Raw genomic sequence first — 55,598 nt, 5'->3', positions numbered from 1 at the left:
TCTCGACGATGTGACGTTCGGCCGCGGTGTCGGCGGAGGTGACGATGTCCGAGATCGACGTCTTCTGCGCGATGCGCAGATCGGTCTCCGACCGCATCCGGGCGGCGAGACCGGCAGCCTCCGTGACGAGCGAGGCTGCCAGCCGAGCGTCGTCAGTCATCGGCGTCCCCCGCCAGCTGCTGCTCGAGCCGGTCGACCTTGGCCGTCAGCTGGCCGTCGTGACCAGGACGGATGTCGGCCTTCAGCACGAGGCTCACCCGCGGGTGCTGTGCGGTGAGGGCGTCGACGCAGGACTTGACCACCCCCATCACCTCGTCCCACTCCCCCTCGAGATTGGTGAACATCGCATTGGTCTCGTGGGGCAGGCCCGAGGCACGGACGATGCGGACCGCCTCGGCGACGGCGCTGGACACGCTGCCGGAGTCATCGGGGGTCATGGGCGAGATACTGAAGGCGACGAGCATGTCTCCATCGAAGCACGCCGGTCCAGCCGGTCTCCGCCGGGCGAGACGCGTTCAGCGACGCCCGAACAGGACCACGGCATCGTCGATCGTCGCTTCCTGCCCGTCCGGACCGGTCACCGCACGGGGCCGATCCTCCGCGACCAGGACCTCCCAGTCCCGGGACGGCAGGTCGAGCGCGGCCACCTCCTCCTCGGCGCCACGCAGAGCCGGGCCGTGCCCCTCGTGATCCCTGGCCCAGGGCGGCGGCGACGCGTGCGACACCACGAGAAGGTGTCCGCCCGGTGCGATACTGCCGCTGAGACGGCGCAGCACCTCGTCGCGTGGGAGCTCGACCGGGGACTGGAAGAAGCAGGCCGAGATCAAGTCGACCTGTCCGGCCGGCTCCCAGGTGGCGAGATCGGCGGGCACCCATTCGATGCGCTCGGCATCGATCCCTGCCTCGGCGGCGGCCCGCGCGGCTCGGTCCAGGGCGACCCGGGAGATATCCACGGCGGTCACCTGCCAGCCTTGGCGGGCCAGCCAGATCGCGTCACCGCCCTCCCCCGCGCCGAGGTCGAGGGCCCGCCCGGGCGGCATGTCCTCTGCCGTGTCGATGAGAGCCGCATTCGGCCGTCCGGACCAGGACTGCTCCCGCTCGCCGTACCGCTGGTCCCAGAAGTCGCGCACGTCATCGCTCATGTCCTCAGTCTCGCATCGCCCTCGACTCACCCCGGGAGCGGTGACTTACACACCTCTCAAGGCGGCCTCGCCCGGGCAGCGGTGACCTACGCACCCCTCGGGCGGGTCGAGGGGTGCGTAGGTCACCGCTCGCGCCGTCCGAGGGGTGCGGGTCACATGGGGGCGAGGGCGGCGAGCTTGGCTTCGATCACGCGGCGCTGCGGGCCGTCGGGCAGGAGCTCGACGGCCCGGCGCAGTTCCTGGGCGGCCTCGCCTCGCCGTCCCACGCGCCGCAACAGCTCACCGCGCACGCTCGGAACCAGATACGAGGACCGCAGGGCCGAGAGATCCGCCTCGTCCAGGAACCGCAGTCCCACCAATGGGCCGCTCGCCATCGCCATCGCGACCGCCCGGTTCACGGTCACGACGGGATTGTGCGTCACCTGCTCCAAGGCCTCATACAACGCGACGATCTCGTGCCAGTCGGTCTCCTCGACACTCGACGCTCGCGCATGACAGGCGGCGATGGCGGCCTGCAGGGCGTACGGTCCGCGTCCCCGGCCGAGCGCATCGGCGCGTTCCAAGGCCCGCACGCCACGGTCGATCTGGCCCCGATCCCAGCGGCGCCGATCCTGGTCCTCCAGCAGGACGGGCGCGCCATCGACACCTCGACGTGCTGCGAACCGCGATGCCTGCAGTTCCATCAGTGCGAGCAGTGCGTGGACCTCCGCCTCGCGCGGAACCAGCGAGACCAGGATCCGGCCGAGGCGCAAGGCCTCGTCGGCGATGTCGCGGCGCACCCATTCCTCGCCGCTGCTGGCGGCATAGCCCTCGGTGAACATCAGATACACGACGGAGGTCACCGCCCCGAGTCGTTCGGGCCACTCCCCGGTCTCGGGGATCTCGAACGGCACCCGGGCCGCCGCGAGCGAGCGCTTGGCCCGCACCACCCGCTGCTGGACGGTCGAGACGGGCACCAACAGCAGCCGGGAGATCTCCTCGGTCGACAACCCGGCCACGACCCGCAGCGTCAGCACCACCCGCGCATCGCGACTCAGCACCGGATGGCAGGCGGCGAAGACGAGCTTGAGCACGTCATCGCGGATGGGCTCCCAGTCGTGCTCCACGGTATCGCTCAGATCGCGGCCGATAGCGCGGTAACGATCGTCCAACCGCTCGCTGCGACGCCATCCATCGATCGCGCGCCGCTTGGCAACGGAGGTGAGCCAGGCCCCCGGGTTCCGGGGTATCCCGGAACCCGGCCACTGATCGAGTGCCTCAGCGAGCGCGTCCTGGGCGAGATCCTCGGCGAGGCCGAGGTCGCCGACCACGCGGACCAGCGTGGCGACGACCTGCGCACCCTCGATCCGCCAGATGGCGTCGAGGGTGCGGCGGGTCTCGCTCCGCTCGCTCATGCCGGTACCCGCAGGAAACAACACACGCTACGCGGCCACCGGCATGAACCAGCCCCAACGGCTCGCTCGCTCCGCTCGCTCATGCCGGTACCCGCAGGAAACAACACACGCTACGCGGCCACCGGCATGAACCAGCCCCAACGGCTCGCTCGCTCCGCTCGCTCACTGGGTGCCGAGCTGCTCGCGCCAGCCCTCCTCCTTCTGCACGTACTCGTTGTCGGCGTAGTCCGCGAAGTCCGATTCGTCGGTCACGCGGCGCACCTCGAGCTTGGCGCCCGCTCCCAGCGGGGCGCGCTTGGCCCACTCGACCGCCTCCTCGCGGCTCGCGACCTGCAGGATCCAGAAGCCGTTGAACAGCTCGTGGATCTCCCCGTAGGGTCCGTCGGACACGATCGGCGTTTCGGCCGAGAAGTCCACGACGAAGCCCTCGCCGGCATCGCTGAGACCCTCGCCTGTCACGAGGACGCCCGCGTTCATCAGCTCCTCGTTGTAGCGGCCCATCTGGTTGATGATCTCCTCGAAGTCCATCTCCTCGAAGCTGGCTGCGGCCTCGGCGGTCGAACGCATGATCAGCATGTACTTCATGGGTGTGGTCCCTTCATCGGGACGCCGCCTGTCAGCGTCCTCTACTCAGACGTCGAACGACGTGACACCGGATCGACATCGTCGTGACAACTTTTTCAGATCCGTCGTCGAAGCTCTACTGTTCGGACCGCAGCGGGAGCCGACGAGCGCTCGCATAGTGGCGGGGCGAGCCGTCCACCGGGTCGTCGAAGGACAGCTCGCTGGCCAGCAGTTGCAGGGGCCGGGAGAAGTCGTCCGGGTCGGTGCGGGTGATGCTCGGATAGAGCGGGTCGTCGACGATCGGCAGCCCGAGACCGGCGAGGTGCAGCCGCAGCTGGTGGGTGCGCCCCGTCCGCGGGAGGAGCCGGTAGACGCCGTGCCCATCGACCCGCGATTCCAGCATCAGCTCGGTCTCGGCGTTCACCGGCGCCCCGTCCACCACGTACGCACGCCAGTCGCCGCGCGTCTTCTGGATGTGATTGTGCACGGTTCGAGGGGTCACGAGGCTCTCGTCCACGGGCGCGAGCGCTCGGTAGACCTTCTCGACGCGGCGCTGCTGGAACAGGGTCTGATAGGCGCCGCGCCACCGTCGCTCGGCGACCAGCACGAGGATGCCCGAGGTGATCCGGTCGAGCCGGTGGGCAGGTGTCAGCTCTGGCAGCCCCAGCTGCGCCCGCAGCTTGACCACGACGCTCTCGCGTATGTGCCGCCCACGGGGAATGGTCGCCAGGAACGGCGGCTTGTCCACGACGACGATCCGATCGTCGTGATACAGGATCGGCAGGGCACCCGGCACCGGCACCTCGTCGCGGAGGTCCCGATGGAACCACACGAAGGTGTGCGGCAGATAGGGGTCGTCATCGCCGACCGGTCGGCCGCTGTCGTAGACGAAACGCCGATCCGCGAGCATGCCCTCGATGTCCAGCCGGCCCGGCAGCCGCTCCCTCAGCCAGTCCCCCATCGTGGGCCAGGGTGCCGGTGCGGTGCGATCACGATCGGGCGTGCGCAGCCAGGCGGCGTCCAGACCGTGTCGTGACGGCAGCGGGCAACGAGGAGGCACCCCGGCATCGTACGTGCCCGCATCGCCGATGCGGCAAGATGACCGCATGCTCGATGTCGTGCTGTACGTGCTCGCTGCCCTCGGCCTGGTGGTCGTGACGCTGATGATCGTCGGTGCGCTGCGTGTCGCCCGGATGCGCCGCGGGCATCGGCGAGCGCTCGTCGCCGCCGGCGTGAGCGAATCCACGGCGGCCACGCTCTTCGGGGTGGCCTCGGATCGACGGTCCCAGCGGCCGGGGCCGGGCACCCTCGGCCTCGGCGACGAGACACTGATCTTCGTGCAGGTCGCTCCTCAACGCGAGGTGCGCGTGCCACGCGAAGAGATCACCTCCGCGCAGGTGGACACCAGCTTCATGGGCCGGGCCGCCTCACGACCGCTGCTCGTCGTGACCTGGGACGCGCAGGGCATGGGCGATGCGGCGGCCTTCGTCGTCCCCGACGCCGAGTCCTGGCGACAGCGCCTCACCTGAGGAGCGGTACCTCGTCAACCCTTCCGCAGTGGTGGAGGTACGTGGTCAACCCCATCGCTCGACGATGGGGTTGACCACGTACCGCTGGGGGCCGGGTCGTCACACCGGTCCGTCGGCCGTCACCCGTAGTTCGAGGGCGCCGGCGGGTGTCGCGATGCTTACGACATCGCCGGGACGCAGTTGCCGGCCCCGGCGCGTCTCCGTCTCGTCGTTCACCCGTACCTCGCCGTCGGCGATGATCGCCGCAGCGTGGGCCCCGGATTCGGCCAGTCCGGCGAATTTCAGCAGCTGTCCCAGCCGGATGACGTCCGAGGTGATGGCGATGTCTTCGGATTCGGGCATGGCACCACTGTGCCCGATCCGTCGGGAGCCGGCCCACGCGCGGTCGTCACCCCTCTTCCGACCGCCTATTCTCGGGTCATGGAGCCGAGCAGCGTACGAGCCGATGTCTGGGTCTGGGCGGTGCGCCTGTTCCCGAGTCGTTCGGCAGCCTCTACTGCGTGCAAGGGCGGCAAGGTGCAGGTCAACGGCAAGCGGGCCAAGCCGGCACAGCGGATCGCGGTCGGCGACCGGATCGAGGCGACCGCTCCCTCCGGTGAGCGCGTGGTGGTCGTGGAGCGGCTGCTCGACAAGCGCGTCGCGGCCGCGATCGCCCGCGAGTGCTACGCGGATCACTCCCCTGCCCCCGAGCCACGGGAGTGGCGACTCGCGATGCCGCGCCGAGACCCGGGCACAGGTCGCCCCGCCAAGAAAGAGCGCCGGGACCTCGACTGGTTCCGGGGCCGCTGAGGTCGCTCAGGCGGCGACGGCGCGCACCTTGGCGAGACCGGTCGCGCGATCGAACTCCTCCTCGATTTCTTCATCGCGGCGGTAGGTGGCCAGGCTCACGATCACCGCGACCACGACATTGGCGATGAAACCGGGGATGATCTCGTAGAGCTCGGTGCCCCAGGCGTTCCACGAGAACACCGTCACCGCTCCGACGACGAGACCGGCGAGAGCTCCCCAGTTGGTGAGCCGTCGCCAGAAGAGGCTCAGCAGGATGATCGGACCGAAGGAGGCACCGAAACCGGCCCATGCGAAGGAGACCAGCTCGAGGATGGTGCCATTCGGATCGAGGGCGAGCAGCGCGGCCAGCACCGCGACGACGAGGACCCCGCCGCGGCCGAGCAGCACGAGGATGCCCGGCTCCGGCGGCCGCTTGGCCACCACCTTGTAGAGGTCCTCGACGAGGGCGGAGGAGCACACCAGCAGCTGGCTCGAGACGGTGCTCATCACGGCCGCCAGGACCGCGGCCAGAACGAATCCGGCGACAATCGGGTGCAACAGGATCTGCGACATGGTCAGCATGACCGTCTCGGGATCGCCGAGATCGACATCGGACTGCGCGAAGTAGGCGACACCCACCAGGCCGCCGGTGACCGCCCCGAGGAGGGACAGGATCATCCAGGTGATGCCGATCCGGCGGGCGCTCCGCGCGCCGGAGGGATCCGGCAGCGCCATGAAGCGCACGATGATGTGCGGCTGGCCGAAGTACCCGAGGCCCCAGCCGAGGGCGGAGATGATGCTCACGACCGCCGCTCCCGTCAAGGCGCCGCCCCCGACGAAGGACAGGTGGTCGGGCTCCAACTCGCGCACCATCGACCATGCCTCGGCCGGTCCGCCGACCGCGATGATCGCCATGACGGGGACGATGAGCAGGGCCACCATCATCATCAACCCCTGGACCACGTCGGTGAGCGAGGCGCCCAGGAATCCGCCGAACAGGGTGTAGATCAGGGTGACCCCCGCAACGAGGAGCATGCCGAGCAGGTAGGTCGAACCGAACGAGCTCTCGAAGAACACCCCTCCGGCGACCATGCCCGACGACACATAGAAGGTGAAGAACACCAGAATCACCAGCCCGGCGGCGATGCGCAAGAGTCGCGTGGTGTCACGCAGCCGGTTCTGCAGGAAGCTCGGGATGGTGATCGAGTTTCGCGAGACCTCGGTGTAGGCCCGTAGTCGCGGCGCGACGATCAGCCAGTTGAGATACGCGCCGATGGTGAGACCGATGGCGATCCACGCCTCGATGAGCCCGGCGACGTAGATCGCCCCGGGAAGGCCCATCATGAGCCATCCGGACATGTCTGAGGCGCCGGCGCTAAGCGCTGCCGCCCAAGGCGGCAGGTTGCGCCCGGCCAGCATGTAATCCTCGTGATCGGTGGTCCGCCGGTAGGCGTAGAAACCGATGGCGAGCATCAGAGCGAAGTAGATGCCCAGTGCGGCGATCTCCCAGGTCTGATCGGACATGGCCCCCGGCCGTTCTCTAGCGTGGGCGTCACCCTACCGTCATCGCACCGGCCGACGCGATCTCATCTCTGCCACACGGCCCACCCGCTCCGCCACGGCGGCGATCAGCTCCGGTTCGGCGATCTTGCGGCGCGAGCGTTGGACCGCGGCGCCTCGGGCGCGCTCGAATCGCTCGATCGCGCGCCAGGTGCGCAGGTCCACCACGCCGGGGATCGTCCGGGTGAGGAAGGCCGTCAGGCGCTCACGCGACGACCCGCCGACCTGCACACGCCCGGCGTTGACATCCGCGACGAGACTCGCGACCGTCTCCTGCGCGTCGGTCTTGTTGGTGCCGATATAGCCCGAAGGTCCGCGCTTGATCCAGCCGGTGACATAGGTCCGCCGAGCCACCGCGTCGTCGTGTCGTACCCGGCCGGCCTCGTGCGGCACCGTGCCGCTCACCGGATCGAAAGGCAGGTCCGCCAGCCGCACCCCGCGATAGCCGACCGATCTGAGCACCAGTGAGGTCTCGATCGAGAGCTGCTCGCCGGTCGGCTCGGCGGTGACCCGGCCGTCGATGTGACGAACCGAGTTCTCCGACAGCACGATCCGCTCGACCTGCCCGACCCCCTGCAGTTCCAGCGGAGTGAGCCCGAACCGGAACACGATACGCGGACGATCGTCACCAGGGTCTGGACGAGCGGCCAGACGTTCGAAGGCGGCGATCTTGTGCTCCACGAGCGGATCGAGCAGGCCGCCACGGCGGGCCCTCTCGGTCTCGTCGTCGAGATGCAGATCGCCCTCGACCGCCACGACGAGGTCCTCGCGCTGCGCCAGACTGGTCAGCTCGGGCAAGGTGCACGCCGCCTGCGCCACGCCGCGCCGCGCGACGATGTCGATCTCGCGCACCCGCGACGCGCGCAGCGCCGACAGGGCGCGATCGGAGATGTCGGTGGGGGCGAGCCGGCCCGGGTCGGTCGCCAGCAGACGGGCGATGTCCAGGGCGACATTGCCGTTGCCGACGATCACGACCCGATCGGGCAGCGAGACCTCCGCCCCGGCGTGCTCGGGATGGCCGTTGATCCACCCGACGAAGCTCGTCGCCGGATGGCTGCCGGGGAGCTCCTCGCCAGGGATGCCGAGTCGGGCGTCAGCGGAAGCTCCCGTGGCATACACGATCGCATCGCAGTGACGCAGCAGGGCCTCGTGCGTGACATCCGTGCCGACCTCGACGCCGAGGGCATAGGAGAAGCCGGGCTGCTCCTCGATCTTCGCGAAGAGCTTGGCCACCGCCTTGGTATCGGGGTGATCGGGCGCGACGCCCGCGCGGACGAGCCCATGCGGGGTCGGCAGGCGATCGATGACCGTGACCTCGACGGCATCGTGCTTCAGCAGCTCATCAGCCGCGTAGAGTCCCGCCGGCCCCGCGCCGACGACCGCGACGCGCAGGGTGGCTCCGCCGGTGCGCAACGGCTCGTGCACGGGCGTGGGTGCCTGCGTTGGACGCGGCGCGGGGTCGGCGTGGAACAGCCGGTTGATCTCCAGGAAGGGCAACTCGGCATCGGTGAGCTTGGTGTGGTGCTTGATCGCTCCCACCGGGCAGGCGCTCACACAGGCACCGCAGTCGACGCACGAGGCCGGGTCGATGTAGAGCATCTCGGCGGTCGCGAAGCCGGGCTCGTCCGGTGTCGGGTGGATGCAGTTGACCGGGCAGGCGTAGACGCACGAGGCGTCGCCGCAGCAGGACCGGGTGACGACGTGGGGCATCTTGCGGGGCTCAGGCGGCGAAGGCCGTCGGAGGCTCGCTCCGGAAGCGCGAGGGGCGGCGTCCCAGCATCCGCAGGCGCTTCCAGAGGCGACGGCTGACGGGGTTCATCAGTCCCGTCTCCTCGGCCAGCATGCGCACATCGGCGAAGGTGTCGCCGAGGAACCGCTCCGACGCGGCCGAATCCCAGTAGAGCTCCTTGATGAGCCCCTCGGGGATGTCGAATCGGCGCTCGAACTCCTTCGGCGGCAGCAGGATGGCATCGCCCAGGATCCGCATGATGACCGGGTACATCAACGACACCAGGAACCGCTGGACCCGGCTCAGCCGCGGGGCGTGGCGCTTGACGAACTCGTGCGCGAAGGAGATGTGGCGGGCCTCCTCGGCCACGTGGATCTCCATGACGCGACCCATCACCGGGTGGACCTCACGGCGGCTGCGCAGCACAGCCTTCTGCATGTGGTCGATCGGCTCTTCACCGGCGAGGACGCCGACGAAGAAGATCACCGGCATCCGGCGCGCCACCAACGGGATGAAGGGGCTGACCGCCCGGATCCAGCGCGGCATGCCCGACACGTCGATGCCGATCCGGTTGACGGTCTCCTGGAACATCTGGATGTGGTGGCATTCCTCGGTGGCCTCGTGCATGAGGTACCGGTACTCGGTCGACTGATTCGGCAGGCTGAAGTTGTACTGCAGGATGCCGCGGATCAGGATGCTCTCGAACTGCCAGCCGACCTTGAAGATATTGGACTGACGCCACAGCCCCATCGCGATCTGCTTGTCCAGGGGCTGGGCCTGGTACCAGTCGCTGCCCCCGAGCGGGTCGACCTCGGGCAGGCGCCAGCGCGGATCGTCGTGACGGATCTCGAAGTCCGGGTGATCCCAGTCGATATCGGCGAAGGCGTCGAAATGCCGTTCGACGGAGGCGACGGAGAGCCGGTGGAGCACGTCATCGTATTCGGCATCGCTGAGGCCATCGGGGATCTCCGGGGCATCCCAGTCGATCTGGTCGAGCAGCAGTCGATCGGTGGCGTCGGTGGTCATGGCCGTCTCCTCGTCCCCCGGCCCTGGTCGCCGGCCGGGTGCTGGCACTTATCGCCATCCTCGGCCACCACCGACTTGCTGTCAACAGCAATGTGACATTCGAGATGTCATATCACTGCGGGGTCAGCACGCACAGCCGACAGCTCATCTGCTCACGCACGTGATACGGCCGCTCCCACACCTCGGCGCTCACCAGTCCCTCGCCAGCGAGGCGTTCGATCTCCGCCCGGTAACCGCCGTCCTCCCAGACGTGGGAGTGCACCGTCGCGACGATCGCCCCGCCCGGAGCGGTGATGCGCACGAACTCGGCCAGCACGCCTGGGCCCACGTGACCGCCGGTGAGCGTGCCGACACAGATCACCGCATCGTAGGCATCGTCAACCACAGCGAGCTCTCGTGTCAGGTCGGCGATCTCCAGGGTGCGGTAGACCTCACGCGCGCGAGCCCGTTCCAGCATTCCCGGGGAGAGGTCCATGCCGTCGAGGGCCACCTCGCGGCGCTGGGCGAGCTCGGCTCCGACCAGGCCGGTACCGCAGCCCGCATCGAGCACCGTGGCGCCGTCGGAGATGCGCTCGGCCAGCGCCTCGGCGGCCAGCGCCGGTGCGACGTATCCCATGTCGTCGATGGTGTCGTGGTCGTAGTCGGCGGCCCAGGCGTCGTACACCTCGCGGGCCTCGTCGGCGTCCTTCAGCGCGTAGAGCCGCGCGAGGATCGGATGGGTGTCGTTCATGGCGGTGACTCCTTCGTCTCGGGAGGCGAATCTGAGTGATGCCACGCTAACGAGCCAGGAACGAGTGCCGGAGGATCACCGCCCACCAAGGAGCCGGAGGGGTGCTGTTACGCGCGCGTGCGCGGCGTCGGCTCAGCGATCGTCGCCGCGGATGTACGAGTCATCGCCCTCATCGGCGAGCAGCCGGGCGATCTCGCCGATCTTGACGTTCGACTGCTGGGATGCCCGCTTCAGGACGGCGAACGCCGCCACCGCGTCGATCGAGAAGCGCTCCATCAAGATCCCCTCGGCGCGCCCGATCGCCGTGCGCTGGACGAGCGCGGTCTCCAGCGACTCGATCGCCTTCGCCGCTGCCAGCGAGGCGGTGACATGGTGGGCGAAGAGACGCAGCTCGTCGTGATCGAGGTGGGCGAACTGCTCGTGCCGGTGCCCGTAGAGGTTGAGTGCACCGAAGCGACGGTTCTCGGTCGTCAGATCGGCAGCGAGCACGCTGCGGATGCCGAGCTCGCTGATCGCGGGGCCCCATCGCGGCCAGCGGCTGTCACCGGCCGGGTCATCTGAGATCACTAGCTTCTGCTCGGTGGCCGCGTCGACGCAGGGGCCCTCGCGCCATTCGTATTGCAGCTCATCGGCGCGGAGGGCGACCAGCTGGGTCGGCCCGACCGTCTCCAGACGCTTGCCGCGGATCAGGGTGATGCCGGCGTCGTCCGCCTCGAAGAGCCAACGGGCGGTCTCGGTGATCCGTGCCACCGACTTGTCCAGCCCGGGAAAGTCGGCCAGCTCCATGACGAGGCTGGTCAGATCGCGCATCTCGAACTCCATCGCCCCTCCTCCGTCCGCCGCGACGCCGGCGACATCCTGGCCTGCCGACTCTTCCACTCTACGAGACGCGTAACCTTCACTCGACGCATCGGTCAGAACGTGGCCATCGGGCGTCGAGACGTTAGGCGCGCGTTGAACGACAGCTTCGCCGAGAAGCTCGCCTCCGCTGTTGCCCACTGGTCGCACCACGACGACCTGGCGAGCTTCGCCCACGACTGTGTCCGATTCTGTGTCGATGTCTCCGGCGGGGTGCTCGCCGGGCTCAGCCAGGCCGGACGCAAGGGCCGGCTCACTCCCCTGCGGGTCGCGGGCCGCCTCGACCCGACCTCCTGGCAGGAACAGTTCCGGCTCCGCGAGGGTCCCTCCATGGAGGCCTTCGAGCGTGAGGCGACCGTCAGCGCGAGCGCGATCGATCTCCGCGACCGCTGGCCGCGATGGTCGGCGGCCACGTGGGCGGATGTCCGTGACGCCGGCGCGGTGCGGGCCTTCCCGTTGCACCACGGAACGTCCATCGTCGGCGTCCTGGAGCTCTGGACGGACCGGCCGGAGGACGCCGCCCACTTGCCGCGCACGCTGCCCGCGCACGTCGCGGCGCATTTCGCGCTGGTCCGGCGGCACGAGCATCTGATGCGAGCCCTCACCACGCGGACGGTGGTCGGGCAGGCCCAAGGCATCACCATGGAGCGATTCGGATTGCGGCCGGAGCCCGCCTTCGCCGTCCTCCGTCGCATCTCCCAGCACCGCAATGTCAAGCTCGCCGACCTCGCCGACGAGCTGGTCACCAACGGCAGCGTCGACGGCCTGTCCGGTCCGGCGCAACGCCCCGGGGATCCACGACCGGTCGACGGCTCATCGGTGTCCGCCCCCGAGGCGGCCGGCTGATTCACCTCGGCCCCCAACCGGGCACTCGCAACACATCGCCACGTCACGTCAGACGAGCGATGCCATCGCGAGAGAGGAACCGATCATGAGCCAGGAACCGATGCGGCCGCCCGGCGCTCCCGGGGCCGTGCCCCCTCCACGCGAGCAGCCGACCGAACCAGGTGACGAGAAGCCCTACCCGAAGCCCGACCAGAGCGCTCCCGGGCCTCGGACCGCGACGGGGCGTGAGGTCGAAACCCAACCGGATGCCAGGGCCCAAGCCGGAGATCGCCTCACCACGGCCCAGGGGGTACCGCTGCGCGAGACTGACCACTCACTGCGGGCAGGCGAGCGCGGTCCCACGCTGTTGCAGGACCACCACCTGCGCGAGAAGGTCATGCACTTCGACCACGAGCGCATCCCCGAGCGTGTCGTGCATGCCCGCGGCGCGGCGGCTCATGGAGTCTTCCGCTCCTACGGCAGGGCCTCCTCCTTCTGCTGCGCCCAGTTCCTGCAAGCGGACCAGGAGACGCCCGTCTTCGTCCGCTTCTCCACCGTGCTCGGATCGCGGGGGTCGGCCGACACGGTCCGCGACACTCGTGGCTTCGCGGTGAAGTTCTACACCCAGGAGGGCAATTTCGACCTCGTGGGCAACAACATCCCGGTCTTCTTCATCCAGGACGCCATCAAGTTCCCCGATGTCATCCATGCGGGCAAGCCACACCCGGACCGAGAGATCCCACAGGCCCAGTCGGCGCACGACACCTTCTGGGACTTCGTGTCCCTGCACACCGAGGCACAGCACCACACACTGTGGAACATGTCCGACCGCGGCATCCCCCGGTCCTATCGGACGATGGAGGGGTTCGGCGTGCACACCTTCCGGCTCGTCGCCGAGGACGGGTCGACCTGTCTGGCGAAGTTCCACTGGAAGCCCGAGAGCGGCGTCCACTCCCTCGTATGGGAGGAGGCACAGTTGGCAGCCGGGATCGATCCTGACCTCCATCGCCGCGATCTGGCCGATGCCATCGAGTCCGGAGCGTTGCCGCGCTGGACCCTCGGGGTGCAGCTCTTCGAGGACGGCGACGCGACCTTCGAGGGCATCGACCTGCTCGATCCCACCAAGATCGTCCCCGAGGAACTCGCGCCGGTGCAGCCGCTGGGCGAGTTGGTGCTGACCCGCAATCCGAGCAACTACTTCGCCGAGACCGAGCAGGTCGCCTTCCACGCGGGTCACTTCGTCCGTGGCATCGATGCCACGGACGATCCCCTACTCCAGGGCCGGCTGTTCTCCTATCTCGATACCCAGATCACCCGCCTCGGCGGCCCGAACTTCGCGCAGATCCCCGTCAACCGCCCGCACGTGCCTGTCGACGACATGCAACGCGACGGCTTCCATCAGCAGGGAGTCCATCAGGGGGTCGCACCTTACCGGCCGAACTCGCTGGACGGCGGATGCCCGTTCCTGGCCGGTGAGAGCGGATTCATCGATGTGCCGGCACCGGTCCCCCAATCCTCGAAGACGCGAGACACTCCGGCGTCCTTCTCGGATCACTTCAGTCAGCCGCGGATGTTCTGGCGCAGCCTCTCGCCGGTCGAGCAGCGGCATACCGTCGACGCGTATGCCTTCGAGCTCAGCAAGGTCTACGAGCCGGCGATCCGGGAACGTCAGCTGGAGCAGCTCGCGCGGATCGACAGCCAGCTCTGCGAGGCGGTGGCTGCGCGCCTGGGGCTACCCGTCCCTTCCGCGGACCTCGGCGCGGACCCCGGACCTGTCGAGAGCAGTCCCGCGCTCTCTCAGGTCGGCGGACGCTGGCCGGTGGCCGGCCGCCGGGTGGCGGTTATCGTGACCGAGCAGTCCACCGGCGTCGATGCGGTGGTCTCCGCGCTGTTCGACGAGGGTGTCGTAGCAGCCGTTCTCTCCGACCACGCAGGCGACGTCCGCTGCGCCGACGACACTGTGGTCACGGCGGAGCGCCCGCTCACCTCCGCCCGCTCGATCGAGTTCGACGCCATCGTGGTGGGTGCTGGAGACGAGCAGCTGAGCGGTCCGGCGGCGGAGTCCGCACGCCTCATGGTCGCCGAGGCCTACCGCCACGCGAAGGCGCTGGGTTTCTGGGGTGCCGGTGCCGATCGCGCCGCCGAGGGTCTCGGCATCGTCCCCAACGAGGCCGGTGTCGTGCTCGGCCCAGAACCGACGGACGTGATGACCGAGATCATCGAGCTGCTAGGCGGGCACCGCTGCTGGGACCGTGACGTCCTCGCCGGGACGCCGGTGGGTTGACCGGCCCCGCCCCGGCAGACTCGTCCCCACAGATCACGGCCCCTCGGTCCGATGCCGAGGGGCCGTGATTCCGGTGTCGGCTCGGGAAGGTGGTGTCCGTACCGCCCAGCCGGGGAAGAAGTTGGCGATCTCCCGGGCGGCGTCATTCTGTGCGTCGCGGATGTACTGCCCTAGTCGTGATCCACTTCAGCGCGTGGCACTGCGCGGAGGTCAGGTCGTCGGTGACATCGTCGAATCCGGTCTCAACGGTGGCGCTGTTGGTTACTCCTCTCTTTCGCTCGTACCGCGGGCATATCCGGGGATCCGCGATCCTCGACGTTGCGAGGGACGCCGAGGCGGGGCACAGTGAGAAGCAGGTCAGAACGCGGCCTTCCGATCACGTATCCGAGGAGTGCCATGCGCACCCTGAATCATCGTGACGATGTGGACGCTCTCGTCCATGACCACCACCATCTCGCCCTGGCTCTCGCACGGCGCTACCGTCAGCGCGGAGTCGAGCTCGCGGACCTCGAACAGGTGGCGTTGACCGGCCTCGTACGCGCGGCGCAGCGCTTCGACGCCGACCAGGGCGCCTTCGCGCCGTTCGCCACCGCGACGATCAACGGCGAGATCAAGCACTACTTCCGTGACTCCGGCTGGACGATCCGTCCGCCCCGCCGCCTGCAGGAGCTCCAGACACGATTGAACTCGCTCCGCGAGGAGATCGAGAACCAGCACGGCGACGAGGTGTCCACCGCCCTGCTGGCGCAGCGGCTGGGCGAGCCGGTCGACGAGGTCCGGCGCGCGGCCTCGCTCCACCACTGCTTCGCGCCGACCTCCCCCACCACATCGGACGGCGAGCAGGCGATCGAACAGCTCGGGAGGGAGGACGACGCCCTCGACCGCGTGGTCGACCGCGTCGAGCTCCGCCGCGCCTTGCGCTACCTGGAACCGGAAGACGCCCGCCTGCTGCAGATGCGTTTCGGCCAGGAGCTCAGTCAACGTGAGATCGCGACGGCGATCGGGTGCAGCCAGATGCAGGTCTGCCGACGGCTCCGCCGGCTCCTCGACCGGCTCCGCGGCGAACTCGACCCGCAGGCGGCGTGACGCTCACCACCTGGCCACGAGATCAGCCTTGCTCGGCGTTCACGCTCTGCCGCTTCTTGTACTTCTACACCGAGCACGATGGCAATCCGGCACTGGTGACGCTGCACTTCAAGGCACCAGAGGGCGTCTATGTCTGGCCGATCGTGGAGATCTCCCCTGACGTCATGCGCGACCTCGTGAAGGAACCGCACTCGGGGCCAGGAACCCACTACACGAGTTGAGCGGCCTCGCCGGCGACGTGACGCCTCATCCCCGCACGATCAGCTGGTGATGGCCAGGCCGCAGCCGGCGGCGAGCACCGCGAGGACGAGCACGCCGAGTCCGTTCGCGACGCTCGCCGCCCAGCGCCCCTCCCGGGCTAGCCGCACGGTCTCATGGCTCGCCGTCGAGAAGGTGGTGTAGCCGCCAAGGAAGCCGGTGCCGACCACGAAGGCAATCCCGCCGGGGACCAGCTCTCCGCCCGCCCATCCCATCACGCATCCGAGCGCGAAGGATCCGGTGAGATTGATCGCGATGGTGCCCCACGGGAAGCGCCCGGAGGCGCGACCCTGGATCAGTCCGTCGAGCAACAGCCGGCAGACCGCGCCGAGGCCGCCTGCCAGGGCCGTGGCCGTGAAGACCAAGGCGGTCATCGCGCTCGACCTCCCGTGCGGGCGGAGGCGGCGGCGATCCCCGCCCACGTCGCGGCAGCGCCGAAGACGAGGGTCCCCAGCGCATAGGCCAGGCCCACGCCGGACGGGCGGTCGCCGAGGAGCATCGCGGTGTCGGCAGCGAGCGCGCTATAGGTCGTGAACCCACCGAGGAAGCCGGTGCCCGCCAGCAAGCGCAACCGCCGCCGGCCACCGTGGTCCGGTCCGCGGCGGTGCAGTCCCTCGAGCAGCAGACCCAGACAGAAGGCGCCCGCCACGTTGATACCCAGGATCGTGAGCGGCACGCCGTCCACGGGTGGGATGGCCAGACTCAACCCCTCTCGCCCACCGGTCCCCAGCACGCCGCCGGCGAACACCAGAGCGATCGACGAAGGGGCGTGGTACGCGGGCCGTGGAGACGGGAGATCGGGGTCGATCCCCTCCACATCGCTCATGCACCCTCCTGGTCGAGTCGGTCGAGCAGGTCGACCGCTGCCCGAGCATACTCGCCGATCCACCGGTCATGGATGCGCCGGATGGGCAACGGAGCGAGCGCCAGGTGCCGCTCGCGGCCCACCTTGCGCCCGGTGACCAGCTCGGCATTCTCCAGGACTCGGAGGTGCTGCAGCACGGTGGTGCGATCCAGCTCGGGGAACTGCCCGCACAACTCCCCCGTCGTGCAGGACGACGCACGGAGAGCATCGAGCATGCGACGCCGGGTCGCCGAGGCGAGAGCCTTGAACACACGGTCGTCCTCGGCATCGCTGGCCTTCGTCGAAGACATGTTGTAATTTTACAACATGTCTGAACTCGATGAGATCACCTTCACGGTGTCCGGGCGCGTCGCCCGTCCCTGCGCAGAGGTCTACGAGGCGATCGCGGACCCCGCCCAGCTTTCGCAGTACTTCACGACGGCCGGAGCGCGTGGCCGTCTCGAATCCGGTGCCACCGTGACGTGGGACTTCGCCGACTTCCCCGGAGCCTTCCCGGTGCGCGTCGTCGAGTCGACACCGCCGCGACGCATCGTCATCGCCTGGGACAGCGAGGGCGCGACCTCGACCGCGGGCACCACCACCGTCGTGTTCGAGCTCGAACCCCTCGACGGGGACACCCGCACCCTCGTGACCATCACCGAGTCGTCCTGGACCGTCACTCGACAGGGACTCGACGCGGCGATGGGCAACTGCCAGGGCTGGACCGGGATGCTCGCCGCGCTGAAGGCCTGGGTCGAGCACGGCATCAACCTGCGTGAGGGCTTCTACGTCTGACCCGTCAGCATTCGACGACGTTGACCGCCAGGCCGCCGAGGCTGGTCTCCTTGTACCGGCTCGACATGTCCGCGCCGGTCTGGCGCATCGTCTCCAGCGCGGTGTCCAGAGGCACCACGTGGGATCCGTCGCCGAGCAGCGCGAGCCGCGAGGCGGTGAGCGCGGTCGACGCCGCCACCGCATTGCGCTCGATACACGGGATCTGCACGAGCCCACCGACGGGATCGCAGGTCAGGCCCAGGTGATGCTCGATCGCGATCTCGGCGGCGTTCTCCACCTGCGCCGGGGTGCCGCCGCGGACAGCGGTCAGCCCCGCCGCGGCCATCGCGCAGGCACTGCCGACCTCGGCCTGGCATCCCGCCTCGGCTCCCGAGACGGAGGCCCGCGCCTTGATGATGGAGCCGACCGCGGTCGCCGTGAGCAGGAAGGTCTCGACGTGCTTTCGCGGCGCGGCCCCACCGCCCAGGGCGTGGTACATGACGGCCGGGATCACTCCCGCCGCGCCGTTCGTCGGGGCGGTCACCACCCGGCGGCCCGCCGCGTTCTGCTCGTTCACGGCCATCGCGTAGAGCGCCAGCCGCTCCTCCACGGCCTCCGACGGGAGCGTCCCCCATCCCTCCGCGGCACGACGACGGACCCGCAACGGACCCGGCAGCTCTCCGCGCAGACTCAGGCCCTCCTCGATGCAGCCGCACATCGTCGACCAGATCTCGGCGATGCCTGATCGCAGCGTCTCGGCGTCGCGCAGACCGATCCCGTCCGCCCACGCGATCTCGTGGATGCTCGCCTCCGCGCAGAGCCCGAGCAGCTCCGTCATGGACGAGTACGAGGATGCCGGTCCCTCCGGAGCCGCGCTCTCCGCGCCGATCTCCTCGATGAACCCGCCCCCGACCGACAGATACGACCGGCTCTCGACCAGCCGTTCCCCTGCTCACGCCTCGAAGGTCATCGAGTTGGGGTGACCGAAGGGCCGCTCGAGCGGAGCGAACACGATGTCGCGGGCGGTGAGTCGCGCGCCGAGGATCGTCTCGGCGCCACCGGCCTGCAGCCGTGTCCAGCGCTCCAGGACCGTGTCGGGGTCGACCGACTCGGGGGCAGCCCCCGCCAGTCCCCCGACGACCGCCGCGGGCGTGCCGTGTCCGTGGCCCGTCGCACCGAGGGAGCCGTGCAGAGTGCACTGGAGAGCGTCCACCGGCCGATCGCCCAGCACCTGCCGGAAGCGGGCCGCTGCCCGCATGGGCCCCACCGTGTGCGAGCTCGACGGGCCGATGCCGATGGAGAACAGGTCGAGCACGGAGACGTAGACCCCGTGCTCGACCTGGGTGGCCGTCAGCCCCACAGCCCGAGCGCGAACTCGGCGACCACCGCTGAGAGCAGGAAGGACGCGGTGATCGAGACGACGCCCACCGGGATGATCTTCCAGCCGATCTTGCGCAGCATCGGCAGCTCCTTGCCGAGGCTCAGGCCCGCGACGCTGAGCAGCAGAGTGCACACCGACAGGAAGTCGATGCTCTCCAGTTGCCCGATCATCCAGGTGTCGACGGGCGAGGCCGGCGAGCTGAGCAGGGCCCCGACGGTGACGACGACGATGATGGCGGGCAGCTTGCCGCGGGTGACCCGCGCGACCCCGATGCCGACGGCCACCAGAGCCGCCATGACCAGATAGCCCACCAGGATCGACAGCGAGATCCGGCCTGCCGCCACCGAGGAGACGATGAAGCCGATCCCGATCAGCACCGCCATCGTGGTCAGCAGCGGAACGTGCACGCGCGGAGGGGCGACGATCGCCGTCTGCGTGGGCTCGGGCGTGGTGGCCGTCCCCTCGTCATCGGACAGATCGCCGTGGTCACGGGCCAGCAAGCGGTAGAACTTCTCGGCCAACGGCAGGGCGATCCAGACACCCACGTAGAGGCCGAGGAAGCCGGTGATGAGATTCGAGGTGGCGGCGAGTGCGAGCACCTGGTCGCTCAGGTCCGGATGCTGTGCCACCACCGCCGCGGCCGCGGCGGCCATCATCGACCCGGAGCCGACGCCGGCCCCCATGGCGAGCGCCCGGGCGTCGAAGATCCCCAGCGAGGACGCCAGCGAGGCGATGAGGCTGACCAGCAGCGCACCGAACACGGTGCCGAAGACGTACATCGACAACACCCCGCGATACTGCGGCGACGACGGGCCGTAGCGCTCGCTCACCATCGCGAAGGAGCCTTCGCGATCGATCGAGAAGGTGGCGCCGATCGTCGCCGGTCCCATCTTCAGCAGGACCGCGAGCGGCAGCGCGAGCAGGATCGTGCCGAAGAGGTGACCGACCTCCTGCAGGAGAAGCGCCGGGCCTGCGTCGAGCACGAGCGGGATGTTCGGTCCGATGGTGAACGCGAGACGGGCGCAGAGCACCAGGACGGCGACGCTCATGATGACGCCGGCGGCGTCCTGCAGGTAGACGGGCATCGGACGGACCCGCTGGGCCGAGACCAGGATGCCGGTCAACAGCCCCCAGATCATCGGCAGGAAGGTGATCGCGGCGACTCCGACGGGGATCACCAGCGGGCCGATGAGCTGGGCTCCCACCGAGATCAGGGCGATGAGGGCGATCAGCACCCCGAGCGGACGGGCGGCAGGCACCAGCCGATGAGTCCGCGATGACATCGGCGTGGTGGCCGGCTGTGGCTTGGTCGAGTCGCTCATCGCAGGGCCTCCATGTCGGCATGGGTGAGGGTGGCGGGAGCACCGGGAAGCGGCTGGGTGGTCACACCCGCGGGACGCTGCGCGGTGCGCTGGCGGAAGTCCTCGCGCACGACCGGGTCGAGGGCGATGTCGAGGGTCGTCCAGGCGAGGGCCGCCGCGCCGTCCATGACGGCGTCATCGGCCGCGGGGGTGACGGCGGAGGCCGCGAAGTCAGGATGATGCGGCACCGTCTCCTCCCCGATGAAGGAGATGACGGGGTGGATCGTCGGCACGACCCAGGACACATTGCCCATGTCCGTGGATCCGCCGCCGATACCCTCCTCGTGGACGATGGTCCGTCCGCGTGCTTCGAGGTTGGCGTCCCACAACCCGGCGAGCGTCTCGTCGGGTCGCATCGGTGCGTAGGCATGCTCGGTCGGCCGGTGGCTCCAGGAGCAGCCGGTGGCGATCGCCGCGCCCTCGAAGCAGGCCAGCGCACGTCGCTTCAGCTCGGCCCACTCGTCGAGCTCGGCGGCGCGGACCTCGACCTGGAGGACGGCACGGTCGGCGATGACATTGGTGGCCTCGCCGCCGAAGGAGATGAAGGCATTCAGGTTCGATGTCGACACGATGTGCTGGCGCAGCATCGCGATGGCCGTGATGGCGAGGGAGGCGGCCGCACCGGCGTTCACCGCGTGCTCCGGCGCTCCGGCGGCGTGGGCGGCCACGCCGGTGAACTCGACCTCGAAGCGGTCGACGGCGGTCGAGCGGAAGCTGGCCGCGCCACGATCCGGACCAGTCATCCCGTGGACCATCATCGAGAAGTCCGCGCGCTCCCACGCGCCCGCCTGCAGCAGCGAGACCTTGCCGCCACCGTGCTCCTCGGCGGGCGTTCCGAGCAGGGTGACCCGCAGGCCGGCCTCCTCCGCCACCAGAGCGAGGGCGAGGGCCGCGCCGACGCCGGCGCTCGCGATGACATTGTGGCCGCAGGCGTGTCCGACCCCGGGGAGGGCGTCGTACTCGGCGCAGATGACGACCGAGAGGTCACCGTCGCCGATCACCGCCTCGACCGCGGTCTCGACACCGTAGGCACCGACCTCGACGGCGAACCCGGCCTCCCGCAGGATGTCGGCGACCCGGGCGGCGGCACGGTGTTCCTGCCATGAGAGCTCGGGATCGGCGTGGATGGCGTGGCTGAGCGCCAGGAGCTGCTCGCGTCGTGCGGCGAGCTCCTCGGCCACGCGGCCCTTCAACGTGGTCGTGACGGTGGTCGCGGGTTCGGTCGGCGATGACATGTGACTCCTCACACAGGGATGACGTACGGGAACGATGGTGCGCGGGAGGAGGTTTCCACCCGGTGACATTGCATGAAAACCGGCGATATGCTCGGTTTGATGCACGTTTCCACGCTCGATCCCGCCGATCTGCGCCTCGTGCATGCGCTGCAGATCGACTCGCGGGCCTCGTTCTCGGATCACCGGCGTGTCCGGTACCCGCGGTCTCGATGGCTTCGCCCTCATCGACGTGGACTGCGAGCCGAGCCGACTGACCGCCGTCGCGGACGAGCTCGCTCGCGATCACGCGATCATCACGATCGAGCGGACCGCGGGAGGCCGTGATCTGCTCCTGACCGTCAACGCAGGGTCGGCCGACCAGTTGTCGCGCTTCATCGTCGACCGGCTGACGCAGACCACGGGGGTGCGGGCGGTGCGCACCCACATCGTGGTCGACATCTTCATCGAGGGCGGCACCTGGCGGCTCCGCGAGCTCTCCCCCGCCGAGGCCGCAGCCATCCCCGGCCCGGCCAAGCCGCGCCCGCGCGCTCCGAAGACGCTGCCACCGCACCTCGTCGACGTCGTGCGCCACGAGCTCTCCCTCGACGGGCGCGCCACCCCCACCGAGATCGCTCGGCGGTGGGACGTCCCGGCGCAGCGCGTGAGCGACACGATCGCGGTGCTGCGCCAGGGCGGCCGGCTACGGATGCGCACGGACATCTCGCGGCGGGTCTCGGACTGGCCGGTCTACACCTGGTACTTCGTCCAGGTGCCGTCGAGCGCGGTCCCGCGTTTGCGCGCCGCGCTCACGACCGTCCCGGAGGTGCGGCTCGCCGCGCTGACTGCCGGACGCTACAACCTCGTGCTGGCCGTATGGCTGCGCGACCTGGCGTCCATCCACGGCTTCGAGGCCGCGCTCGAACGGGCGGTCCCCGGTGCTCATATCGACGATCGCTCGGTGGTCATGCGCATCCACAAGCACCTCGGGCATCTCCTCGATGACGACGGTCTCGCCACCGGCGAAGTCATCCCCGTGTCCCCTCCGCCCGAGCTGTGAGGCTGAGGCCGTGCCGGAAGGGCGACGTGGTCCTACAGTGAGGGGGATGGCCGATCCCACGACCGCGCCCGACCGGGCCGACTGCGTCACCGATATCGACGGTCTCGCGGCGCTGATCACCTCCTGCCGCACTTGTCCGCGCCTCGTGGCCTGGCGGGAGAAGGTGGCCCGTGAGAAGCGTGCGGCCTTCCGCGACCAGGAGTACTGGGGGCGACCCGTGCCCGGCTTCGGCCCGTCCGATGCCTCGATCCTCATCGTCGGTCTGGCACCGGCCGCCCATGGCGCGAACCGCACCGGGAGGATGTTCACCGGCGATCGCAGCGGCGACGTGTTGTTCGCCGCCATGCATGCCGTGGGGCTCGCCAGTCAGCCACATGCCGTGAGCGCCGGCGACGGGCTACGACTGATCGACGCGCGGGTGACGTCTCCGGTGCACTGCGCACCTCCGGACAACAAGCCGACACCGGCCGAACGGCACGCCTGCGCGCCGTTCCTCACTCGCGAGCTCGAGCTGCTGGCCTCCACCCTCGAGGTCGCGGTGGTGCTCGGCGGCTTCGGCTGGCAGGCGCTGTTCGGCGTCCTCAGCCAGGCCGGCTGGCAGGTGCCGCGGCCACGACCGCGCTTCGGGCACGGCGCCGTAGTGGAACTCGTCCATCCCGACGGACGCACCCTGACGGTGCTGGGATGTTTCCACGTCAGCCAGCAGAACACCTTCACCGGACGTCTGACGCCGGCGATGCTCGAGGACGTCCTCACCCACGCCCGCAGGTTGGCCGGATTGACCAGCGAGTCCTCATGACGGTGCGGATCCGTCGGATCTACGAGGATCCCGAGTCCACGGACGGAGCCCGTGTCCTCGTCGACCGGCTCTGGCCACGCGGCATCAGCAAGGAGCGCGCGCAGCTCGACTCATGGTGCAAGGGCGCGGCTCCTTCGACCGAGCTGCGCCGGTGGTACCGACACGATCCGGATCGCTTCGAGGAGTTCGCCGAGCGCTACCGCGACGAGCTGGGCGACCATCCCGAGGCCCTCGACGAGCTGCGTCGCTATGCCGACGCCGGCTCCCTCACTCTGCTGACCGCGACGAAGAGCGTCGAGATCAGCCACGCCGCTGTGCTCCGGCAGCTGCTGAGGGAGGAATGAGATGAAGGGTCCTGGTCCACGAGCGTTGGTCGCCGGAGCCGCCATCACGGCCGTTGGAGCCATCGTGGCCCGGGGCCGGCACCGACGGCTCGGAGCCAGTCTCGATGAGGCCACCGCTTCACGTCCCGGCGACCAACTCCTTGCCGGCCCGATCGTGCAGGCCGACCGCGCCTGCACTATCGAGGCTGCTCCCGAGGACGTGTGGCCCTGGATCGCCCAGCTCGGACAGGACAAAGCTGGCTTCTACTCCTTCGAACTGCTGGAGAACCTGGTCGGCTGTCGCATCGTCGGCGCCGACCGGGTGCACGATGAGTGGCAGGAGCTCCACGTCGGCGATCCCTTCCGCTTGCATCCGCAGGTGGCGCTGAGAGTCGCTTCCGTCGAGCCGGGTCACCATCTCGTCGTGACCTCACAAGGTGGGGATGCCCCGGGCCATGCAGACGTCGACATGACCTGGGCCTTCTGCCTCTCGTCGTCACGAGGGCCCGGCGGGCGTCCCCTCACCCGGCTTCACCTGCGTGAGCGGTACTCCGCGAGCCGTCGCAGCGACCGGCTCGGCGGCGAGATCGTCAGCCTCGTGAGCGCCGTGATGACATGGCGGATGATGTCCCGCCTCCGATCCCTCGTGCAGCGCGCCACCGGCTGATGTCACGCCATCACGCCTTGCCCTCGAACTCCTCGATCTGACGCGCGACCTCCTCGTCGTAGCGCGCCATGCAGTCCTCATAGCTGGGGATCGGTGACGCGCCCTCGGCCTGGGCCCGCTCGATGAGCACCTCGATGGTGTCCAGGAGACCGCTGAGCGGCACGTCGAAGGGGCCCTGATCCTCGTCGAAGGCGCCGGAGGACCAGAGCCGGGTCATGCTCGGGTACCGCTCAGGGTCGAAGTAGTGCTCCCAGAAGTCCGAGGTAGATCGCCAGTAGGTCTCGTAGTCGATACCTTCGTCGCGGGCCTCGGCCTCCTCGGCGGCCACGGAACGCGCGAAGCCGAGCACGAAGTTCTGGACGACGCCCACGATCTCGGCGACCCGTCGCGCGCTGAGGCCGGTGTCCACCAGCGTGCGGTAGCCCGCCTCCTCGACATCGAACACGTGCGGTCCCAGCGGCAGCCGCCAGGCGTTCACATCCGCCAGCCAGGGATGACGACGACGGTGCGCCCACATCTCTCGGGCGTAGCGCTCCAGTCCGGCACGCCATGGCAGATCCGGATCGGGGATCGTGAAATCGGCATAGGCGCGGTCGACCATCGCGTCGAGCAGCTCGCGGCGGCCGTCGACATGGGAGTAGAGCGTCATGGCGCCGACCTCGAGCCTCCGTGCCACCGAGCGCATGGAGACGGCATCGAGCCCCTCGGCGTCGGCCAGGGCGATCCCCGCCTCGATCACCTCGTCCCTCGTGATCCGCGCGGGGCGACCCCGTGTCGGGGCCGGGGCCTGGCCCCAGAGCGCGGCGATGCGCCGTCTCGCTTGCTCAACGGCCGCGCTCTCGTCACTCATCGGGTCCACCCCACCAGCATCTCACCCGGCACTTGCATGCCTTTATCGTACGCCGTACCATTATCCCCATGGCACATTCAGTACGCCGTACGATAACTCCGATGGTGCAGGCCCGCGGCCTCACCAAGACCTTCACCCGCAAGAAAGAGACCGTCGAAGCCGTCAAGGGCATCGATCTCGAGGTCGGCGACGGAGAGCTGGTGGCCTTCCTCGGTCCCAACGGGGCCGGCAAGTCCACCACCCTCCGCATGCTCACCTCCCTGCTCCACCCGACCGCCGGCACCGCCACGGTCGCCGGCTACGACATCCGCACCCATCCGAGCGAGGTACGCGCCCGCATCGGCTACATCGGCCAGGGCAATGCGGCCGGACACTCCTACCGAGTCCTCGACGAGCTGCACAATCAGGGACGCTTCTACTCGGTCCCACGTGCGACCACGCAGACACGCGCCGCCGAGCTGCTGGCGGCACTGGAGCTCACCGGACTCGAGAAACGCTCGGTCGTGTCGCTATCGGGCGGGCAGCGACGACGCCTCGACGTCGCGATGGGGCTCATGAACCGTCCGGGACTGCTCTTCCTGGACGAGCCGACGACGGGCCTCGATCCGCACGCCCGCGCCAATCTGTGGGAGCACATCCTGCGACTCCGCGAGGAGACCGGCATGACGATGCTGCTGACGACCCACTACCTCGACGAGGCCGACTCGATGGCCGAGAGGATCGTCCTGATCGATCACGGCACGGTGATCGCCGATGCCACACCCGCGGCGCTGAAACGCGAATACGCCGACGACGTGGTCACCCTCGAGCTCACCGGCGAGGGCGGGGATATCGCAGAGCGCGCCCTTTCGGCGATCCCGGCACTGGCCGCGTCGAGCGAGCACACCGCTCGGCCCGATGGATCGGTGCGATTGCGCCTGCGCTCGGCGAACGGGCCCGACCTGGTCCCGCCGGCACTCCGGGCACTCGAGGCGTCCGGTCTCACCGTGGCGTCGGCTGATGTGAGACAGGCCAGCCTCGACGATGTCTTCCTGAACCTCACCGGTCGTAGCCTTCGAGAGGACGCAGCATGACCACCACCGATACACCCATGCCCTCGCTCGCGACGCCACTTCCCCAGCGCTCGCCGGTGGGCACCTTCGCCCACGACACCGGCGCGGTCTTCACCCGGGAGATCCTGCTCCTCCTACGCGACCCCTTCTCGCTGATCTTCTCCCTCCTCCAGCCGCTGATGTTCCTGGCATTCTTCGGCCCATTGCTCGACGGCCTGATCGGTGGCTCAGGGATCGACGGCTCATCCGCCCTGCAATGGTTTCTGCCCGGAATCCTGGTGATGATCGCCGTCTTCGGTACCGGCATGGTGGGCAGCAACCTGCTCTACGAGCTGATGACCGGGGCCTACGAACGCATCCTCGCGACGCCGATCGGCCGCGCCTCGATCCTCGTCGGCCGTGCGCTGAAGGAGTTCGCCCCACTGGTCGTGCAGGCCCTCGTGATCACGCTGGTCGCGATCCCCTTCGGCCTGACCTTCTATCCCGGACACGTGCTCGTCGGCCTCGTGATCCTCGGCATCTTCGGCATCGGCCTCGGCTCACTGTCGTACACGCTGGGATTGCTGTCCAAGGACCGCGAGTGGCTGTTCTGGGGCGTCCAGCAGTCGGTCATCTTCCCGCTGCTGCTGCTCGGCGGGATGATGCTCCCCCTCGACACCGGACCGACGTGGATGCAGATCGTCTCGAAGGCGAATCCGCTGACCTACATCGTGGACGCGGAGCGGATGCTCTTCACCGGTACGCTCTGGCACGCCGACGTGCTCCAAGGACTCCTCGCCGCGATCGCGACCTGCGCGGTCGGCCTGGTCATCGGCGTCCGCAAGGTCCGCCGCACGATCTGAGCCCTGGGAAACGCCCGGCACTGATGGGCGCCGGGGATCGATGATGATGCGTTACGGCGGCTATAGCGGCCGTAACGCATCATCATCGGTGGGGCCCCGGACTAGAATCGATGCTTTCAGGTCGCCATGACGACCCTTACGCATCATCATCGGTCTCCACGCGCCACCCGGGCGCCGACGCACGGACCGATATCGACGATCCCGTCAGGAGGCGAGACCGATGACACCGGCGAATGAGAATGACCCGGCGTCCTCCCCCGCGGACCTTGCCGAGCTGGAGCGACTGCTCGCCGCCGACCGCGAGCGCACCGTGCGCAGGATGGCCGCGCTCGGACGCGATGTCACCTCGATCGTCGAGACGACGCAACTCGGCGCCAACGACGACGAGCACGATCCCGAGGGCTCCACGATCGCCTTCGAGCGTTCGCAGGCAAGCGCTCTGCTTGCGTCTGCCACCACTCACCTGAACGATGTCGACGCCGCTCTGACGCGGATCACCGAGGGCAGGTACGGGCGATGCGAGGACTGCGGCGAGCCCATCGCCCACGAGCGGTTACTGGCCCAGCCGGCCGCGCGCCGGTGCATCGGCTGCGCGACACGGGCTGCTCGGTGACCGACGAGCTGGACGCCCGCCTGCACCGGATCGGCCGACAGCGGTTCCGCGCACGATTCCGGTTGTACGGCCGGGACCGGGCCGTCGTCGACCTACGCGGGATCGCCACCGTCCGCCGGCACGCCCGGGATCTGATCGATCGTCGGCTGGCCCCGGCCGAGCCGCGCAACGACGGGCGCCAGACGCCGTATCGCGGACATCCGGTGTTCGTGGCACAGCACGCGACCGCGACCTGCTGCCGCACCTGCCTGGCCCGTTGGCACGGCATCCCCGCCGGCCGCGCCCTCGACGAGGCGGAGAGGGACTACGTCGTCGAGGCGATCTGCCGGTGGATCTCCGGTCAGTACGCTCCCGGCGAACCGCCGCCCTGACGTCTACGGGCAACCGACGATGTCGACAGCGTGCTGGATCGACTGCTCATCGAGGATCCGCGTCGCGTCGCGGCTCAACGACCGATAGGCATCGTCGTCCGCGCAGCTTCCGGCGCCCTCCAGTGTGAGGGTCACCGTCGTCGTGCCCTCGAGGGCGTCCCCGCCGATCGGCCATTCCCGTGCGGCCTCGAATGACAGGCTCAGCTCATCGGCATCGGCGAGCTGATGTGCACGCACCGCGATCTCGTGCCATGCCTGGTCGAGTCCCTCCGGCTCCGTCGCCGTACGTACGATCATGTCGTTCGGGCCGAGCAGATGCAGAGCGGTCGGACCGTCGAGGACGTCTGCGGCATCGCTCGTCAGACGAACCGCCTCGTCGAGTGCCTCGCCGGCGGTCGCGGAGCCGAGGCGCGCCCCGACGGTGAAACCACCGTGAACCTCCCGTCCGAGGAGCTCGCGGAACAACGGCGGCCCTGCGTCGGTGAACTGCCCCTGCTCGAAGGTGGCCGGATCGAGATCGAACCACGCGCCGTCGGGCAGGCCGAGCGCATAGGCCGCAATCCGGTCGAGCTGCTCGGCCGGGCGGGAGACCACGGGTTCGGCCACTCCCCAACCATCGAAGATCCGCCGCTCGCTGCCGAGTTGGGTGTACTCCATCGAGACCGCGTGACGCTCGAGCGCGGAGTCGGCGAGCTCGGAACGCACATGCCGCAGCACCTCGGCGAGCTGCTCAGGGACGATGTCCGAGGCCAGGACGATGTCGACGGTGACCTCGCCGCGCGGTCTGACGGCGCCGGTGAGTCGCTCGCGGCGTTCCTGGCGGTGGCTGCGGATGCGGTGATCGACCGTCGCCTCGGCCGAGGTGACTCCGGGGAGCGCCTCGACCACCTCGGCAGCCCCGGACACCGTCGCGCTCACCTCGCGGCGGTCCAAGAACTGGGGAACGTAACGCGCGCCGAGGGCGGCCGCCCCGAGCATGACGCTGACGAGGACGAGAAGCCAGCCGCGCCGACGCACCCATGTCCGTCGAGCCATCGGTTCTGCCATCGTGCTCCGTCCTGGTCGAGATCGGACGGTATCGCCGAACCCTGGCTGGTCTGCCCACTGGGCGCGACCAGCCTAGATCGTGTCTCCTCGGCCCGCGGCGCCAGCCGCGGGCCGAGGAGACACGTCGCCGCGAGACTACGACCGACGCCCGGACTCGGGATCAGCGGCGCCAACGAGGTGGACGGTGTTGCCGAAGACCTCCTCCCCGCGCCCCATCTCCGCGTGGGACCGAGGAATCTCGTCGAAGGCGAGAACCCGACCGAGGACCGGGTCGATCGTGCCCTGGCGGACCAGATCGTTGTACGCGTACGCCTGAGCATCGTTCGTGCCGTGCGAACCTTGCAGTCGCTTCTGCCGGGTCCAGTGATAGCGCAGGTCCACCATCGCATCGAAGCCCGTCGTACCGGCGCAGATGGCGACCATCCCGCCGGGTTGGCACAAGAAGATGCTCGTGGGGATGGTCGCTGCCCCGGGGTGCTCGAAGACGATCGCGGGATCCTCGCGACCGCCGGCGATCTCCCACAGCTTCTTGCCGAAGGCGCGCGCACCGGAGGTCCACTCCTTCTGCCCGGCCGCGTCGTCGACGAGCGGCGGAACACCCCAGTGGCCGAAATCGCGGCGATCGATATAGCCGATCGCCCCGTGCTTCATCGCGTACGCGCCCCGCTCGTCGTCCGAGACCACCGCTACGGCCCGTCCGCCGGCGGCGCTCACCAGCTGGCTGGCCTGGGTGCCAAGACCTCCCGACCCTCCCCAGACGAGGACGAGGTCGCCTTCCTGCACCGTGTTGCCCTGCCACCCGTGCAGCATCCGGTACGCGGTCGTGCCGACGAGGGTCGGTGCCGCGGCCTCGGCCCAGGTCAGGTGTTCCGCCTTCGGCATGAGTTGATGGGACTGGACCCGCGCGAACTGCCCGAAAGCACCGAAGTTCGTGTCGTAACCCCAGATCTTCGCGCTCGGGGCGATCATCTGGTCCTTGCCGGAAGCGATCCAGGGGTCATCGGCATCCCACACACCCGGATGCACCACGACCTCGTCGCCGATCGACCAGCCCTCCACCCGATCGCCGACGGCGTAGACGATGCCGGAGGCATCCGATCCGCCGATATGGAAGTCCTCGGTCTCGCCGCGCTTCTGGCGCACCGCGACCTGGTCGACCGGATAGCCGCGCGCCGCCCAGACATTGTTGTAGTTGACGCCGGCGGCCATGACGGCCACCAGTACCTCGTCGGGGCCGATGGCCGGCGTGTCGACCACCTCGTGCCGGAAGGCGTGCGTCGGGTCTCCGTAGCGGTCCGGCCGCACGATCTGCGCGTGCATCTGCCGTGGCACCTCTCCCAGCGGCGGGAGCGTACCGAGATCGGCGGCGCTTTCCGGGCCGTGGGCGACGGGGTTGCGGTCGGTGGGGTCATTCATGGCGATCTTCCAATCTCATGGTCGTGCGAAGGGTGGGTGCGAGCGGACGGATCACTCGCTGGGCGCATAACGGGCATCGCGCCAGGCGAGGGCTGCGCCGAGCCCCCGCGTCGCGACGAGCTCGGTGAACTCGGCCCGCTCGGGGGTGTCCGCGGAGTTGAGCACGGCGGCGATGTCGTGATTGGCCTCGACGGCCCCACGCAGTCCCATCTCCTCATAGGCACGGGTGAGAGCACGCTTGGTATAACGCAAAATCGACAGCGGTGTCAGAGCGATCGTGGCCGCCAGCCGGGACACCGTCTCCTCCAGCTCGCCTGCAGGAACGACCCGGTTGATCAGCCCGAGCTCACGAGCACGCTCGGCGTCGACGATGTCTCCGGTGAACAACAGCTCATTGGTCATCTTCTGGCCGATGAGGAAGGGCATCAGGAGCGTCACCGGACCGGAACCGAATCTGATCTCCGGCTCACCGAACTGGGCGTCCGGGGTGGCGATGAGGATGTCACAGGCCATGGCCAGCTCGCATCCCCCGGCGAGGCACCATCCGGACACCGCGCCGATGACGGGCTTGCTGAGCCCCCAGACCTGCATCGTCAGGCCGATGTTGTTGGCCAGACCGGCGTGCCACTGCTCGGCGGTGGACACGCCGAGCTCGACCTCCTCGGCGATGTCATACCCCACGCTGAAGGAGGTCTCGCCGCCGCGCAGCACCACGACGCTCACCGCGTCATCGGCCTCGGCTCGCGCCAGAGCATCCTTGAGCTCACCCATCAGCTGAACCGACAGGGCGTTCAGCTTGCGGGGCCGGGAGATCGTCAGCCAGGCGATGTTGTCGCGGACCTCTGTCTCGACGAACTCGTACTGTCGTGTGGTCATGCCATTTCCTCGCTCTTCGTCTCGGCGTGCTGTGCTCTGCGGAGGGCGACCTTGTCGATCTTGCCCACCGCCGTCTTGGGAAGGTCGTCGATGATGGTGATCTCGTCGGGCACCCACCACCGCGGGAGGTGTTGCTGTAGATGGGCTCGCAGGACCTCGTGTCCGATGGGCGCGCCACCGGCCGGATCGAGCACGACGAAGGCGACCGGCCGCTCGACCCATCGCGCATCGGGTCGGGCGACGACCGCCGCCGTCTGCACACCGGTGATCTCGCACAGGCACAGCTCGATCTCGGCCGACGGGATCCACTCGCCGCCGGACTTGATCATGTCCTTCTCGCGATCGTGGAGGGTCAGTCGTCCTCGAGCATCCAACGAGGCGATGTCGCCGGTGCTCATCCAGCCGTCGTCCGACGCGGCTCCGATGACGAAGGCACCGCGGACCTCCAGGCTGCCCGGTTCTCCGGCGTCCGCCGGGCCCGCGGGCCCGGCGATGCGCATCTCCATCAGGGGGATCGGCCGGCCGGCGGTGGTCGCGGGTTCAGACCGTTCATAGGTGCTGCAGGCCATCGTCTCGGTCATGCCCCATGCGGTCGCCACCGTGGCGCCGAGATGTCGCTCGATATCGCCGACGACCGACTGGGGTACCGCGCTTCCGCCACTGAGCACCTCGCGAAGACGCGCCGGACGCCGTTCCGGACTCTGTGCGATGACCCCGCACACGTCGTGCCAGACCGTCGGCACCGCGGCAGCCACGGTGACGCCGAGGTCGCTCATCACATCGGCGATCCGCCCAGGCGCCAGGTCGCCTCCGATGAGGACGACGTCGGCGCCCGTCATCGTGCTGGTGAACAGCAGCCCCCACCCGTTGACGTGGAAGAACGGCGCGAGCGGCAGCACACGATCGGTCGTCGTGAGCCCAGAGGCACCGTCCGCTGCCTGACTGAGACTGTGCAGGACGAGCTCGCGGTGGCTGACCTCATAGGCCTTCGGGCGGCCGGTGGTGCCGCTGCTGTGAAAGACGAAGGCGGGAACGTTCTCATCCGCGACCGGCGTCCCCCCGCTCGCGGTCTCCCCCGTCGCGATGATCTCGTCGTACTCCGGACCTCCGCGGGAATCGACCCGCAGGACATGGATGCCGGGTGCCATCTGAGCAACGACCTCCGCGGCGACCGGCCCGACACCCGGGTGATCAAGCACCTCACGGTCGACGACGACCAGAACCGGATCCGAGCTGGCGATCTGCTCGAGGAGCACGTCGCTGGACATCCGGACGTTCAAGCACTCCAGCCGGGCTCCGGCCGCGGGGACGGCGAACATCAGCTCGGCTTGCACCCGGGTGTTGAAGCTCATCGTGACGACGGTCGAACCGGGTGTGACGCCGGCGCGCCTCGCCAGCCCGGCGGACAGGGCGCGAATCCGGTCCGCCAGACCGGCGAAGGTCATCGACTGAATGTCGCGACCGTCAGCGCTGCCGACCACGTCGAGCACCCGCGCATCGGGATGCACATGGCGCATCCGCCACAACAGATGGTCGATCGTCAAGGGGAACGACATCAGTCCGCCAGAGTCGTGACGACCTCGACGGGATTCGCCAGGGTGTCGCGGACGGGCGAATGCGCCTCGACGGCGCCGACCAGGCTCTCTAACTCCTCGCGAGATGCATTCGGTGAGGCGGCGCGCACCGTCACCCGGATCGCCTGCGCTCCCGGCCGCACCCGATCGTCAGTACCCAGGAACCCCTGGAGATCGAAGTCGACCTCCAGGTCGAGCGACAGTGCGCTGAGCTCGATACCGCGGGAGGTGGCGTTCGCCGCGAAGGTGACCGCATAGCATCCCGCGAGAGCCTGCAACACGTACTCGCCCGGACTTGCCGCGTGGTCGCTTCCCAGGAGCGCGGCCGGCTCGTCGGATTCGAGCGTGTAGCGGGCCGTACGATCCTCGACGACGGCGCCATTCTGCAGCACCTCGCCTGTGGTCGCCTGCTGGCGGCAACCGGTGAGCCACTGTGAGCCGAGGGCGAAGGTCACCTGCGCGAGCTCTGGTCGTGCCCGCACGGCATCCTGCGTCTCGCGCAGTGCTGTCAGGTCGACGCCGTTGAGATCGGTGGTCGCATGGTCGGTGGTCATGGATGTCTCCTTCATGGTGATGCGGGTGGTCAAGGCGGGGTCAGACACGAGCCGCGTGGCCGCGAGACGTCGAGACCTCGTCGATGTCGTGGCGGTTCGTCTCCGGTGCGAGATACGCGCAGACCCCGGTGATGAGGCTGAGGAACAGGAAGTAGATGACGACGAACCACGGCCGTCCGTTGTTGGCCGCGAGCAAGGAGGTGGCGATGAGCGGAGCGAACCCGCCCGACAGGACGGCACCGAACTGGTAGCCCATCGATGCGCCGCTGTAGCGGACGCCGGTGGAGAACATCTCGGAGAAGAAGGCCGCCTGCGGTCCGTACATCGCGTCGTGGAAGACGTTCAACCCGATGACCATGGCAAGCGTGATGAGTACCGGGTTTCCCGTATCGGCCAGGAGGAAGAAGGGGCCCACGAAGAGTGCCGAGGTCACGGTGCCGAAGAGATAGAGGGGGCGGCGTCCGACCCGGTCCGAGAGTGCCGCCCAGATCGGAACGGAGACCAGCCCGACGGCCGAGGCGATCAGCACGGAGTTCAGGCCGATATTGGACTCATCGCCGACCGAGCGGGCGATATAGGCGATCCCGAAGGTCGTGAGCAGGTAGTAGATCGCATTCTGCGACATCCGCATGCCGGCCGTCAGCCAGACCGCCCGCTGCTCGTTCTTGACGACATCGGCCAGAGGGTTGGTGGCGAGGGTGTTGTCATCCTTCATCTGCTGGAAGGACTCGGGTTCGTGCAGTTTGGCGCGGATGATGAACCCGACGAGGACCAGCACGCCGCTGAGCAGGAAGGGCAGTCGCCAGCCCCAGCTGAGGAAGGCCTGGTGGGACATCGACATACGGGTGAGCATGAAGATCCCGGTCGCGAGGAGCATGCCACCGGACACGCCGATCTGGGTGAAGCTGCCGTAGAAGCCGCGCTTGTCGGCGGGGGCCGATTCGACCGACATGAGGGCCGCGCCACCCCATTCGCCGCCGACGCCGAAGCCCTGCGCCAGGCGCAGGACCAGCAGCATGATCGGGGCCCAGATGCCGACCTGCCCGTAGGTCGGCAACACGCCGATCAGGGTGGTGCTGACGCCCATGATGAGCAACGAGGCGACGAGCATCGCCTTGCGGCCGACACGGTCCCCGACGTGGCCGCCGACGAGGGCGCCGAGCGGGCGGGCCAGGAAGCCGACGGCATAGGTGGCGAAGGAGGCGATGAGGCCGACCGCGGGTGAGACATCGGGGAAGAACAGCGGACTGAAGACCAGTGCCGCGGCGGTGCCGTAGAGGAAGAAGTCGTACCACTCGATGGTGGTGCCCACGAAGCTTCCGAGGGCTACTTTCTTGACGGAGTTCCTCGGTGGAGGCGTAGCGGATTGTGTCATTGGTTTCACCGTTCGATGGCGCTTCGACAGAAGCGGACACCCGGCAGTGCCGGTGTCGACTGGACATGACGGAGGCGGTCCGATCAGAACCGTGAGATCTCACGCCGCTGGGTCTTCTGCGAGGGTGTCCTGCGTCACACTCTGCGGCATGACCAGATAAGCAATGCGCCACCGTTCAGGGCAACGACCAACTCGTCACAGCGCTGTGCAGAAGTGCACACCCCCTGCGATACCAGCGAGAAAGGCCGCTGGTCAGGAAGCCGAAAGGTTCAGCTCGAGACCTTCAGTCGAGGCGACCAGTCGAGTGATCCAGCGGCCGACGGCGTTCACCCGGGCCAGCCGGTCCAGATTGTTCGGTGTCAGCAGCCAGTAGCTGTGAGGCACGAAGGCATCGACATCGGTGAGACGTTCGATCCCCTCGACGCGGTCGGCCAGGTAGCTGGGCAGGAAGGCCAGCCCGAGGCCCTGGCGTGCCGCCTCGATCTGCCCGGCGATGCTATTGGTCTGGATGCGGGGGCGAGCCTCCGGCACGAGTTGGTAGAGGGTGCGGAAGGTCGCGGCGCCGAGAGCCTCGTCCACATACCAGATGAAGTCGTGGTGCGCGGGGAGGTCCTCAAGAGCGAGTACCCGCGGAACCCGGCGCAGGTACTCCGGCGCTCCGTAGAGCCGGAGCTGATAGTCACCGAGCCGACGCACCGAGACGCCACGAGCCTCCGGGCGCTCGATCGTGACCGCGAGGTCGAACTCTCGGGACGTCAGGGAGGCGTGGCGATTGGCCGTCACCACCTCGACCGTCAGCTCGGAGAATTCGGCGACCATCGATCCGAGCCCGGGCAGCAGCAGGAACGAACCGAATCCGTCGGGGGCGATCACCCGTACCGATCCCGACAGCATCGAACCGCCCTGCAGACAGTCCTCACGTGCAGCGAGCACCGCGGCCTCGACGGCCTCCGCATGGGCGAGGAGCCGTGTCCCGGGTTCGGTCAGCACCCAGCCGGACGGCTCGCGGGCGAACAACCGCTGTTCGACCATCCGTTCCAGACGCGAGATGTGGCGACCGACCGTGGTGTGATTGATCCCCAGGTGCTTGGCAGCCTCGGTCAACCGGCCACGGCGGGCCACTTCGAGGAAGATACCGAGATCGTCGGCTGAGAGCATGCGCGAACCTACCTCCCACATCCCCCTCGATTGCGGAGCACGTTAGCAGCATCGTCGATGTGCCGCAGGTGACCCTCCGCGCTGAACGGTCAGGCGACCGTGACGGGTTGGCGCAGGATGGTGTGCAGCTTCTCCGCGGCCGCCCGACAGGGATCGCTGGGGCGCCAACAGCATCATCGTCCACGTCCACTGGGACTTGTCCCGTGCACTGGTGAAGACCTCCATGTCCTCGGCCCACCAGAGCCCCTCCAGCGGAGGCACGACGTCATCACGCCCCAGATCACCCTTGCTGGCGAACTTGAGCGCTTAGGCGACCGGATCACTCCTCCACGAACCCGCCCAGGTAGCGCAGCACCCGTGCAGTCAGGAAGGACTGGTTGTAGACGCCGATCGCCGAGAACTGGTCCGAGATCTCGCCCCGCCGCAGGATCCCGGCGGTCTCATAGCTGGCGACACCGAGTACCGGCTCGGTCTCCACCTCCCGCAACAGCTCGATCTCCGAGGCGAGCTGGTCGCGACCGAGATCGAGGGCGCGCCCGAGCACCGCGTCGAAACGCACCCCGGTCACGTTCAGCAGATTGTCGAGCTCGGCGTTGTTGTAGTACTTGTCGACGAGCATCTGATTGCGCACATAGTTGCTGAGCCCGTATCCGAGGGTCGCGTACTGCGCGTTGGCCTTGTCGCCGCCGATGTAGTCCGCGATCGCCGGTTGCACATTCGCCTGGCTCACTGCCGCCGCCACATTGGTGTCCACCGAGGCCAGCATCGACAGCGCCGCCTCCCGGCTGAACCCGCGTGCATCGGCGAGATCGGCCACGACGACTTCCTCGAAGGTCGCGAAGTTCGCATCGGCCCCGCGACGGAAGAAGTCCCCGACCTGGGCGAGGTCGACCTCCTCGGACAGCTCGGCTCCCGGATTGTCGCGTCCGACCTCGAGCATGACGCCCGCCGCGGCGATCTGGGCCTCCGCGAGCTCGGCCCAGTAGACCGGGGTCACCAGCCGCGAGAAGAGCTCGTCCGGTGAGGAGATCGCCCCGCTCTCCCAGTCGTTGCTGAGATCCTCGATGAGCTGGCTCGCGAAGATCAGCAGCGAGTAGGCGTCGAAGATGCTGGCATAGGCGCGGACCAGTCCCTCGGCATCGGCGACCGTCTTCGGCTCGAACGTGGAGAGCTGGTCGAGGAAGGCGAAGAAGCTCTGCTCAGCGGAGGAGATGTCCATGGCCTGATCGAAGAACACCGGCAGCCCGTCGAGGCCCTGGGTGAAGACCGGCTGAAGCAGCTCACCGGTCGCGGCGAGTCCCTCCAGCGCCGAGGCGGCCTGCGAGGCCAGATCATAGGCACCGGCCTGCAATCCCTGCTGCTGCAGTCCGACGGCCTCCTCGTGGAAGCCGCGGATGAGCTGGCGGACGCCCGTCTGAGCGAAGACCTCCTGCACCTCCTTCGGCAGGCGCAGCAGCCGAGAGTCGGCATCGTTGTACCGCGTGAAGGTGATATCGACCTGGGGCTTCAACTTGTCATAGGAGCGGTTGTCCAGACGCGGGTCACGTGTACCCGAGCGGATCTCGATCTCCTCGCCGGTCAGATGGGTGTACGCCTCGTAGATGTCGCCCACCTCGATCACCTCGACACCCGCGCGATCGGCCTCCCGCACGACATCGACCATCTCGCCCTCCGCATTGGCGGCATTGCGCTGCCCCAGGGGGATCAACACGGTCTCGAAACCGGCCTCACCGGCCGCCACGACCTTCTCGGGGATGCCCCCGACCGGGCCGATCGTGCCGGTCGCGTTGATCGTGCCGGTCATCGTGACATCTGGGTTGATGGCATCGCCGCGTTCCAGAGCCATCAGGCCCGCAGTGGTGAGCGCCCCGGCGCTCGGCCCGTCGACCCGCCCATTGGTCTCGAAGCGGAACTCCCCCTCCAGCGGCGAGGTCAGCAGAATCGTCGACACGATCGCCGCGTTCCAGGCGCCGGCCTGAGACTGCGCGCCGATGCCGCCGACCTCATTGGCCGAGAACTCCACCCGGAAGTCACCGGCAGTATCGGGATCCTGGCGGCTGATGATGGTCTCACCGGTCGTCCCGGCCCCCGACGAGTCGAAGGCCAGCCAGGTGATCGTGATGCTCTCGGTCTGCGGTGAGGGCGAGGTGCACCCGGCTCCCGTCACGGCGACGACACCGGCCAACGCGCTGGAGATCACCCACCGTCCCCGCACACCCCGGACTCTGTTCATCGCCACATCCACTCCGTTCATCCGAGAAGGTTCGCATTCCGCGGTCCCCGGATCGACAGATTCTGGTCTTCCCGTACGAATCCGAACGTGCCCGTCTCCACGCCGATATAGTGAGGACGCCAGTGTCCGGTCCGGTGCGCTCTGAGAGCCTTCGACATCAGGAAAGACGATGACCCTGTCTCAGCCCTCGCTCGCCGATCCCGCCGCCGAGACCCTGGACGGCATCCGCACCCTCGACGACGTCGCACAGCAGTTGCGCGCGTGGCGCTCCGCGGCGGGATCGCCCTCCTTCACCCAGATCGCCCGACGGATCGCCGAGGAACGCAGCCACCGTGGCGTCCATCCTCGCGACGTCACCCCGGGCCGGATGACGGTCTACGACGCCTTCTCCGATGGACGCAAGCGGCTGGACGTCCAGCTCGTCGTCGACATCGCCCAGGCCCTGGGCGTGGACGGCCCACAGCTCGAGCTCTGGCACAGCCGGTGCGTGCTGGCTCAAGGTCGCCGTGCCCTGACCCAGTCGGTATCGGCCTATCGGGGACTTCCGCCTCGCTCCGATCATTTCATCGGCCGCCAGGAGGAGCACGACACCTGTCTCACCGCGACGTCCCCCGTGGTGATCGAGGGGATGGCGGGCATCGGGAAGACCGAACTCGCCTTCCAGGTCGCCGCCACACTCCTCGCGCGCGAACGCGTCCAGGACGTCATCGTGGTCGCTCTGGGCGATACCCGCTCGCCCGATGACCTGGCGACCTGGCGAGGTATCGGCGAGGCGATCCTGCGCACGATGGGGGTCTCCGTTCCATCCGGCGGCACGACCGCCGAGCTCGCCGACACCGTCTCCACGACCCTGGAAAGCCGGCAGGTCGCCCTCGTCCTCGATGATGTGACGGTCGCCGATCAGATCATCGAGATCGTCCGCCGAGCACCGACGACCCCCGTGCTCGTGACCTCGCGGGCACGGCTCCCCCTCGACGGGGTCACCAGTGTGGCGATGTCGACCTGGCGGGACGAGAACACCCTCGAACTGCTTCGGGCCGCGACGGATGAGGCGATAGTCGCCGCGGAGGCAGCCGCGGCCCAGACCATCGCCGAGCTCGTGGACGGTCTGCCACTGGCCGCGGCTCTCACCGCCGCACGGGTTCGTCGTCTCCGGGGCTGGAGCCTCACCGACCAGGCCGCCGCACTCCGCGGACGACTCGCCTCGCATCAGCTCGACGAGCCGGTCAGCGCCACCATCGCTCTGAGCTATTCGATGCTCTCGGAGAGTGCGCGCCGCGGACTGCGACTACTCGCCGCGCAACCCTGTCGCAGCCTCTCGCGGCCAGCCCTCGACGCTCTCCTCGGCGACGACGTCTCAGCCGACGAACTCGCCGACGAATTCCAGGGCACGCACCTGTTGGTGCGGGTTCACCAGGACCGATTCGCCCTGCACTCCCTCGTCCGCACCTACGCGGTCGCTCAATCCTGGCAGGAGGATCCTCCGAGCGTGAGGTCGTCCGCGCTGACCCGGATGGCGGGTGCCCTGCTCGCACGTGCGTGGGGATGTTCCGAACGGCTCTACCCCGGGTCGTTGCGGCGCTTCGACCGTGAGCGCGAGATCGAGATACCGGACACGCCCGAGCAGGCGGCCGTCTGGCTGGAGGACGAACTCGAGTCATTGGTGGAGATCGCCACGGCCGCAGCCGTCGACGCACCTCAGATCACGCTGGAGATCGCGCAGGCCCTCAGCCGCAATTTCGACAACCGGGGACGCCTGCACCTCTCGCTCTCCCTGCACCGGGCCGCGGTCGACGCCGCCCGACGAGCGGCCGACACCGCGGGTGAGGCCTATGCCGAGCTGGGGATCGGCACGACCTCCGTGCGTCTCGGACTGCCAGAGGCGGCGCTACACCTGGAGCGCGCCCGCCAGATCGGACAGAGCTCCGGTGCGCGCAGGGCGGTCTACTCGGCCACCAATGCGCTGGCGATCCTCGCGGCGCAGGCGGGTGACTCGCTGACGGCCTTGCATCAATTCCAGGAGTGTCTGGCCTTGGCCCGCGAGGACGGCGACGAGGCCTCCGAGTACCTCCTCATCGACAACATCGCGATCATCCTGCGCCGCCTCGGCGACCTGGAGGGAGCCCTCGACCATCATCAGCAGGCCCTCGATCACGCGCGCGCGAAGGACCTCCGCGAGAGCCTGGCGACCTCGCTCGGCAATGTCAGCGAGGTCTACCTGCTGCTGGGCCGGGTCGAGGAGGCCGTCGAGGCGGCCGAGCTCAGCCGCGAGGTGGCGCAGTCCATCAGCTCCTCGATGACCTACGCGCATGCGACAGCGGCCCTCGGAGTCGCGCTCCATGCCCGCGGCGATCAGGAACGCGCGCAGAACGCGATCCGGGAGGCCTTGCAGCTGTCCCGAGACGGCGATCTTCGGTCCCTGGAGGTCACCTGTCTGAACCATCTGGGTCACCTGTTCATCGAGGGGGACCCGGCTGCCGCCGAGGAATGGCTGCGGGAGGCCGAGAACGCGGGCGCGCGCTGGGGCGTCGCCGACGAACGCCCCCGCACGTTGCATGGGCTCGGTCGCCTCGCCTACGCGCGAGGCGAGGTGGACCACGCCCGCGAATTCTTCGACGAGGCGCTGACCCTCCTCGGCTCCGAGGCCGCCCCGCTCGCCCGGGAGATCCGCGGCCTGATCGAGGACATGTCCCCGACGCCCTAGTTCGAGAGCGACGACGCCCCAGCGAGACCACGCCCCGGCGGTGAGTTATCCCGCGCTTGAGCTGCCTGAGTACGTGCTGGCTCACCGATCGTGCGGTAGGGCGGTGTCGAGGACACATCCCGTTCGAGGTAGAAGGCGCAGACCTGGAGGATCAACCGCGCAGCAGCTCGCGAAGGGTCTGGATGGTGTCGGCCTCCTCGGGCCGTTTGTCGGGGCGGTACTGCTTCACGCGGGCGAAGCGCAGCGCGATACCGCCGGGATAGCGCGGCGACCGTTGCACACCGTCGATCGCGATCTCCACCACGGTCTGCGGGCGCAGGAACATCGTGGACCGGGTGCTGCGCGTCTCCAGCTCAGGAAATTGCTCGGTCTGCCACCGCAGAAGCTCATCGGTGAGGCCTTTGAAGGTCTTGCCGACCATCACGAATCCGCCGGGCTCGCCGAACTCTCCGTGCGGGTCGCGTGCGCCCAGGTGCAGATTCGACAGCCAGCCGCGGCGACGCCCTGAACCCCATTCCGCGGCGAGCACGACCAGATCATAGGTGTGTACCGGTTTGGCCTTGACCCATGCCTTACCGCGTCTGCCTGCGACATAGGCGGAATCGATGGCCTTGACGACGACCCCCTCGTGGCCCGCGGCGAGGGCCGCGTTCGACAATTTCTCGACCTCGTCCGGCTCGGCGGTGATGACACCGGGCACGCGCCACTCCCCCGCCACCCGCTCCAGCTCGGTCAGGCGGGTGCGCAACGGCTCGTCGATGAGATCGCGGCCGTCGAGGTGGAGCAGGTCGAAGAACCAGGGCCGCAACAGCACATCGCGTGCATCCTCAGCGCCGAAGCGTGCCATCGTCTCCTGGAAGGGCCGGGGGCTCCCGTCCTCGCCGAGCGACAGCGTCTCCCCGTCGAGGATCAGCTGGTGTGAGGGGAGACCGCGGACGATCTCGACGATCTCCGGCACGCGATGGGTGATATCGGCGAGGTTCCGGGTGAAGACGCCGACATCATCGCCCCGGCGATGCACCTGGATGCGGGCACCGTCGAGTTTGTACTCGACCGACGCCTCGCCGGTGATGTCGAGGGCCGCGACGGGGGTGGCGGCGGTGGAGGCGAGCATCGGCGATACCGGGCGCCCGACGACCAATCCGACCGCTTCCAGATCCTCCGCGGTACCGGTCAGCGCGATATGCGCCGTCTCCCCAAGATCGCCGGAGAGCATCGCCGCCCGCCGGACCGCGCCCTTGGGGCGATCCGATGCCCGAGCGATCGCATCGAGCAGGACGCCCTCGAGGGCTCCGGTCCGCAGTTCGCCGAGCATCACCCGCACCAGGAAGTCCCACTCCTCGGGTGTGGCGCGAGAGGCGAGGTCCTCCAGGAGCCCGCCTCTCGCCGTGACCGACCCCTTGCCCGCTACGGCGGCGAGGGCGTCCAGCGCCATATCGACATCGGCGACCGTCAGACCGGAGGTGGCGGCATGGTGTACCGAGAGCGCGGCGATCCCGCGCCACCCCACGCCGATGCGCCCCTGCCGCGGGGCCGCGATCAGCAGCCCGACGGCGGGCGCGATCTCCTCGGCCTCGGCACGCTCCAGCACGCGCGCGAGGGTCTCGACCTTCGCGAGCCGTGAGGAGGTGGAGGTCACCTCCTGGGACGTGGCGACCAGCGCCGAGAGCATCATTCCCGCATCCTCCCACCGAACACCGATACTCTGCCGGTCTGCCGGCGGGCCGATCAGAAGAGCTGGCCGCCCTTCGTGGCCTCGTAGCGCCGGATCTCGGACACGCGAGCTGAGATATTTACCGCCACAGGACCGGGCGGCCGGGTCGTGAACCGGTGGCTCGCCGAGTTCTGCGTCGGCTCGATGTGGTCGTTGCCGCCGTCATCATCTATGTCGCTTTGGCTCAGCGGCCTCCACCCGACGGGCCGTGCCGACCGAGGCCTGTGCCGATTCACGGAAGGCGGTCAGCACCCGGACCTAAACCTGAGCAGAGAGAGCGACCCGCGAGCCCCGACAGATATCTGGCTTCGGACTCGTTCTGCGTCATCTCGGCCGCGGCCAGGAAGTCGCTACGAGCCTCGGATGTCTGGCCCGCCGCGTCATCGAGATGCGCCCGGATCGCGTGGGCCCTCTGCCGGGTGAGCGGATGGCCGAGCAGATCGTGCTCGCGGTCGAGTCGGTCGAACAGTTCACGAGCCGGCTCGACGCCGAAGGCCTGAGCTACGGCGACGACTCGCGAGAGCATGACGGGACCGGTCGGTTCGGCCTGTTCGAGCGCGAGGTAGAGGGCCGCGATCTGCGGCCAGTCGGTGTCCTCGGCAGTGGGCGCTGAGGCATGCACGGCGGCGATGGCGGCTTGCAGCTGGAAGGAGCCGACGCTTCTGGGAGTCCAGGCGGCTCGGGCACGTTCGGTCCCCTCGGCGAGCATCGCCCGATCCCAGCGGCCGCGATCCTGTTCGGGGAGAGGAATGAGGTGACCGTCCACCGTGGTGCGCGCCGGGCGGCGGGCGTCGGTGAGGAGCATGAGCGCGAGGAGCGCCGTGGGCTCGGGATGGTCCGGGAGCAGGGCACACAGCAGTCGAGTGAGACGGATGGCCTCGGCCGTCAGATCGGTGCGGGTGAGGCCCGGCCCGGCCGTCACCGTGTATCCCTCGTTGAAGATCAGGTACAGGACCCGCATGACCGCGGTGATGCGCTGCTCGACGTCGTCGTCGACGGTGGTCTCGAAGCGCACGCCGTTCGTGCGGAGTTGTTGTTTCGCGCGGCTGATCCGCACTGCCATGGTCTGCTCGGTGACGCCGTAGGCGTGGGCGACCTCGGCGGTGGTGAGTCCGCCGACCGCGCGGAGGGTCAGCGCGATACGTGAACCGAAGGTCAGGGCCGGGTGGCAGCAGAGCAGCAGGAGATGCAGGCTGTCATCGTATCCGGGGATCTGGATCGGTGGGGACATCGTCTCGGCGATGACGTACTGCTCCTCGCGCCTCCGGTCGGCCGACTCGGACCGCAGCATATCGATCATGCGACGATAGGCGACCCGGATGAGCCACGCTCTCGGATGCTCCGGGACTGCGCCCTCCCGCCACTGCCGGCTCGCGGCGATCAACGCCTCCTGCGTGGCCTCCTCGGCGATATCGAAGCGACCGAACCGTCGCACGAGCGCACCGAGGACCTGCGGCACCTCCTGGCGCAGCAGGTCCTCGATCGACGGCCCGGTCATCACGCGAAGTCGTCACCCATGATCGGCCGGATCTCCATCGGCTCCCCCATGAGATCGACCATGCGGGCGACGATGTCCCTGGCCCGCTCCACGCCTGACACGTCGATGACGGCGAAGGAGGCGAGAACCTCCTTCAGCTCGGCGAAGGGACCGTCGGTGACGACGACCCTTCCATCGGTCTTCCGCACCGTGATGGAGGTGGCCGGGTGACCGAGGCCCTCGGTGCTCACGAACTCTCCGGTCGCGCGGAGCTCCGCCTCGAACTGCTGATACGCGGCGAAGGCCTCGAGGGCTTCGTCGGTCGGGGCATCGGCGGTAGCCGCGTCCCAGCTCTGGCTAGGGGTGTACCCCAGGATGAGGAACTTCATGGTGCTTCTCCTTAGTCGCGACGATCGCAGGTTATCGAGTGGGGATGGCAGTGGCGAGGCGCAGCAGCCGGACCGCTGTGGCAGTACACCAGCCGAAGGCGAAGAGCCCGGTGACTGCCACCTGGATGCTGGCGATGTCCGGATCGACAGGGACCAGCAGGACGAGGGCCACGACTGCATTCCCTGCGGCCGCCAACGGCCGGTGCTGTCTGATCGCTCGCACGAGGGCGATCACCGCGGCGATCGCGAGGGCACTGAATCCGATGATCGCTGCGATGATATGCACAGAGGCATGCCAGCTGGTCACCGCCGCGGGGCCGTCAGGTGTGCCGAGAGGGAACCCGTGGGACGGATCCTGCGGAAAGACACCGGCGGCGATGAATCCCGCGCCTCCGGTCGCGATGAACAGCGGGAGTGCACTCCGGCCGATCCCCGTACTGATGACCCTGCGATGCCCGGCGGAGAGCCCGGTCAGCCCGAGCCCGACGAGCACGAAGGTCAGCATCTGAATCTAGCCCCATTCTCCGGTGGCGAGCTGGCTGAGGGGGTGGACGCGGAGGTCGAAGCCGTCACGGACGGCCATCTGCACGAGGGCGGAGAGGTAGAACAGCGGGCCGGCGACCGCCCCGCCCATCAGCAGTGCTCTCGTGGTGGGTCGCGGATGTCCTGCTCGGGGCCGGGCGGCCGGTACGGTCTGGTCCGTGGTCACGGTGTCCTCCTGTGTCATCAAGGTGATGGTTCACAGGTACCTCGTAGCCGCGGACGGATTCTTGACATCGCTCCCGCACATTTTTCTCACCGGCCCTCACGGGTGCTCTACGCGAGGGGCAGGCGGTGGCGCCTGGGGTGCGCGCGCACGGCGAGGGCGACGGTCACGATCCCGATGACGCCGAGGACGGAGAGTCCGGCGCCCATCGTCGCCGATCCGGCGAGGCCCGCGCCTCCCCAGGCGACGAGGATGCCCACGAAGGTCGATGAGATCGCGTTGGCGATGAGTTCGGCCGTGCCCACCCCCGCCGCGGCTTTGGACGCCTCGACGGGATCGGTGCTGCTGCGCATCGCGGCGACGCTCAGATGTGGGAAGGCCAGACCCACGCCTGCGCCGGCGAGGAGCAGCCCGGCCGTCCAGACCCAGGCGATCCAGGAGACATCGGAGAACTGGGAGGCGGTGAAGAGCGCGAGGCCTACCGCGACGAGCACGGGGCCCAGCCGCATGAGGAGGCGGCCGATGCGCTCGTCGTCGACGCTGGCGCTGAACAACTGCACCGTGCTCCACCCGATCGACACCGTTGCGCCGAAGATGCCTGCGAGCAGGGGGCTCATGCCGGCCAGTTCCTGACCGAACTTGGGCAGGAAGATCTCCGCCATCGCAGCCGCACTGAGGATGCCCAGTGTCACGTAGACCCACTTCAGCGGGTTGCCGCGCTGGTAGGTGATGTGCGGCAGGACGGGTGACGAGGCACCCCGCTCCACCACGACGAAGGCGACGAGGAAGGCGATTCCGAGGGAGATCGCGGTGATCGCCGTCCAGCCGATGGGCACGATCGCCGCCACGCTGAAGGCCGTCGCGGCGAGGACGAGCATCCCGAGCGATGTCGCGGGTATACCTCCGTACTCCTCGGACTCGGCGCTGTGGTGAGGCAGGCCCCGCAGCGCCATGACACCGAGCACGCCCGAGGCGAGGGCGAGCACCCAGAAAGCACCTCGCCAGAACTGAAGCTGAGCGAACAGGCCGCCCATGGCGGGACCGACCAGGGTGCCCAGACCCCACATCGCGGAGACGAGTCCGGTCGCGCGGGTCCACAGATGCTCAGGGAGCGCCTCGCGGATCACGGCGTATCCGAGGCCTGCGAGCAGGCCGCCGCCCAGCCCTTGGAGGATTCGAGCGCCGAGCAGCGCCTCCATCGTCGGTGACACGGCAGCGCCCAGCGAACCTGCCGCGAACAGCAGGAAGGCGAGCAGATAGGCGCGCGCGGCGCCGTGGGAGGCGAGGGTGCGGGCGACGAGCATCGAGGTCAGCACGGACGCCACCATGAACGAGGTCGTGACCCACGCGAAGTACCGCCCTCCCCCGATATCGGCAACGGTCGTGGGCAGCAGTGCCGCGGTGACGAAGGTGTTCATGGCATAGAGCGCGACGCCGCCGGCCAGGACGAGTGCGGCCGTCCGGTGCTCGCCGCTGAACAGCTCGCGCCAGCCTCCGGGGTTCTCGATGTGCGCTGAGGGAGCTCGTGTCGGCTTGTTCTGAGAGGTCATGTCGATTACCGTAAAATCTCAACAAAGGTTGAGGTCAAGCATGAATGATTCCGCTCCGTCCCCCACAGATCTGCTCAGCGTCGGCGACGTGTCGAGACGCACTGGCGTCTCGGTCTCTGCGCTGCACTTCTACGAGCGCGAGGGGCTGATCTCCGCCACGCGCACGTCCGGCGGGCAGCGCCGTTATGCGCGACATGTGATCCGCCGAGTCTCGGTGATTCAGGTGGCGAAACGGATGGGGATATCGCTGTCGGAGGTCGCGGATGTCTTCGCCGACCTCCCACCGGACCGGATGCCCGGCAAGACCGACTGGCGCCGCATCAGCGAACGCTGGCGCGGACGCCTGGAGGCCCGGCGTCAGGAGATCGAGCGGATGGAGAACGAGCTCGTCGAGTGCATCGGCTGCGGATGCGTCTCCTTACGGAGCTGCCGGGTGCTCAATCCCGATGACGAGCTCGGGGCCGATGGGGCAGGCCCGCGACTGCTGCCGGAGATCCCCACGGACTGAAGCTGACGGCGTCAGTCTCCAGCTTCGGCGGCCTCGCGTTCGCGGCCGATCGCCTCACCCTGCTCGAAATTGTCGACCTGGGTGACCTTGTCGGCGATGTCGAACCGCTGCAGGTCATCGGGTCCGTACAACCGCGCCGGGTCGATGAGATAGACCTGGCGCCCTTCGTGGGCGAAACCGGCCATGACCGCGGCGATCATCTGGAGCGCCACGAGTTTGATCTCGGCGACATCGGTGAGCTCGACGACCACGTACCGGTGGTCGATCTGATCGCTGGTCATGCGCCGGACGACGGACTCCGCCGCGACGAAGTCGATGATGCCCTGGAGGCGGTACATCGCTGCGGTGCCGTAGTCATTGGAGATGTAGTCCACCGAGATCGCTTCGCGCAGCGCGAGGTGTCCGGTCTCGGGGATTCGCATGAGGTGCAGGCTGAGATCGCGCGAGAGCCGTTCGAAGGCGGCCACACCGCGCACGCTGTTGCCGTGTACGTCGAGTCGTGGGGAGAAGGTGGCGATGCCCAGCCGTCCCGGTGAGGCGCCCACGATGCCGCCGCCGACGCCGCTCTTGGCAGGGATGCCCACGGAGGAGACCCAGTCACCGGCGGCGTCGTACATGCCGCAGGTGGTCATGACGGACAGGACGTGGCCGGCGGTCTCATCGTCGAGTACGCGCTTGCCGGTCACCGGCTGAACGCCTCCGGAGGCGAGGGTCGCTCCCATCAGGGCGAGGTCCTTCGCACAGACCCGCAGCGCCCCTTGCCGGATGTAACCCTCGACGGCGATATCGGGTTCGGCGGCCAGGCCGCCTGAGGCCCGCAGCATATTGGCGATGCCGCGATTGCGGTAGGCCGTGGAGAGTTCGGAGGTGTAGGCGCCCTCGTCGATGTCCAGGTCATGTCCGGCGCAGTCGCTCAGGAACCGTTGCACCGCGTCGAACTTCTCCTCCACGGTGTCCCCCGGCACGAGCGCGAAGGTGCCGATGGCGCCCGCGTTGATCATCGGATTGGCGGGCCGCCCCCGCTCGTCGACGGAGATGGCGTTGAAGGCATCGCCCGATGGTTCGACGCCGACATGTGCAAGCACCTTGGTGAGTCCACGCTCGCGGATGGCCAGTGCGTAGGTGAAGGCCTTGGCCGATGACTGAATGGTGAAGGGCCTCTCGGCATCGCCTGCCGTGTAGACCTGCCCGTCGAGCATCGAGAGGGCGATGCCGAAGGGTTCGGGATCGGCGTCCGCCAGCTCGGGGATGTAATCGGCCAGTTCGCCGGAGTCCTCGGGACGGATCTCGTCGACGATGGAGGCGAGGTAGGGCCCGATCGGAGAACGCATGGCCCGAGGCTAACCGCTGTGGGCAGAGCTCGCCGGTCGCTGACGGCGGCGGCAAGGGTCCCGAGGTTCCCGCACCGCAGGAGCGAATCCCCCTCGCGCCAATCCGCGAGAAGAACCGATGGATCGAAGGCACTCGGCTACTAGCACATGTGCTAGTAGCCGTTTACGATCTGACTCATGGGTGAAGGCACCGATCGTCCCAGCACACGTGAACGGATTCTGGACGCGGCGAGGGGCATCTCCTCACGCCACGGGATGCGCGCAGTGACCGTGCGAGCCGTCAGCGAGGCGGCGGGCGTCGGCATGGGGACGCTCCGTCATCACTTCAGGTCGCAACGCGAGCTGTTCGCCACGCTCGTGGCGGAGGTCATCGACGACCGCATCGACGACTCGGTGATCGCCGACACGTCGCTGCCAGGGCCGGACCGTCTGGCCCGGGCGGTGGGTCAGCTCCTCCCCGATGACTATGCGGACAGTGCGCTGCTCTCAGCCTGGTTCGATGTCTACGCGACCGCCTTCGCCCAGCCCCTGTCGGAGCACAGTCGACAGCTGCTCGATGCTGCCGCGCAGCGCTCTCATACGCACGCCAGAGGATGGTTGACGCGACTCGCCGCCGAAGGCTGGCTCGACGCGACCCGCATCGAGACCACCGCGAATATGCTGCTCGCACTCTCCTCGGGGCTGCTCCTGGAGACTCTGACTCCCGGCTCACCCGTCACCTTCCAGAGCGCGAGGACCACTCTGTCACTCGCGGCACGATCTGCTCTGCGCTCGGAACCGAGACCACCCGGACAGCTCGGGGACGAAGCACGGAGCAGGTTCCTCGCACCCACCCGCACGCTGCCGGTGTCGTCGCGATCGCTCCCCGACCGGGCGATCTTCGTCTCCGATGAGTCGGGCGCCTTCCAGGTGTATGCCTGGAACCGCGGGGACGACCTCTGCTGGCAGATCACCGACACGCCCACCGGCGCGTTCCTGTGCGCGATCAGTCCCGATGGGAGCACGGTGTGGTCATTCCGGGACGAGGACGGAGGCGAGAAGGGATGCTGGCACCTCACGTCGTTTCCGAGCATCCTCGGCGAGCTGCCTCCGGCGCGCCGCGTCCTGGACGGCACACCCGGGTGGCCGGTCGGCCACGCGATCGGCACCTCGTGTGCGGTGCTGAGCATCGCCACCGAGAATGGCTGCACCGTCTGGGTCGTGGATGATCCCGCCGGGGAGACCACTGAAAGGCGCCTTCGCTCGGGCACCTCCATGACGACGGTCTACGCGATGGATGCCGCCGAGGAGGTGGTGGTGATCGGGTGCTCAGATGGAGCGGACGCGCTGCATCCGCAGATCGTCGTGCTCCGAGTCTCCGACGGCAGCGAGGTATGCCGCCTCTGGGACGGCGCGGACAGCAGTCTCGAGGTGAGCGGGTTCGCCCCGATCGACGGCGACGCCCGGTTGCTGATGACCCACGAGCGCGGCGGTTTCCGGATGCCGTTTATCTGGGATACAAGGGCCGATGAGCGCACCGAACTGGATATCGACCTCTCCGGGGAGATCTGGGCACGCTGGTATCCGGACGGCACGGCGCTCCTGCTCGCGCACACCGAGAAGGGTCGGACCCGGCTGCACCGCTATGCGCTAGAGGGCGGTGAGCTTGAGATGCTCGACACGCAGCCCGGTTGGATCGGCACCGGAACCGTGCGCGGCGACGGGGTGATCGACTATCTATGGTGCGATGCAGTCCATCCGCCTGAGCATCGGGTGCTCCACGCCGATGGGACCGAGCACAGCGTCACACGGCACGGGCGGGTAGCCCGGTCGCGACCGCTCGAGGACGCGTTCATCGCGCTCGACGATGAACCGGGCGAGAGCCTGCACATCCTCTTCGCCACCCCCGATGACGAGCCCCGCCCGTACCCGACCGTCTTCATGATCCACGGCGGCCCGTATGCCGCAGATGAAGACTTCTACTCGCCCGCGCGGGCTGCGTGGCTGGATGCTGGTTTCGCTGTCGTACACGTCAACTACCGCGGCTCCACCGGGTATGGCCGGCGCTGGCGAGACGCGATCATCGGTGATCCGGGACGTCGCGCGGTCGCCGACATCGCCCGGGCTCGGGACTGGGCGGTCGAGAGCGGACTCGCCTGTCCATCGCAGTGCCTGATCGAGGGATGGTCATGGGGCGGGTATCTGGCCCTGCTCTCAGCAGGCCTCTCGCCGACAACTTGGGTGGCGTGCATCGCCGGAGCTCCCATCGCCGACTATACGCGCGCCTACGACGAGCAATCCGAGACGCTGCGAGCCTTCGACCGGGCGCTCTTCGGCGGGTCCCCCGCGGAGGTGCCCGGCGTGTATGCCGCGTCGTCACCGGCCACGTACGCCGCGGCCTTCGATAGCCCGGCCCTGATCCTGTACGGGCGCAACGACCCCCGCACTCCCCCGGGTCAGATTCAGTCCTTCATCGGCCGCCTCCGCGAGCAGGGCGTATCGCATGAGGTCTACGAGTTCGACGCCGGTCACGGCTCCCTCGACACCGCCGAGTCGATCCGGCAGGTCGAGACCGAGATCGGCTTCGCCCTCCGCCACCTCCCACCGATCGTCCCGTCAGAGAAACTCACCAGCGAGGAAGGCCGTCGGTCGCCGGTGCCGTAGGTGACCGGTGCGCTACAGGCACTGCACGGCCTGGGACATCGTCATCGGTGCGCTCACGATCGTCATACCGCTTCCGACTGGAGCTCTGAGGTGAAGGTTCAATATCGGGCCGGATCGAGTGAGCCGGCGAGGACCGCCAAGGCATCGGGGACGAGACGGTAGTAGGCCCATCGGCCACGCTGTTCGCGGGTGACGAGCCCTGCGTTGACGAGGAGCTTCATGTGGTGCGAGACGGTGGGTTGGCTGAGGGCGATCGGGGCGGTGAGGTCGCAGATGCAGGCTTCGCCGTCACCCGCTGCGGCGATGAGGGACAACAAGCGGACTCGGGTGGGATCGCCCAGCGCTTTGAACCTGGTGGCGAGTATCGCCGCTTCGCTCGGGTCCAGTGCTCCGCCGATGAGGCGCGAGCAGCACGCTCCGGTGTCGGAGGTTTGGAGGATCGGCAGCTCAGCGGTCATGCTGGCCAGTGTGCCACATATTGACATTCTTCGATACATAGACGAGAGTCGATGCATTGATGTTCTTCGATAGGAGGCCGTGATGAGCACGGAGGATGCTGTAGTCGAGAAGGTACGCGAGCGGTACGCGGCCGCAGCCGCGGCGGTTCGCAGCGGGGTCGACCATGAGCTGTTCGAGGAGTCACAGGAGCAGTCGTCTTCCGGGTCGTCGTGCTGCGCCGGAGGCCAGGTGGAGGTCGGGGACGCGTTCGGAGCGACGTTGTATGCGGCGGAGGATGCCGTGCAGCTGCCGCCTGAAGCGGTCGCGGCCAGCCTGGGGTGCGGCAACCCGACGGCGGTGGCCGCGTTGGCCGCTGGGGAGCGAGTCCTCGATCTCGGTTCCGGTGGCGGGATCGACGTACTGCTGTCGGCCCGGAGGGTGGGGCCGGACGGCTTCGCATACGGGGTCGACATGACGGACGAGATGCTCGACCTGGCGCGCACGAATGCGGCGAAGGCCGGTGCGGAGAATGTGGAGTTCCTCAAAGGCACGATCGAAGACGTCCCCCTGCCGGACGGCGCGGTCGACGTCGTCATCTCGAACTGTGTGATCAACCTGTCGGTGGACAAGCCGAAGGTCCTCGCCGAGATGTTCCGCGTGCTTGCGCCCGGCGGACGGATCGGGATCTCCGATGTCGTCGCGGAGGATCACCTCTCCCCCGCTGACCGAGCCGACCGGGGCTCCTATGTCGGTTGCATCGCTGGTGCCCTGTCGAGGCAGGAGTATCTCGACGGTCTCGCCGCGGCCGGTTTCGCCGGTGTCGAGGTGGAGTTCACGCACGAAGCGGTGCCTGGCATGCATGGGGCGATCATCCGAGCGACGAAACCGGGCGCATGACGCAGACGACGAGCGCGGGGCTCTCGACGACCGATCGGTGGCTGCCGGCGTGGATCGCCGCCGCCATGGCCCTGGGGTTGGCTCTCGGTCGGCTGGTTCCGGGGCTCGATGACGCTTTGAGCAGCTGGGAGATCGGGTCGGTCAGTGCGCCGATCGCGTTCGGGCTGCTGGTGATGATGTATCCGGTGTTGGCGAAGGTGCGCTATGACCAGACCCGCACGGTGATGGCCGACCGGGCGCTCATCGTGCTCTCGCTGGTGCTGAACTGGGTGGTCGGTCCGGCGCTGATGTTCGCATTGGCGTGGCTGATGCTGCCCGATCTTCCCGAGTACCGCACGGGACTGATCATCGTCGGATTGGCGCGGTGCATCGCGATGGTCCTGATCTGGAACGATCTGGCCTGCGGTGACCGTGAGGCCGCGGCCGTGCTGGTCGCGATCAACAGTGTCTTCCAGCTGATCGCGTTCGCCGCGCTGGGTTGGTTCTACTTGCAGGTGCTGCCCGGGTGGCTCGGACTGGAGACGACGTCGGCGAGTTTCAGTATCACCGCGATCGTCGTCAGTGTGCTGGTCTTCCTCGGTATTCCTCTCCTGGCCGGTTTCGCGAGCCGCGTCATCGGCGAACGGGTCAAGGGCCGGGATTGGTATGAGCAACGCTTCCTGCCGGTGGTCGGTCCGTTCGCCCTGTGGGGTCTGTTGTGCACGATCACGTTGCTGTTCGCACTGCAGGGGGACGCGATCCTTCGTCAGCCTCTCGACGTCGCGCGCATCGCGCTGCCGCTGTTGGCGTATTTCGCGCTGATGTTCACCATCGCGTGGATCGCCGCGCGGGCGGTCGGTCTCGCCTACGAACGCACCGCCACGGTGGCCTTCACCGCGGCCGGAAACAACTTCGAACTGGCGATCGCCGTCGCAATCGGCACCTTCGGGGCGACCTCCGGCCAAGCACTCGCCGGCGTCGTCGGGCCGCTGATCGAGGTCCCCGTGCTCGTGGCCTTGGTCTACGTCGCACTCGCCCTACGAGAACGAGAGAACGCGACCCCATGAACCAACCCACCGTCTTGTTCGTCTGTGTGCACAACGCCGGCCGCTCCCAGATGGCAGCCGGATTCCTGCGGCATCTGGCCGGGGACACTGTCACGGTGCTCTCGGCCGGGTCCGCGCCCGCCGACCAACTGAATCCGGTCGCCGTCCAAGCGATGGCTGAACTCGGCATCGACATCACCGCCCACCAGCCCCGACTGCTGTCCGATACCGCGGTGCAGGCCGCCGACGTGGTGATCACGATGGGATGCGGCGACGCCTGCCCCTACTTTCCGGGAAGGCGCTACGAGGACTGGGAGCTCGATGATCCAGCCGGTCAACCCATCGAAGCCGTCCGCCCCATCCGCGACGCGATCAAGGCCAAGATCGAACACCTCGTACGCGAACTCGTCGAGTGACGTGGACAACGCCTCACCCGGCCGCTGGCCTCCGCATTCGGCGAATTCACGCCCCTGGAACGACGAAGCCTCCGAACCCTCGAGGGTTCGGAGGCTTCGTATGTCCTGAGACATCACACGGTCGGGCTGACAGTGTGCTGTTTCAGGACATCGGCGACACATCTCTCAAGACATAGGAGACGGGCGTGATGCAGCCGCGGGTGACAGTTGTTGTTTAGGCAGCGGCTGCTGCGTTGGTGGTGATCTTGTCCTCGTACTCGATGGGGGTCAACCCGCCGAGTGAGTCCTGTCATGTCGCAGGAGATCGGTGACAGTTCTGCATCAGGACATCGGTGACAGTTCCGGTGGTGTTGGTGGTGACACTTCGGGGCGAAGAATCGGCCGGTGGCTGCTAATGAACCTATTGATCCTCGTGTCCGTCTCGCGATCGCGCAGTGGCCTGACGATGCCCCGCGCGGGGCGGTCTCGACGTTCTGCGCCGAGCACGGCATCTCGCGGAAATCGTTCTACGCGCTACGCAAACGCGCTCGTGTCGAGGGCCCGGCTGCGGTGCTGGAACCACGCTCTCGTCGACCGGGAGTGAGCCCATCGCGGTTGACTGATGAGGTCAAGGCCCAGGCGGTACAGGTGCGGTCCTCGCTCGAGGCCTCCGGGTTGGACTGCGGGCCGATCAGCGTGCACGACAAGATGGCGGCGATGGGTCTGCCCGTCGTGCCGTCGATCGCGTCGCTGGCACGAATCTTCCGGGCTGCAGGGGTGGCCCGGCGCGAGCCACGCAAGAGGCCCCGCTCGGCGTGGCGCCGGTTCGTCTATCCCGCGCCGAACGCCTGCTGGCAGCTCGACGCGACCGAGTATGTCCTGACCGGCGGGCGCAAATGTGTGATCTTCCAGCTCATCGATGACCACTCCCGCTACGCGGTCGCCTCTCACGTCGCCGCGGGTGAGACGGTCACCGCGGCGATCGCCGTTTTCGACAAGGCCGTGACCGTCCACGGGGTGCCGCAACGGCTACTGACCGACAACGGGCTCGCGTTGAATCCGTCACGGCGCGGGATGATCGGCCAGCTCGTCGAACACGCGAGTTCGCTCGGCGTCGAGCCGATCACCGGAAAGCCCTATAAGCCCACTACGCAGGGTGAAGCGCCCCAGGTTCTCCGCCGCTCCTATGCGGGTTGCGGCTCTCGGTTGAGGGCCGCGTAGTGGGCCTGCTCGGACTCCGTTGGGGTCATCATCCCAAGAGAGCCGTGCAGGCGTCTGTTGTTGTACCAATCGACCCATCCGGCGGTGGCGTACTCGACGTCCCCGATGGTCCGGTAGGGGCCGGTGTGGAAGACCGTGGTGCGGACGCACTCGGTCTTGTAGAGCCCGATCACGCACTCCATGAGCGCATTGTCATACGCATCGGCAACCGTCCCGATCGAGGGCCGGATGCCCTTCTCGGCGAGGTGCTCGGTGAACGTGATCGATGTGTACTGACTGCCGGCGTCCGCGTGACCGATCAGCTCGCCGGGCACGATCGGGTGGCCTTCACGGTCGCGGTGCCACAGCGCCATCCGCAACGGGACGTCGACCAGCTCGACGGCCTTGGTGGGCGCGACGTTCCAGGCGATGATCTTCTGGGCGAACACGTCGAGGATGAACGCGACGTAGACGAACCCGGCCCAGG

58 protein-coding genes and 1 pseudogene (1 of these 59 running past the window's edge) are annotated in these 55,598 nt (G+C 68.4%); 22 read left to right on the top strand and 37 right to left on the bottom strand.

The window, feature by feature from the left end:
- From FNM00_RS15355 to FNM00_RS15330, 6 genes are all read right to left on the bottom strand, one after another.
- On the bottom strand, nt 1-160 hold the start of the coding sequence (locus FNM00_RS15355) for an inositol monophosphatase family protein (protein ID WP_143914431.1). Its footprint begins 608 nt before the window's first position; only the first 160 of its 768 coding nucleotides appear in the window; its start codon is at nt 158-160; its stop codon lies off the left edge, out of view.
- Nucleotides 153-464 (bottom strand): thiamine-binding protein, encoded by a 312-nt coding sequence (locus FNM00_RS15350; protein ID WP_143914430.1) that lies wholly within the window; start codon nt 462-464, stop codon nt 153-155. The genes FNM00_RS15355 and FNM00_RS15350 overlap by 8 nt, the downstream gene beginning before the upstream one ends.
- Before the next feature lie 51 nt (nt 465-515).
- Complete coding sequence (locus tag FNM00_RS15345; protein WP_143914429.1) at nt 516-1,142, bottom strand: class I SAM-dependent methyltransferase; 627 nt, start codon at nt 1,140-1,142, stop codon at nt 516-518.
- Between the two features lie 152 nt (nt 1,143-1,294).
- Nucleotides 1,295-2,536 (bottom strand): RNA polymerase sigma factor, encoded by a 1,242-nt coding sequence (locus tag FNM00_RS15340; protein ID WP_143914428.1) that lies wholly within the window; start codon nt 2,534-2,536, stop codon nt 1,295-1,297.
- Between the two features lie 162 nt (nt 2,537-2,698).
- A complete protein-coding gene (locus FNM00_RS15335; protein WP_143914427.1) occupies nt 2,699-3,121 on the bottom strand; it encodes a YciI family protein in 423 nt (140 codons plus the stop codon).
- A gap of 115 nt (nt 3,122-3,236) precedes the next feature.
- Entirely contained in the window at nt 3,237-4,061 is an 825-nt protein-coding gene (locus FNM00_RS15330) for a pseudouridine synthase (protein ID WP_221933770.1), read from the bottom strand.
- A 145-nt stretch (nt 4,062-4,206) separates the two neighbouring features.
- Here FNM00_RS15330 and FNM00_RS15325 point away from each other — a divergent pair, with 145 nt between their 5' ends.
- A complete protein-coding gene (locus FNM00_RS15325) occupies nt 4,207-4,629 on the top strand; it encodes a hypothetical protein (RefSeq protein ID WP_143914425.1) in 423 nt (140 codons plus the stop codon).
- A 99-nt stretch (nt 4,630-4,728) separates the two neighbouring features.
- Here FNM00_RS15325 and FNM00_RS15320 read toward each other — a convergent pair whose 3' ends face one another.
- Nucleotides 4,729-4,971, bottom strand: coding sequence for an RNA-binding S4 domain-containing protein (locus FNM00_RS15320; RefSeq protein WP_143914424.1), 243 nt, complete (start codon nt 4,969-4,971; stop codon nt 4,729-4,731).
- A 78-nt stretch (nt 4,972-5,049) separates the two neighbouring features.
- On the opposite strand from FNM00_RS15320, the gene FNM00_RS15315 reads away from it, so the two are divergent.
- Nucleotides 5,050-5,418, top strand: a complete 369-nt coding sequence (locus FNM00_RS15315) for an RNA-binding S4 domain-containing protein (RefSeq protein ID WP_143914423.1) — start codon at nt 5,050-5,052, stop codon at nt 5,416-5,418.
- Between the two features lie 6 nt (nt 5,419-5,424).
- On the opposite strand, the gene putP is transcribed toward FNM00_RS15315, so the two are convergent.
- The 5 genes from putP to FNM00_RS18885 form a co-directional block, all read right to left on the bottom strand.
- The gene (gene putP / locus FNM00_RS15310) at nt 5,425-6,921 is read right to left on the bottom strand and encodes a sodium/proline symporter PutP (RefSeq protein WP_143914422.1); all 1,497 of its coding nucleotides are present in this window, start codon (nt 6,919-6,921) and stop codon (nt 5,425-5,427) included.
- Between the two features lie 39 nt (nt 6,922-6,960).
- Nucleotides 6,961-8,667: an FAD-dependent oxidoreductase gene (locus FNM00_RS15305; protein WP_143914421.1), complete on the bottom strand. Its 1,707-nt coding sequence runs from the start codon at nt 8,665-8,667 to the stop codon at nt 6,961-6,963.
- A 10-nt stretch (nt 8,668-8,677) separates the two neighbouring features.
- Nucleotides 8,678-9,712 (bottom strand): AurF N-oxygenase family protein, encoded by a 1,035-nt coding sequence (locus FNM00_RS15300; protein WP_143914420.1) that lies wholly within the window; start codon nt 9,710-9,712, stop codon nt 8,678-8,680.
- A 112-nt stretch (nt 9,713-9,824) separates the two neighbouring features.
- Nucleotides 9,825-10,442, bottom strand: a complete 618-nt coding sequence (locus FNM00_RS15295) for a class I SAM-dependent DNA methyltransferase (protein WP_143914419.1) — start codon at nt 10,440-10,442, stop codon at nt 9,825-9,827.
- A gap of 132 nt (nt 10,443-10,574) precedes the next feature.
- Complete coding sequence (locus tag FNM00_RS18885) at nt 10,575-11,264, bottom strand: GAF and ANTAR domain-containing protein (RefSeq protein ID WP_185973179.1); 690 nt, start codon at nt 11,262-11,264, stop codon at nt 10,575-10,577.
- 132 nt (nt 11,265-11,396) lie between these two features.
- Between FNM00_RS18885 and FNM00_RS15285 the strand changes: the two genes are divergently transcribed.
- The 4 genes from FNM00_RS15285 to FNM00_RS15270 all read left to right on the top strand — a co-directional run bounded on the left by FNM00_RS15285 (nt 11,397) and on the right by FNM00_RS15270 (nt 15,716).
- Nucleotides 11,397-12,146 carry an ANTAR domain-containing protein gene (locus FNM00_RS15285; protein WP_221933768.1) on the top strand — a complete coding sequence of 250 codons (750 nt, stop codon included), beginning with the start codon at nt 11,397-11,399 and terminating at the stop codon, nt 12,144-12,146.
- An 85-nt stretch (nt 12,147-12,231) separates the two neighbouring features.
- Complete coding sequence (locus tag FNM00_RS15280) at nt 12,232-14,409, top strand: catalase (protein ID WP_143914416.1); 2,178 nt, start codon at nt 12,232-12,234, stop codon at nt 14,407-14,409.
- Nucleotides 14,410-14,805: 396 nt separating this feature from the next.
- Nucleotides 14,806-15,495, top strand: coding sequence for a sigma-70 family RNA polymerase sigma factor (locus FNM00_RS15275; protein WP_143914415.1), 690 nt, complete (start codon nt 14,806-14,808; stop codon nt 15,493-15,495).
- Nucleotides 15,492-15,716: a hypothetical protein gene (locus FNM00_RS15270; protein WP_143914414.1), complete on the top strand. Its 225-nt coding sequence runs from the start codon at nt 15,492-15,494 to the stop codon at nt 15,714-15,716. Before FNM00_RS15275 ends, FNM00_RS15270 begins: the two co-directional genes overlap by 4 nt.
- Nucleotides 15,717-15,755: 39 nt before the next feature.
- Here the strand turns inward: FNM00_RS15270 and FNM00_RS15265 are convergent, their stop codons facing one another.
- The 3 genes from FNM00_RS15265 to FNM00_RS15255 are packed head-to-tail and all read right to left on the bottom strand — an operon-like array spanning nt 15,756 to nt 16,908.
- Complete coding sequence (locus tag FNM00_RS15265; RefSeq protein ID WP_143914413.1) at nt 15,756-16,127, bottom strand: fluoride efflux transporter FluC; 372 nt, start codon at nt 16,125-16,127, stop codon at nt 15,756-15,758.
- The gene (locus FNM00_RS15260) at nt 16,124-16,579 is read right to left on the bottom strand and encodes a fluoride efflux transporter FluC (RefSeq protein ID WP_143914412.1); all 456 of its coding nucleotides are present in this window, start codon (nt 16,577-16,579) and stop codon (nt 16,124-16,126) included. Before FNM00_RS15260 ends, FNM00_RS15265 begins: the two co-directional genes overlap by 4 nt.
- Nucleotides 16,576-16,908, bottom strand: a complete 333-nt coding sequence (locus tag FNM00_RS15255; RefSeq protein ID WP_143914411.1) for an ArsR/SmtB family transcription factor — start codon at nt 16,906-16,908, stop codon at nt 16,576-16,578. Before FNM00_RS15255 ends, FNM00_RS15260 begins: the two co-directional genes overlap by 4 nt.
- Nucleotides 16,909-16,924: 16 nt before the next feature.
- Between FNM00_RS15255 and FNM00_RS15250 the strand changes: the two genes are divergently transcribed.
- The gene (locus FNM00_RS15250; RefSeq protein ID WP_143914410.1) at nt 16,925-17,392 is read left to right on the top strand and encodes an SRPBCC domain-containing protein; all 468 of its coding nucleotides are present in this window, start codon (nt 16,925-16,927) and stop codon (nt 17,390-17,392) included.
- A 4-nt stretch (nt 17,393-17,396) separates the two neighbouring features.
- Here the strand turns inward: FNM00_RS15250 and FNM00_RS15245 are convergent, their stop codons facing one another.
- From FNM00_RS15245 to FNM00_RS15235, 4 genes are all read right to left on the bottom strand, one after another.
- Nucleotides 17,397-18,260 (bottom strand): L-serine ammonia-lyase, encoded by an 864-nt coding sequence (locus tag FNM00_RS15245; RefSeq protein WP_425456813.1) that lies wholly within the window; start codon nt 18,258-18,260, stop codon nt 17,397-17,399.
- Nucleotides 18,261-18,323: 63 nt separating this feature from the next.
- Entirely contained in the window at nt 18,324-18,731 is a 408-nt protein-coding gene (locus FNM00_RS19565) for a serine dehydratase beta chain (RefSeq protein WP_425456812.1), read from the bottom strand.
- On the bottom strand, nt 18,722-20,074 hold the full coding sequence (locus FNM00_RS15240) for a DUF3100 domain-containing protein (protein WP_143914409.1): 1,353 nt from the start codon (nt 20,072-20,074) through the stop codon (nt 18,722-18,724). Before FNM00_RS15240 ends, FNM00_RS19565 begins: the two co-directional genes overlap by 10 nt.
- Complete coding sequence (locus FNM00_RS15235; protein ID WP_143914408.1) at nt 20,071-21,348, bottom strand: amidohydrolase; 1,278 nt, start codon at nt 21,346-21,348, stop codon at nt 20,071-20,073. The genes FNM00_RS15240 and FNM00_RS15235 overlap by 4 nt, the downstream gene beginning before the upstream one ends.
- A gap of 187 nt (nt 21,349-21,535) precedes the next feature.
- Between FNM00_RS15235 and FNM00_RS15230 the strand changes: the two genes are divergently transcribed.
- The 4 genes from FNM00_RS15230 to FNM00_RS15215 are packed head-to-tail and all read left to right on the top strand — an operon-like array spanning nt 21,536 to nt 24,173.
- Complete coding sequence (locus tag FNM00_RS15230; protein ID WP_185973178.1) at nt 21,536-22,384, top strand: Lrp/AsnC family transcriptional regulator; 849 nt, start codon at nt 21,536-21,538, stop codon at nt 22,382-22,384.
- 46 nt (nt 22,385-22,430) lie between these two features.
- Nucleotides 22,431-23,183 (top strand): uracil-DNA glycosylase, encoded by a 753-nt coding sequence (locus FNM00_RS15225; RefSeq protein ID WP_143914406.1) that lies wholly within the window; start codon nt 22,431-22,433, stop codon nt 23,181-23,183.
- Entirely contained in the window at nt 23,180-23,527 is a 348-nt protein-coding gene (locus tag FNM00_RS15220; RefSeq protein ID WP_143914405.1) for a DUF488 domain-containing protein, read from the top strand. The genes FNM00_RS15225 and FNM00_RS15220 overlap by 4 nt, the downstream gene beginning before the upstream one ends.
- A 1-nt stretch (nt 23,528) precedes the next feature.
- Nucleotides 23,529-24,173 carry a hypothetical protein gene (locus tag FNM00_RS15215; protein WP_143914404.1) on the top strand — a complete coding sequence of 215 codons (645 nt, stop codon included), beginning with the start codon at nt 23,529-23,531 and terminating at the stop codon, nt 24,171-24,173.
- A gap of 10 nt (nt 24,174-24,183) precedes the next feature.
- Here FNM00_RS15215 and FNM00_RS15210 read toward each other — a convergent pair whose 3' ends face one another.
- Nucleotides 24,184-25,023, bottom strand: a complete 840-nt coding sequence (locus tag FNM00_RS15210) for a TetR/AcrR family transcriptional regulator (RefSeq protein WP_143914403.1) — start codon at nt 25,021-25,023, stop codon at nt 24,184-24,186.
- Nucleotides 25,024-25,124: 101 nt separating this feature from the next.
- On the opposite strand from FNM00_RS15210, the gene FNM00_RS15205 reads away from it, so the two are divergent.
- The 4 genes from FNM00_RS15205 (at nt 25,125) to FNM00_RS15190 (ending at nt 27,901) form a co-directional block, all read left to right on the top strand.
- The gene (locus FNM00_RS15205; RefSeq protein ID WP_143914402.1) at nt 25,125-26,096 is read left to right on the top strand and encodes an ABC transporter ATP-binding protein; all 972 of its coding nucleotides are present in this window, start codon (nt 25,125-25,127) and stop codon (nt 26,094-26,096) included.
- Entirely contained in the window at nt 26,093-26,917 is an 825-nt protein-coding gene (locus FNM00_RS15200) for an ABC transporter permease (RefSeq protein WP_143914401.1), read from the top strand. The genes FNM00_RS15205 and FNM00_RS15200 overlap by 4 nt, the downstream gene beginning before the upstream one ends.
- A 220-nt stretch (nt 26,918-27,137) precedes the next feature.
- Complete coding sequence (locus FNM00_RS15195; RefSeq protein ID WP_143914400.1) at nt 27,138-27,530, top strand: TraR/DksA family transcriptional regulator; 393 nt, start codon at nt 27,138-27,140, stop codon at nt 27,528-27,530.
- Nucleotides 27,527-27,901 carry a DUF4186 domain-containing protein gene (locus FNM00_RS15190; protein ID WP_205199515.1) on the top strand — a complete coding sequence of 125 codons (375 nt, stop codon included), beginning with the start codon at nt 27,527-27,529 and terminating at the stop codon, nt 27,899-27,901. Before FNM00_RS15195 ends, FNM00_RS15190 begins: the two co-directional genes overlap by 4 nt.
- A gap of 3 nt (nt 27,902-27,904) precedes the next feature.
- Here FNM00_RS15190 and FNM00_RS15185 read toward each other — a convergent pair whose 3' ends face one another.
- From FNM00_RS15185 to FNM00_RS15150, 8 genes are all read right to left on the bottom strand, one after another.
- A complete protein-coding gene (locus FNM00_RS15185; protein WP_143914398.1) occupies nt 27,905-28,936 on the bottom strand; it encodes a hypothetical protein in 1,032 nt (343 codons plus the stop codon).
- Nucleotides 28,937-29,083: 147 nt separating this feature from the next.
- The gene (gene ccrA / locus FNM00_RS15180) at nt 29,084-30,364 is read right to left on the bottom strand and encodes a crotonyl-CoA carboxylase/reductase (protein WP_143914397.1); all 1,281 of its coding nucleotides are present in this window, start codon (nt 30,362-30,364) and stop codon (nt 29,084-29,086) included.
- Between the two features lie 51 nt (nt 30,365-30,415).
- On the bottom strand, nt 30,416-31,240 hold the full coding sequence (locus tag FNM00_RS15175; RefSeq protein ID WP_143914396.1) for an enoyl-CoA hydratase/isomerase family protein: 825 nt from the start codon (nt 31,238-31,240) through the stop codon (nt 30,416-30,418).
- Complete coding sequence (locus FNM00_RS15170; RefSeq protein ID WP_143914395.1) at nt 31,237-32,796, bottom strand: AMP-binding protein; 1,560 nt, start codon at nt 32,794-32,796, stop codon at nt 31,237-31,239. The genes FNM00_RS15175 and FNM00_RS15170 overlap by 4 nt, the downstream gene beginning before the upstream one ends.
- A complete protein-coding gene (locus FNM00_RS15165; RefSeq protein WP_143914394.1) occupies nt 32,796-33,368 on the bottom strand; it encodes an OsmC family protein in 573 nt (190 codons plus the stop codon). The genes FNM00_RS15170 and FNM00_RS15165 overlap by 1 nt, the downstream gene beginning before the upstream one ends.
- A gap of 40 nt (nt 33,369-33,408) precedes the next feature.
- Nucleotides 33,409-34,680, bottom strand: a complete 1,272-nt coding sequence (locus FNM00_RS15160; RefSeq protein WP_221933767.1) for an MFS transporter — start codon at nt 34,678-34,680, stop codon at nt 33,409-33,411.
- Nucleotides 34,681-34,995: 315 nt separating this feature from the next.
- Entirely contained in the window at nt 34,996-35,901 is a 906-nt protein-coding gene (locus tag FNM00_RS15155; RefSeq protein WP_143914392.1) for a LysR family transcriptional regulator, read from the bottom strand.
- A gap of 319 nt (nt 35,902-36,220) precedes the next feature.
- A complete protein-coding gene (locus FNM00_RS15150) occupies nt 36,221-38,155 on the bottom strand; it encodes a S16 family serine protease (RefSeq protein ID WP_143914391.1) in 1,935 nt (644 codons plus the stop codon).
- A 148-nt stretch (nt 38,156-38,303) separates the two neighbouring features.
- On the opposite strand from FNM00_RS15150, the gene FNM00_RS15145 reads away from it, so the two are divergent.
- Nucleotides 38,304-40,838, top strand: a complete 2,535-nt coding sequence (locus FNM00_RS15145) for a tetratricopeptide repeat protein (RefSeq protein WP_143914390.1) — start codon at nt 38,304-38,306, stop codon at nt 40,836-40,838.
- A 151-nt stretch (nt 40,839-40,989) separates the two neighbouring features.
- Here FNM00_RS15145 and FNM00_RS15140 read toward each other — a convergent pair whose 3' ends face one another.
- The 6 genes from FNM00_RS15140 to FNM00_RS15120 form a co-directional block, all read right to left on the bottom strand.
- Nucleotides 40,990-42,513 (bottom strand): ATP-dependent DNA ligase, encoded by a 1,524-nt coding sequence (locus FNM00_RS15140; protein WP_143914389.1) that lies wholly within the window; start codon nt 42,511-42,513, stop codon nt 40,990-40,992.
- Nucleotides 42,514-42,784: 271 nt separating this feature from the next.
- The gene (locus FNM00_RS15135; protein WP_143914388.1) at nt 42,785-44,050 is read right to left on the bottom strand and encodes an RNA polymerase sigma factor; all 1,266 of its coding nucleotides are present in this window, start codon (nt 44,048-44,050) and stop codon (nt 42,785-42,787) included.
- Entirely contained in the window at nt 44,050-44,418 is a 369-nt protein-coding gene (locus tag FNM00_RS15130) for a YciI family protein (RefSeq protein ID WP_143914387.1), read from the bottom strand. Before FNM00_RS15130 ends, FNM00_RS15135 begins: the two co-directional genes overlap by 1 nt.
- Nucleotides 44,419-44,449: 31 nt before the next feature.
- Entirely contained in the window at nt 44,450-44,923 is a 474-nt protein-coding gene (locus FNM00_RS15125) for a DUF998 domain-containing protein (RefSeq protein WP_221933766.1), read from the bottom strand.
- Between the two features lie 6 nt (nt 44,924-44,929).
- The gene (locus FNM00_RS19055; protein ID WP_221933765.1) at nt 44,930-45,127 is read right to left on the bottom strand and encodes a hypothetical protein; all 198 of its coding nucleotides are present in this window, start codon (nt 45,125-45,127) and stop codon (nt 44,930-44,932) included.
- Between the two features lie 107 nt (nt 45,128-45,234).
- Nucleotides 45,235-46,674: an MFS transporter gene (locus FNM00_RS15120; protein ID WP_143914386.1), complete on the bottom strand. Its 1,440-nt coding sequence runs from the start codon at nt 46,672-46,674 to the stop codon at nt 45,235-45,237.
- Between FNM00_RS15120 and soxR the strand changes: the two genes are divergently transcribed.
- Nucleotides 46,673-47,182: a redox-sensitive transcriptional activator SoxR gene (soxR, locus tag FNM00_RS15115; protein ID WP_425456811.1), complete on the top strand. Its 510-nt coding sequence runs from the start codon at nt 46,673-46,675 to the stop codon at nt 47,180-47,182. The genes FNM00_RS15120 and soxR overlap by 2 nt on opposite strands.
- An 11-nt stretch (nt 47,183-47,193) precedes the next feature.
- On the opposite strand, the gene glsA is transcribed toward soxR, so the two are convergent.
- Nucleotides 47,194-48,513, bottom strand: coding sequence for a glutaminase A (gene glsA, locus FNM00_RS15110; protein WP_143914384.1), 1,320 nt, complete (start codon nt 48,511-48,513; stop codon nt 47,194-47,196).
- A gap of 177 nt (nt 48,514-48,690) precedes the next feature.
- Here glsA and FNM00_RS15105 point away from each other — a divergent pair, with 177 nt between their 5' ends.
- Nucleotides 48,691-51,156: a prolyl oligopeptidase family serine peptidase gene (locus FNM00_RS15105; RefSeq protein ID WP_143914383.1), complete on the top strand. Its 2,466-nt coding sequence runs from the start codon at nt 48,691-48,693 to the stop codon at nt 51,154-51,156.
- 98 nt (nt 51,157-51,254) lie between these two features.
- Here the strand turns inward: FNM00_RS15105 and FNM00_RS15100 are convergent, their stop codons facing one another.
- Nucleotides 51,255-51,614: an ArsR/SmtB family transcription factor gene (locus FNM00_RS15100; protein ID WP_143914382.1), complete on the bottom strand. Its 360-nt coding sequence runs from the start codon at nt 51,612-51,614 to the stop codon at nt 51,255-51,257.
- Between the two features lie 82 nt (nt 51,615-51,696).
- On the opposite strand from FNM00_RS15100, the gene arsM reads away from it, so the two are divergent.
- From arsM to FNM00_RS15080, 4 genes and pseudogenes are all read left to right on the top strand, one after another.
- Complete coding sequence (arsM, locus tag FNM00_RS15095; protein ID WP_143914381.1) at nt 51,697-52,491, top strand: arsenite methyltransferase; 795 nt, start codon at nt 51,697-51,699, stop codon at nt 52,489-52,491.
- Nucleotides 52,488-53,537 (top strand): ACR3 family arsenite efflux transporter, encoded by a 1,050-nt coding sequence (gene arsB / locus FNM00_RS15090; RefSeq protein WP_143914380.1) that lies wholly within the window; start codon nt 52,488-52,490, stop codon nt 53,535-53,537. Before arsM ends, arsB begins: the two co-directional genes overlap by 4 nt.
- The gene (locus FNM00_RS15085) at nt 53,534-53,932 is read left to right on the top strand and encodes an arsenate reductase ArsC (protein ID WP_143914379.1); all 399 of its coding nucleotides are present in this window, start codon (nt 53,534-53,536) and stop codon (nt 53,930-53,932) included. The genes arsB and FNM00_RS15085 overlap by 4 nt, the downstream gene beginning before the upstream one ends.
- 384 nt (nt 53,933-54,316) lie before the next feature.
- Nucleotides 54,317-55,072 (top strand): annotated as a pseudogene (locus FNM00_RS15080) (DDE-type integrase/transposase/recombinase); the annotation flags it as partial.
- Between the two features lie 23 nt (nt 55,073-55,095).
- Here the strand turns inward: FNM00_RS15080 and FNM00_RS15075 are convergent.
- Nucleotides 55,096-55,598, bottom strand: a 503-nt coding sequence (locus tag FNM00_RS15075) for an integrase core domain-containing protein (protein WP_143914378.1), incomplete at its 5' end; no start/stop codon positions are given.

Origin of the sequence: Aeromicrobium piscarium (assembly GCF_007421815.1) — a bacterium.
Classification (GTDB): domain Bacteria; phylum Actinomycetota; class Actinomycetes; order Propionibacteriales; family Nocardioidaceae; genus Aeromicrobium; species Aeromicrobium piscarium.
Note: the sequence above shows the minus strand (reverse complement) of the source record. Positions and strands in the feature narration are given on the sequence as shown.

Coding starts and splice junctions, on each gene's coding strand:
- FNM00_RS15350 (WP_143914430.1), bottom strand. CDS start 464: ATGCTCGTCGCCTTCAGTATCTCGCCCATGACCCCCGATGACTCCGGC.
- FNM00_RS15345 (WP_143914429.1), bottom strand. CDS start 1,142: ATGAGCGATGACGTGCGCGACTTCTGGGACCAGCGGTACGGCGAGCGG.
- FNM00_RS15340 (WP_143914428.1), bottom strand. CDS start 2,536: ATGAGCGAGCGGAGCGAGACCCGCCGCACCCTCGACGCCATCTGGCGG.
- FNM00_RS15335 (WP_143914427.1), bottom strand. CDS start 3,121: ATGAAGTACATGCTGATCATGCGTTCGACCGCCGAGGCCGCAGCCAGC.
- FNM00_RS15330 (WP_221933770.1), bottom strand. CDS start 4,061: ATGGGGGACTGGCTGAGGGAGCGGCTGCCGGGCCGGCTGGACATCGAG.
- FNM00_RS15325 (WP_143914425.1), top strand. CDS start 4,207: ATGCTCGATGTCGTGCTGTACGTGCTCGCTGCCCTCGGCCTGGTGGTC.
- FNM00_RS15320 (WP_143914424.1), bottom strand. CDS start 4,971: ATGCCCGAATCCGAAGACATCGCCATCACCTCGGACGTCATCCGGCTG.
- FNM00_RS15315 (WP_143914423.1), top strand. CDS start 5,050: ATGGAGCCGAGCAGCGTACGAGCCGATGTCTGGGTCTGGGCGGTGCGC.
- putP (WP_143914422.1), bottom strand. CDS start 6,921: ATGTCCGATCAGACCTGGGAGATCGCCGCACTGGGCATCTACTTCGCT.
- FNM00_RS15305 (WP_143914421.1), bottom strand. CDS start 8,667: ATGCCCCACGTCGTCACCCGGTCCTGCTGCGGCGACGCCTCGTGCGTC.
- FNM00_RS15300 (WP_143914420.1), bottom strand. CDS start 9,712: ATGACCACCGACGCCACCGATCGACTGCTGCTCGACCAGATCGACTGG.
- FNM00_RS15295 (WP_143914419.1), bottom strand. CDS start 10,442: ATGAACGACACCCATCCGATCCTCGCGCGGCTCTACGCGCTGAAGGAC.
- FNM00_RS18885 (WP_185973179.1), bottom strand. CDS start 11,264: ATGGAGTTCGAGATGCGCGATCTGACCAGCCTCGTCATGGAGCTGGCC.
- FNM00_RS15280 (WP_143914416.1), top strand. CDS start 12,232: ATGAGCCAGGAACCGATGCGGCCGCCCGGCGCTCCCGGGGCCGTGCCC.
- FNM00_RS15275 (WP_143914415.1), top strand. CDS start 14,806: ATGCGCACCCTGAATCATCGTGACGATGTGGACGCTCTCGTCCATGAC.
- FNM00_RS15265 (WP_143914413.1), bottom strand. CDS start 16,127: ATGACCGCCTTGGTCTTCACGGCCACGGCCCTGGCAGGCGGCCTCGGC.
- FNM00_RS15260 (WP_143914412.1), bottom strand. CDS start 16,579: ATGAGCGATGTGGAGGGGATCGACCCCGATCTCCCGTCTCCACGGCCC.
- FNM00_RS15255 (WP_143914411.1), bottom strand. CDS start 16,908: ATGTCTTCGACGAAGGCCAGCGATGCCGAGGACGACCGTGTGTTCAAG.
- FNM00_RS15250 (WP_143914410.1), top strand. CDS start 16,925: ATGTCTGAACTCGATGAGATCACCTTCACGGTGTCCGGGCGCGTCGCC.
- FNM00_RS15240 (WP_143914409.1), bottom strand. CDS start 20,074: ATGAGCGACTCGACCAAGCCACAGCCGGCCACCACGCCGATGTCATCG.
- FNM00_RS15235 (WP_143914408.1), bottom strand. CDS start 21,348: ATGTCATCGCCGACCGAACCCGCGACCACCGTCACGACCACGTTGAAG.
- FNM00_RS15225 (WP_143914406.1), top strand. CDS start 22,431: ATGGCCGATCCCACGACCGCGCCCGACCGGGCCGACTGCGTCACCGAT.
- FNM00_RS15220 (WP_143914405.1), top strand. CDS start 23,180: ATGACGGTGCGGATCCGTCGGATCTACGAGGATCCCGAGTCCACGGAC.
- FNM00_RS15215 (WP_143914404.1), top strand. CDS start 23,529: ATGAAGGGTCCTGGTCCACGAGCGTTGGTCGCCGGAGCCGCCATCACG.
- FNM00_RS15210 (WP_143914403.1), bottom strand. CDS start 25,023: ATGAGTGACGAGAGCGCGGCCGTTGAGCAAGCGAGACGGCGCATCGCC.
- FNM00_RS15205 (WP_143914402.1), top strand. CDS start 25,125: ATGGTGCAGGCCCGCGGCCTCACCAAGACCTTCACCCGCAAGAAAGAG.
- FNM00_RS15200 (WP_143914401.1), top strand. CDS start 26,093: ATGACCACCACCGATACACCCATGCCCTCGCTCGCGACGCCACTTCCC.
- FNM00_RS15195 (WP_143914400.1), top strand. CDS start 27,138: ATGACACCGGCGAATGAGAATGACCCGGCGTCCTCCCCCGCGGACCTT.
- FNM00_RS15185 (WP_143914398.1), bottom strand. CDS start 28,936: ATGGCTCGACGGACATGGGTGCGTCGGCGCGGCTGGCTTCTCGTCCTC.
- ccrA (WP_143914397.1), bottom strand. CDS start 30,364: ATGAATGACCCCACCGACCGCAACCCCGTCGCCCACGGCCCGGAAAGC.
- FNM00_RS15175 (WP_143914396.1), bottom strand. CDS start 31,240: ATGACCACACGACAGTACGAGTTCGTCGAGACAGAGGTCCGCGACAAC.
- FNM00_RS15170 (WP_143914395.1), bottom strand. CDS start 32,796: ATGTCGTTCCCCTTGACGATCGACCATCTGTTGTGGCGGATGCGCCAT.
- FNM00_RS15165 (WP_143914394.1), bottom strand. CDS start 33,368: ATGACCACCGACCATGCGACCACCGATCTCAACGGCGTCGACCTGACA.
- FNM00_RS15155 (WP_143914392.1), bottom strand. CDS start 35,901: ATGCTCTCAGCCGACGATCTCGGTATCTTCCTCGAAGTGGCCCGCCGT.
- FNM00_RS15150 (WP_143914391.1), bottom strand. CDS start 38,155: ATGAACGGAGTGGATGTGGCGATGAACAGAGTCCGGGGTGTGCGGGGA.
- FNM00_RS15145 (WP_143914390.1), top strand. CDS start 38,304: ATGACCCTGTCTCAGCCCTCGCTCGCCGATCCCGCCGCCGAGACCCTG.
- FNM00_RS15140 (WP_143914389.1), bottom strand. CDS start 42,513: ATGATGCTCTCGGCGCTGGTCGCCACGTCCCAGGAGGTGACCTCCACC.
- FNM00_RS15135 (WP_143914388.1), bottom strand. CDS start 44,050: ATGACCGGGCCGTCGATCGAGGACCTGCTGCGCCAGGAGGTGCCGCAG.
- FNM00_RS15130 (WP_143914387.1), bottom strand. CDS start 44,418: ATGAAGTTCCTCATCCTGGGGTACACCCCTAGCCAGAGCTGGGACGCG.
- FNM00_RS15125 (WP_221933766.1), bottom strand. CDS start 44,923: ATGCTGACCTTCGTGCTCGTCGGGCTCGGGCTGACCGGGCTCTCCGCC.
- soxR (WP_425456811.1), top strand. CDS start 46,673: ATGTCGATTACCGTAAAATCTCAACAAAGGTTGAGGTCAAGCATGAAT.
- FNM00_RS15120 (WP_143914386.1), bottom strand. CDS start 46,674: ATGACCTCTCAGAACAAGCCGACACGAGCTCCCTCAGCGCACATCGAG.
- glsA (WP_143914384.1), bottom strand. CDS start 48,513: ATGCGTTCTCCGATCGGGCCCTACCTCGCCTCCATCGTCGACGAGATC.
- FNM00_RS15105 (WP_143914383.1), top strand. CDS start 48,691: ATGGGTGAAGGCACCGATCGTCCCAGCACACGTGAACGGATTCTGGAC.
- FNM00_RS15100 (WP_143914382.1), bottom strand. CDS start 51,614: ATGACCGCTGAGCTGCCGATCCTCCAAACCTCCGACACCGGAGCGTGC.
- arsM (WP_143914381.1), top strand. CDS start 51,697: ATGAGCACGGAGGATGCTGTAGTCGAGAAGGTACGCGAGCGGTACGCG.
- arsB (WP_143914380.1), top strand. CDS start 52,488: ATGACGCAGACGACGAGCGCGGGGCTCTCGACGACCGATCGGTGGCTG.
- FNM00_RS15085 (WP_143914379.1), top strand. CDS start 53,534: ATGAACCAACCCACCGTCTTGTTCGTCTGTGTGCACAACGCCGGCCGC.